The organism is Kitasatospora sp. NPDC101801 (genome assembly GCF_044766665.1).
Classification (GTDB): Bacteria; Actinomycetota; Actinomycetes; order Streptomycetales; family Streptomycetaceae; genus Kitasatospora.
Genome location: NZ_JBIWML010000003.1, coordinates 1 through 56,922 on the forward strand (window position 1 = coordinate 1; position 56,922 = coordinate 56,922).

Annotated in this window: 48 protein-coding genes; 27 read left to right on the forward strand and 21 right to left on the reverse strand. The window is 72.3% G+C overall.

The genetic code is table 11. The features are described from left to right. Positions 1–1,262: 1,262 nt before the first annotated feature. Positions 1,263–1,658, reverse strand: coding sequence for a cupin domain-containing protein (locus tag ACIRPK_RS06285; protein ID WP_403033763.1), 396 nt, complete (start codon positions 1,656–1,658; stop codon positions 1,263–1,265). A 52-nt stretch (positions 1,659–1,710) separates the two neighbouring features. Here ACIRPK_RS06285 and ACIRPK_RS06290 point away from each other — a divergent pair, with 52 nt between their 5' ends. From ACIRPK_RS06290 to ACIRPK_RS06310, 5 genes are all read left to right on the forward strand, one after another. Next, a complete protein-coding gene (locus ACIRPK_RS06290; RefSeq protein ID WP_403033766.1) occupies positions 1,711–2,703 on the forward strand; it encodes a helix-turn-helix domain-containing protein in 993 nt (330 codons plus the stop codon). Positions 2,704–2,964: 261 nt separating this feature from the next. Continuing rightward, positions 2,965–4,215 (forward strand): serine hydrolase domain-containing protein, encoded by a 1,251-nt coding sequence (locus ACIRPK_RS06295; RefSeq protein ID WP_403033769.1) that lies wholly within the window; start codon positions 2,965–2,967, stop codon positions 4,213–4,215. A gap of 217 nt (positions 4,216–4,432) precedes the next feature. Continuing rightward, positions 4,433–5,284, forward strand: a complete 852-nt coding sequence (locus ACIRPK_RS06300) for a hypothetical protein (RefSeq protein WP_403033771.1) — start codon at positions 4,433–4,435, stop codon at positions 5,282–5,284. 299 nt (positions 5,285–5,583) lie between these two features. After that, positions 5,584–6,138 carry a GNAT family N-acetyltransferase gene (locus ACIRPK_RS06305; protein WP_403033774.1) on the forward strand — a complete coding sequence of 185 codons (555 nt, stop codon included), beginning with the start codon at positions 5,584–5,586 and terminating at the stop codon, positions 6,136–6,138. A 1,005-nt stretch (positions 6,139–7,143) separates the two neighbouring features. Then, on the forward strand, positions 7,144–9,849 hold the full coding sequence (locus ACIRPK_RS06310; protein ID WP_403033777.1) for a M4 family metallopeptidase: 2,706 nt from the start codon (positions 7,144–7,146) through the stop codon (positions 9,847–9,849). A gap of 788 nt (positions 9,850–10,637) precedes the next feature. On the opposite strand, the gene ACIRPK_RS06315 is transcribed toward ACIRPK_RS06310, so the two are convergent. Continuing rightward, a complete protein-coding gene (locus tag ACIRPK_RS06315; protein WP_403033780.1) occupies positions 10,638–11,657 on the reverse strand; it encodes a DUF2599 domain-containing protein in 1,020 nt (339 codons plus the stop codon). Between the two features lie 393 nt (positions 11,658–12,050). On the opposite strand from ACIRPK_RS06315, the gene ACIRPK_RS06320 reads away from it, so the two are divergent. After that, on the forward strand, positions 12,051–12,254 hold the full coding sequence (locus tag ACIRPK_RS06320) for a hypothetical protein (protein WP_403033782.1): 204 nt from the start codon (positions 12,051–12,053) through the stop codon (positions 12,252–12,254). 27 nt (positions 12,255–12,281) lie between these two features. Here ACIRPK_RS06320 and ACIRPK_RS06325 read toward each other — a convergent pair whose 3' ends face one another. Then, on the reverse strand, positions 12,282–13,493 hold the full coding sequence (locus ACIRPK_RS06325; RefSeq protein ID WP_403034492.1) for a CapA family protein: 1,212 nt from the start codon (positions 13,491–13,493) through the stop codon (positions 12,282–12,284). 312 nt (positions 13,494–13,805) lie between these two features. On the opposite strand from ACIRPK_RS06325, the gene ACIRPK_RS06330 reads away from it, so the two are divergent. After that, the gene (locus ACIRPK_RS06330; protein WP_403033784.1) at positions 13,806–15,824 is read left to right on the forward strand and encodes a transglycosylase domain-containing protein; all 2,019 of its coding nucleotides are present in this window, start codon (positions 13,806–13,808) and stop codon (positions 15,822–15,824) included. 30 nt (positions 15,825–15,854) lie between these two features. On the opposite strand, the gene ACIRPK_RS06335 is transcribed toward ACIRPK_RS06330, so the two are convergent. Further along, positions 15,855–17,126, reverse strand: a complete 1,272-nt coding sequence (locus tag ACIRPK_RS06335) for a hypothetical protein (protein ID WP_403033787.1) — start codon at positions 17,124–17,126, stop codon at positions 15,855–15,857. Between the two features lie 204 nt (positions 17,127–17,330). Between ACIRPK_RS06335 and ACIRPK_RS06340 the strand changes: the two genes are divergently transcribed. Together ACIRPK_RS06340 and ACIRPK_RS06345 are read left to right on the forward strand one after the other, a co-directional pair. Next, positions 17,331–17,591 (forward strand): GlsB/YeaQ/YmgE family stress response membrane protein, encoded by a 261-nt coding sequence (locus ACIRPK_RS06340; RefSeq protein ID WP_403033790.1) that lies wholly within the window; start codon positions 17,331–17,333, stop codon positions 17,589–17,591. After that, positions 17,588–17,887 carry a DUF6296 family protein gene (locus tag ACIRPK_RS06345; protein WP_403033792.1) on the forward strand — a complete coding sequence of 100 codons (300 nt, stop codon included), beginning with the start codon at positions 17,588–17,590 and terminating at the stop codon, positions 17,885–17,887. The genes ACIRPK_RS06340 and ACIRPK_RS06345 overlap by 4 nt, the downstream gene beginning before the upstream one ends. Here ACIRPK_RS06345 and ACIRPK_RS06350 read toward each other — a convergent pair. Then, positions 17,881–21,957, reverse strand: a complete 4,077-nt coding sequence (locus ACIRPK_RS06350; protein WP_403033794.1) for a molybdopterin-dependent oxidoreductase — start codon at positions 21,955–21,957, stop codon at positions 17,881–17,883. The genes ACIRPK_RS06345 and ACIRPK_RS06350 overlap by 7 nt on opposite strands. Before the next feature lie 325 nt (positions 21,958–22,282). Here ACIRPK_RS06350 and ACIRPK_RS06355 point away from each other — a divergent pair, with 325 nt between their 5' ends. Together ACIRPK_RS06355 and ACIRPK_RS06360 are read left to right on the forward strand one after the other, a co-directional pair. Then, positions 22,283–23,131: a hypothetical protein gene (locus ACIRPK_RS06355; protein WP_403033796.1), complete on the forward strand. Its 849-nt coding sequence runs from the start codon at positions 22,283–22,285 to the stop codon at positions 23,129–23,131. Between the two features lie 221 nt (positions 23,132–23,352). After that, on the forward strand, positions 23,353–25,335 hold the full coding sequence (locus ACIRPK_RS06360) for a discoidin domain-containing protein (RefSeq protein WP_403033799.1): 1,983 nt from the start codon (positions 23,353–23,355) through the stop codon (positions 25,333–25,335). 198 nt (positions 25,336–25,533) lie between these two features. Here the strand turns inward: ACIRPK_RS06360 and ACIRPK_RS06365 are convergent, their stop codons facing one another. Then, positions 25,534–26,109, reverse strand: coding sequence for an ArsR/SmtB family transcription factor (locus ACIRPK_RS06365; RefSeq protein ID WP_403033801.1), 576 nt, complete (start codon positions 26,107–26,109; stop codon positions 25,534–25,536). A 69-nt stretch (positions 26,110–26,178) separates the two neighbouring features. Between ACIRPK_RS06365 and ACIRPK_RS06370 the strand changes: the two genes are divergently transcribed. Further along, a complete protein-coding gene (locus ACIRPK_RS06370) occupies positions 26,179–26,760 on the forward strand; it encodes a dienelactone hydrolase family protein (RefSeq protein WP_403033803.1) in 582 nt (193 codons plus the stop codon). A gap of 26 nt (positions 26,761–26,786) precedes the next feature. Here ACIRPK_RS06370 and ACIRPK_RS06375 read toward each other — a convergent pair whose 3' ends face one another. The 3 genes from ACIRPK_RS06375 to ACIRPK_RS06385 all read right to left on the reverse strand — a co-directional run bounded on the left by ACIRPK_RS06375 (position 26,787) and on the right by ACIRPK_RS06385 (position 28,827). Beyond that, on the reverse strand, positions 26,787–27,062 hold the full coding sequence (locus tag ACIRPK_RS06375; RefSeq protein WP_403033805.1) for a PASTA domain-containing protein: 276 nt from the start codon (positions 27,060–27,062) through the stop codon (positions 26,787–26,789). Between the two features lie 97 nt (positions 27,063–27,159). Continuing rightward, positions 27,160–27,861 (reverse strand): hypothetical protein, encoded by a 702-nt coding sequence (locus tag ACIRPK_RS06380; RefSeq protein WP_403033808.1) that lies wholly within the window; start codon positions 27,859–27,861, stop codon positions 27,160–27,162. A 201-nt stretch (positions 27,862–28,062) separates the two neighbouring features. Further along, positions 28,063–28,827: an SDR family NAD(P)-dependent oxidoreductase gene (locus tag ACIRPK_RS06385; protein ID WP_403033809.1), complete on the reverse strand. Its 765-nt coding sequence runs from the start codon at positions 28,825–28,827 to the stop codon at positions 28,063–28,065. A gap of 554 nt (positions 28,828–29,381) precedes the next feature. Between ACIRPK_RS06385 and ACIRPK_RS06390 the strand changes: the two genes are divergently transcribed. The 3 genes from ACIRPK_RS06390 to ACIRPK_RS06400 all read left to right on the forward strand — a co-directional run bounded on the left by ACIRPK_RS06390 (position 29,382) and on the right by ACIRPK_RS06400 (position 31,828). After that, positions 29,382–29,645 (forward strand): hypothetical protein, encoded by a 264-nt coding sequence (locus ACIRPK_RS06390; RefSeq protein WP_403033812.1) that lies wholly within the window; start codon positions 29,382–29,384, stop codon positions 29,643–29,645. A 76-nt stretch (positions 29,646–29,721) separates the two neighbouring features. Continuing rightward, positions 29,722–30,285, forward strand: coding sequence for a MepB family protein (locus tag ACIRPK_RS06395; protein WP_403033815.1), 564 nt, complete (start codon positions 29,722–29,724; stop codon positions 30,283–30,285). A 148-nt stretch (positions 30,286–30,433) separates the two neighbouring features. Then, positions 30,434–31,828 carry a glutamate decarboxylase gene (locus tag ACIRPK_RS06400; RefSeq protein ID WP_403033818.1) on the forward strand — a complete coding sequence of 465 codons (1,395 nt, stop codon included), beginning with the start codon at positions 30,434–30,436 and terminating at the stop codon, positions 31,826–31,828. Between the two features lie 148 nt (positions 31,829–31,976). Here the strand turns inward: ACIRPK_RS06400 and ACIRPK_RS06405 are convergent, their stop codons facing one another. Then, the gene (locus ACIRPK_RS06405; RefSeq protein ID WP_403033820.1) at positions 31,977–32,261 is read right to left on the reverse strand and encodes a hypothetical protein; all 285 of its coding nucleotides are present in this window, start codon (positions 32,259–32,261) and stop codon (positions 31,977–31,979) included. A gap of 112 nt (positions 32,262–32,373) precedes the next feature. Beyond that, positions 32,374–33,588, reverse strand: coding sequence for an Ig-like domain-containing protein (locus tag ACIRPK_RS06410; protein ID WP_403033823.1), 1,215 nt, complete (start codon positions 33,586–33,588; stop codon positions 32,374–32,376). Between the two features lie 277 nt (positions 33,589–33,865). Between ACIRPK_RS06410 and ACIRPK_RS06415 the strand changes: the two genes are divergently transcribed. Together ACIRPK_RS06415 and ACIRPK_RS06420 are read left to right on the forward strand one after the other, a co-directional pair. Beyond that, positions 33,866–35,488, forward strand: a complete 1,623-nt coding sequence (locus ACIRPK_RS06415; protein ID WP_403033825.1) for a sensor histidine kinase — start codon at positions 33,866–33,868, stop codon at positions 35,486–35,488. Further along, entirely contained in the window at positions 35,479–36,132 is a 654-nt protein-coding gene (locus ACIRPK_RS06420; RefSeq protein ID WP_403033828.1) for a LuxR C-terminal-related transcriptional regulator, read from the forward strand. The genes ACIRPK_RS06415 and ACIRPK_RS06420 overlap by 10 nt, the downstream gene beginning before the upstream one ends. Before the next feature lie 60 nt (positions 36,133–36,192). On the opposite strand, the gene pip is transcribed toward ACIRPK_RS06420, so the two are convergent. From pip to ACIRPK_RS06435, 3 genes are all read right to left on the reverse strand, one after another. Next, complete coding sequence (pip, locus tag ACIRPK_RS06425) at positions 36,193–37,152, reverse strand: prolyl aminopeptidase (RefSeq protein WP_403033831.1); 960 nt, start codon at positions 37,150–37,152, stop codon at positions 36,193–36,195. A gap of 54 nt (positions 37,153–37,206) precedes the next feature. After that, a complete protein-coding gene (locus tag ACIRPK_RS06430) occupies positions 37,207–38,247 on the reverse strand; it encodes a polyprenyl synthetase family protein (RefSeq protein WP_403033834.1) in 1,041 nt (346 codons plus the stop codon). Between the two features lie 306 nt (positions 38,248–38,553). Next, positions 38,554–39,393: a geranyl diphosphate 2-C-methyltransferase gene (locus tag ACIRPK_RS06435; protein ID WP_403033837.1), complete on the reverse strand. Its 840-nt coding sequence runs from the start codon at positions 39,391–39,393 to the stop codon at positions 38,554–38,556. Positions 39,394–40,002: 609 nt separating this feature from the next. On the opposite strand from ACIRPK_RS06435, the gene ACIRPK_RS06440 reads away from it, so the two are divergent. From ACIRPK_RS06440 to ACIRPK_RS06455, 4 genes are all read left to right on the forward strand, one after another. Next, the gene (locus tag ACIRPK_RS06440) at positions 40,003–41,814 is read left to right on the forward strand and encodes a beta-propeller fold lactonase family protein (protein WP_403033838.1); all 1,812 of its coding nucleotides are present in this window, start codon (positions 40,003–40,005) and stop codon (positions 41,812–41,814) included. 147 nt (positions 41,815–41,961) lie between these two features. Continuing rightward, positions 41,962–42,582, forward strand: coding sequence for a TetR/AcrR family transcriptional regulator (locus ACIRPK_RS06445; protein ID WP_403033840.1), 621 nt, complete (start codon positions 41,962–41,964; stop codon positions 42,580–42,582). A 151-nt stretch (positions 42,583–42,733) separates the two neighbouring features. After that, positions 42,734–43,486 carry a serine/threonine protein kinase gene (locus tag ACIRPK_RS06450; protein WP_403033842.1) on the forward strand — a complete coding sequence of 251 codons (753 nt, stop codon included), beginning with the start codon at positions 42,734–42,736 and terminating at the stop codon, positions 43,484–43,486. Then, positions 43,483–44,916, forward strand: a complete 1,434-nt coding sequence (locus tag ACIRPK_RS06455; protein WP_403033845.1) for a serine/threonine-protein kinase — start codon at positions 43,483–43,485, stop codon at positions 44,914–44,916. The genes ACIRPK_RS06450 and ACIRPK_RS06455 overlap by 4 nt, the downstream gene beginning before the upstream one ends. 345 nt (positions 44,917–45,261) lie before the next feature. Here the strand turns inward: ACIRPK_RS06455 and ACIRPK_RS06460 are convergent, their stop codons facing one another. Together ACIRPK_RS06460 and ACIRPK_RS06465 are read right to left on the reverse strand one after the other, a co-directional pair. After that, positions 45,262–46,920, reverse strand: a complete 1,659-nt coding sequence (locus ACIRPK_RS06460; RefSeq protein WP_403033848.1) for a penicillin-binding transpeptidase domain-containing protein — start codon at positions 46,918–46,920, stop codon at positions 45,262–45,264. A 205-nt stretch (positions 46,921–47,125) separates the two neighbouring features. Then, the gene (locus tag ACIRPK_RS06465; protein ID WP_403033850.1) at positions 47,126–47,626 is read right to left on the reverse strand and encodes an SsgA family sporulation/cell division regulator; all 501 of its coding nucleotides are present in this window, start codon (positions 47,624–47,626) and stop codon (positions 47,126–47,128) included. A 303-nt stretch (positions 47,627–47,929) separates the two neighbouring features. Between ACIRPK_RS06465 and ACIRPK_RS06470 the strand changes: the two genes are divergently transcribed. The 3 genes from ACIRPK_RS06470 (at position 47,930) to ACIRPK_RS06480 (ending at position 51,302) form a co-directional block, all read left to right on the forward strand. Next, positions 47,930–48,349 (forward strand): helix-turn-helix transcriptional regulator, encoded by a 420-nt coding sequence (locus ACIRPK_RS06470; protein ID WP_403033852.1) that lies wholly within the window; start codon positions 47,930–47,932, stop codon positions 48,347–48,349. Positions 48,350–48,359: 10 nt separating this feature from the next. Then, a complete protein-coding gene (locus ACIRPK_RS06475; RefSeq protein WP_403033853.1) occupies positions 48,360–48,773 on the forward strand; it encodes a VOC family protein in 414 nt (137 codons plus the stop codon). A gap of 138 nt (positions 48,774–48,911) precedes the next feature. Then, on the forward strand, positions 48,912–51,302 hold the full coding sequence (locus tag ACIRPK_RS06480) for an ATP-binding cassette domain-containing protein (RefSeq protein WP_403033856.1): 2,391 nt from the start codon (positions 48,912–48,914) through the stop codon (positions 51,300–51,302). An 85-nt stretch (positions 51,303–51,387) separates the two neighbouring features. Here ACIRPK_RS06480 and ACIRPK_RS06485 read toward each other — a convergent pair whose 3' ends face one another. After that, the gene (locus ACIRPK_RS06485; protein ID WP_403033859.1) at positions 51,388–51,753 is read right to left on the reverse strand and encodes a hypothetical protein; all 366 of its coding nucleotides are present in this window, start codon (positions 51,751–51,753) and stop codon (positions 51,388–51,390) included. A gap of 232 nt (positions 51,754–51,985) precedes the next feature. Between ACIRPK_RS06485 and ACIRPK_RS06490 the strand changes: the two genes are divergently transcribed. Continuing rightward, a complete protein-coding gene (locus ACIRPK_RS06490; protein ID WP_403033862.1) occupies positions 51,986–52,219 on the forward strand; it encodes a hypothetical protein in 234 nt (77 codons plus the stop codon). Positions 52,220–52,273: 54 nt separating this feature from the next. On the opposite strand, the gene ACIRPK_RS06495 is transcribed toward ACIRPK_RS06490, so the two are convergent. The 3 genes from ACIRPK_RS06495 to ACIRPK_RS06505 form a co-directional block, all read right to left on the reverse strand. After that, positions 52,274–52,480, reverse strand: coding sequence for a hypothetical protein (locus ACIRPK_RS06495; RefSeq protein ID WP_403033865.1), 207 nt, complete (start codon positions 52,478–52,480; stop codon positions 52,274–52,276). A 51-nt stretch (positions 52,481–52,531) separates the two neighbouring features. Further along, entirely contained in the window at positions 52,532–52,909 is a 378-nt protein-coding gene (locus ACIRPK_RS06500) for a VOC family protein (protein ID WP_403033868.1), read from the reverse strand. Between the two features lie 135 nt (positions 52,910–53,044). Beyond that, a complete protein-coding gene (locus tag ACIRPK_RS06505) occupies positions 53,045–53,848 on the reverse strand; it encodes an endonuclease I family protein (protein ID WP_403033871.1) in 804 nt (267 codons plus the stop codon). A gap of 327 nt (positions 53,849–54,175) precedes the next feature. Here ACIRPK_RS06505 and ACIRPK_RS06510 point away from each other — a divergent pair, with 327 nt between their 5' ends. Beyond that, a complete protein-coding gene (locus ACIRPK_RS06510; RefSeq protein ID WP_403033873.1) occupies positions 54,176–55,132 on the forward strand; it encodes a GNAT family N-acetyltransferase in 957 nt (318 codons plus the stop codon). Positions 55,133–55,171: 39 nt separating this feature from the next. Here the strand turns inward: ACIRPK_RS06510 and ACIRPK_RS06515 are convergent, their stop codons facing one another. After that, the gene (locus ACIRPK_RS06515; protein WP_403033876.1) at positions 55,172–55,816 is read right to left on the reverse strand and encodes a DJ-1/PfpI family protein; all 645 of its coding nucleotides are present in this window, start codon (positions 55,814–55,816) and stop codon (positions 55,172–55,174) included. Between the two features lie 71 nt (positions 55,817–55,887). Between ACIRPK_RS06515 and ACIRPK_RS06520 the strand changes: the two genes are divergently transcribed. Further along, positions 55,888–56,844 (forward strand): helix-turn-helix domain-containing protein, encoded by a 957-nt coding sequence (locus tag ACIRPK_RS06520; RefSeq protein ID WP_403033879.1) that lies wholly within the window; start codon positions 55,888–55,890, stop codon positions 56,842–56,844. Positions 56,845–56,922 lie beyond the last annotated feature (78 nt).

A 56,922-nucleotide genomic window follows, 5' to 3' on the forward strand; every position in this document is an offset into this window, starting at 1 on the left:
AGTACCGCTTGCCCTGCTTGTTGCTCACCTGGCTCTACTTCCTCTGGAACCTCACGTCCCAGTCTCCAGGTGTCCAGGTCCACGGGGAAGCTTCAGGTTTCCTCCGGCTGACGAGGCGTGACCCACCGGCGGGTCAGGCTGGTTGCGTGCGGGCGACCACCGACCCCGACCCATACCGTTCGTGACGTGCCGGCTCTGATGACCGATCCACCGTCACCCGATCGCGGCCTCTCCCGTCGCTCCGCGCACGGTCGGCCACCTCCGATTCGGGATCCGGTACGACCAACTGCTCCGTGGGCCACTGGTCACTTCCGCGACGAGTGCGCCCGGGCCGGGCCGGTCGGAGCGGGTGACGGCGACGGCGCACCGCTCATCTGTGGACTCGGCGATGCGCCACCCCCAGCCGACGGCCGACGCGGGCAAGCAGCATCCGCCCGGCCTGGGATCGGAAACCAGACCCTCACCGCCGCCGCCCGCCAGTCCTGGCCTCGACGGCACGGGGGCATTCGTTGACCTCGAAGCGCAGCAGCCCCGCGCTCCCCCGCCATCGCCCATGACGGACGGATGACCGGCCCATGACGAAACCGTGCGAGCCGTTGGAAGGCTGCGGCAGCGCCGGTCACCGATGTGGCCGGTGCTGCCTCACTCATGTCCACCTCGATGCGAGGAGCACCAACCGTGAAGCCCCTCGGTCGCCTTGCCGCCACCGCCGTCGCGGCTGCCGCCGCACTGGCACCGCTCGTCGCCACCCCCGCGCAGGCCGGCCCCGCCGCTCCCCACCTGGGCATGACCTGGGGCGTCCTCGGGTACGGCTCGGCGGGGACCGTCGTGGTCGGCGGTCCCCGCGGCTCGCCGAGCACCGCCTACGACGGTGACACCGCGCCGTCCGTCGCCCTGCCCGTGCTCTGCCTGCACCGGGATGGCAGCCCGGTGACGCCCGGGATCAACCTCGGCTTCTACAACGACTGGGTGCACGGCACGGTGGCGCTGAGCCCGCCGGTCTACGGCTACCGGCTGAACAGCCGGGCGGCCGCCGACGGCGTCTGCAGGGCCAACTTCGGCGCAGGCTGGCGCGAGGCCGAGTTCCACGACGGCCACTACGGCCCGGACGAGTCCCCGCCACCCACCTCCGCCAGGCCCTCGCGGTCATCGACGGCAGCACCGGGCACCCGGCGCTGCGCGCTCGTGGGCTGGCCGCCCTGGCGGGGGTCGGTGCCGCAGCCGATTCTTGGTGAGCCGTTCGGGGCCCGAAGCCGGTCGGCTCAGGTGTCGAGTGCGTGCCCGGTCGTCGCGTCCACGTGGTCCGGGATCTCGTCGTGGCGATCGCCCACGGTCGGCGTCCCGGTGGGCTCGAACATCAGGATCGCGGCGCCGGACGGAGCGTAGGGCTTGTGCTCGGTGCCTCGGGGGACGGTGAAGACCGCCCCTCGTGGCAGCAGGACGGTGCGCTCCCCGTCGGGCTCGCGCAGGGAGATGTGCAACTCGCCGTCGAGCACCAGGAAGAACTCGTCGGTGTCGTCGTGGACGTGCCAGATGTGTTCGCCCTCGACCTTGGCAATGCGGACGTCGTAGTCGTTGACGCGTGTGACGATGCGGGGGCTCCACAAGGCGTCGAAGGAGGCCAGCGCCTTGCTGAGGGCGATCGGTTCGTTGCTCATGTGCTCATCCTTCGGCCTGTCGTGCACCGGCCGTGAGTGCTAGGAATTGCACATGCCGAAAGAATCCTCGCAGCCGGCCCGACCGACGGGCGCGCACCGGGTCGTCGTGGTCGTGGACGAGAACTCCAACCCCTTCGAACTCGGCTGCGCGACCGAGATCTTCGGGCTCCGCAGACCCGAGATCGGCCGTGACCTCTATGACTTCGGGCTCTGCTCCCCCGAGCCCCGCACCCTGATGCGCGACGGGTTCTTCACGCTCACGGGGGTCGCCGGCCTGGAAGTGGCCGACACGGCGGACACCCTGATCGTCCCCAACCGTCCCGACGTCGAGGTGCCCCGCCGACCGGCCGTGCTCGAAGCCGTCCGACGCGCGCACGCACGCGGTGCCCGCCTGATCGGCTTCTGCAGCGGCGCCTTCACGCTGGCCGAGGCCGGAGTCCTCGACGGGCGCCGGGCCACCGCCCACTGGCAGTGGGCGGATTCGTTCCGGGCCCGCTTCCCTTCGGTCCGCCTCGAATCGGACGTGCTGTTCGTGGATGACGGTGACATCCTCACTGCCGCGGGGAGCGCGGCCGCGCTCGACCTCGGACTGCACGTGGTCCGCCGAGACCACGGGGCGGAGGCCGCCAACTCCGTGAGCCGGCGGCTGGTCTTCGCGGCGCACCGGGACGGCGGGCAGCGGCAGTTCGTGGAACGCCCGATGCCCGATCTCCCCGACGAGTCCCTGGCACCCGTCCTGGCCTGGGCTCAGGAACGGCTGGACGCACCGCTCTCCGTGCCCGACCTGGCGGCACGTGCGGCGGTCAGTCCGGCGACGCTGCATCGACGTTTCCGGGCCCAACTGGGCACGACGCCGTTGACCTGGCTCACGGGGGAACGGCTCGCCCTCGCCTGCAGGTTGATCGAGCGCGGCGAGTCCCGCTTCGAGCTGGTCGCGCGGCGCAGCGGCCTCGGCACCGCCGCCAACCTGCGTGCACTGATGCGCCGCGAGACCGGCATCACACCGTCGGCCTACAAGCGCCGGTTCGGGCCCGAGGCGACCTGACGGCGAGACGGCTCCCGGTAGGTACCGGGCAGACACCGGCCGCCTCGCTCGGCCCCGTGCGGCGGTGGTGGCGTCGCGTCCCCGAAGTCAGTCCGGTGCGAGGTGATCTCGGCCTCCGGGTGCGGTGCGAAGCCATCTGGCCAGCGACCACGGTATGAGGCCCTCCGCAAGATCTCCCCCTGCGGATTGATGTGGCGTCAGTACCCGAACCGTGAAGCTGGCGCCTGCCGGACCCTCCGGTATCCCTCGAAGGAGAACCACATGACGGACGGTCAGACTCGGTCGTGGCACAGCACGGGCAGCCGTCTCGCCGCCGGGCTGCTGCTGGGCGCCACCGTCCTCGCACTCGCACCGGCCGCAGTTGCAACACCGGCGGAGGTCCGCCCGGCGGGCCGGACCGACGGCGCCGCACTCCAACGGGCGCTGGACGCGTTCGTCACGCAGGCCGGCGCCAGCGGCGCCCTCGCCGAGGTGCGGGAGAACGGCAGGGTCGCCTGGAACGGCACGTCCGGCGTGCGGGACCTCGTCACCAAGGCGCCGGTACCGGCCAACGGACGGTTCCGGGCCGGCAGCGTGACCAAGACCTTCGTCGCCGAGGGCAGGGTCGGCCTGGACGACTCCATCGAGCACCACCTCCCCGGCGTCGTCCCCGGCGGCGGCGCGATCACCGTGCGCCGGCTGCTCAACCACACCTCCGGCATCTTCGACTACACGGAGGACCCGAAGTTCGAGGCGGTGACCGAGGCCCAACTGGAGCAACTGGTCGCCACCGACCGCTGGACGACCTACACCCCGCAGCAGTTGATCGCCGCCGCCGTCGACCACCCGCCGTACTTCGCGCCCGGCGAGGGCTGGCACTACTCCAACACCGGCTACCTGCTGATCGGTGAACTGATCGGGAAGGTGACCGGCCGGTCCTGGCGCACCGAGGTCCAGCGGCGGATCCTGCAGCCGATCGGCCTGCACCACACCTACCTTCCCGGCACCGCCACCTCGATCCCCGGGCCGCACAGCCACGGCTACCTCCCGCTGGCCACCGGACCTGCCGACATCACCGAACTCCACCCCTCGGTCGCGGGGGCCGCCGGCGAGATCATCTCCACCACCGAGGACCTGACCAGGTTCGACGCCGCCCTGCTCGGCGGCCGCCTGCTCCGCCCGGCCCAGCTCGCCGAGATGACCACGACCCTCCCGGCCAACGTCTACCCGCCCACGGAGTACGGCCTGGGACTGTTCCGCCTCTCCCTGCCGTGCGGTGACGTCTGGGGCCACCCCGGCGGCATCCACGGCTACCTCACGTACGTGTTCGGCGACCGCAGCGGCACCCGCCAGATCGCGATCTCGGGGAACCTGTACGACCCGGTCAAGGCTGCGGCACTCACCCCGACCGCCCTGACCCTGATCGGCCAGACCTTCTGCCAGGGCACCCCCGACCCGACACCGTCGCCGGCTGCGACCGCTCCCGACAACCGGGCCGCGCACGGCGCTTTCCAGGCGATCGGTCTCTCCTGACGGGACCACCCGGTGTGGTGAGACGTGACGGCTGCGAGCTGTGTCCAGCGTACGAGCGAAGCGATTGCCTCATCTGCGGGGACGCTCCGGCGGAGCCGGACCGCTCGGACACCTCACAACTCGTAGGTGGAGGTTTCCCCCAAACCGGATACATCTCGCTCCAGGGGCCGTAGATTCACCACTACAAGCGGTAGTTGACGACGTTTTGGGAGTGGTCGTGGGAGACAGCGCCAGCATCTTCGGTTCCGACAGCGGTGTGGGATCCACCATCGCGCTGCTGGAAGCCCGGCTTCCCGCAGCGCAGGAGCGGCGCCGCGAACTCGAGGAGGAACTCGCGGCCGTCACCGCGCAGATCGAGGCGATGAGCGGCGTACTGGAAGGGCTACGTGCCCTGGCGGGTACTCCCCTGGACACCCGGGGCGAGCCCGCCGTCGCTGCTCAACTTCCCTCCCCCACCCCGGGTTCCGAGGTTCCGGAGGCGGCAGCCGAGGCGGACGCCAAGCCCGCACCGGCTGCCGCCCGCACCACGCGCAGGAGCAGCGCCAGGAAGAAGGCGGCCCCGGCCGCCACCGTCGCGAAGAAGGCCACCTCGCGGAAGCCGGCCGCCCGCAAGACGGTGACCACGGAGAGCACCGAACCCGAGCCCACGCCGACCGTCGACACGGACCCGGCAGCCGCGCAGCCGACCGCCCCGACGAAGAAGGCCACGGCACGAACCAGGGCCGTCAAGAACCCGAAGGCCACCACGTCCAGGACGGCGGCGAAGAAGGCTCCGGCCGACAAGCCCCTCCCGGTCGAGGTCCCGGTCGAGGTAGCGGTCGCGGACGTGCCGGCCCAGACCCGGCGCCGCAGCGTTGCCGACGCCGACAGCGTCCTGGCCGTCCTGGCCACCGCAGCGCAGCCGCTGCGCGCCCGCGAGGTGACCGAGCAGCTCGGCCTGGAGCCCGTCGCCGCGAACGTCGGTGCGATCCGCACCCAGTTGGAGCGTCTCACCGGCCGCGGCCGAGCGCAGCGGCCGAGCCGTGGCCTGTACAGCGCGGCGGCCGAGCAGCCCGCAACCTCTGGCTGAGACCACCCGGGCACCGAGGCTCGCAGGCTTCGCCGGCATGACCTGGGATGCGTCCCGGGACGCGGTCATCACCCGGTGACACGAGCGGCTCCTGGCCGCCCCCGAGATGAGCGTCTGGAACCTCACGGCCACCTGTACCCGGTGCCGTGAGGTCCAGCCCCGATCCCGAACGATCTGCCTCAGCCATGAGGGAAGCGGCGGGTTCACCTGGCTCGTCGTACGGCTCTTCCAGTTCTGGCGGAGGGTCAACCGGTCCGTGGGGCTTGATCGCTGCCGGGCTTGCTGCTTGGTTGGTCGGTATGACCGACCTTGGACCCGTCGTCTGGCCACCTGCCCCGATCAGGACCGCGCGGCTCGTACTCCGTGCACCCGAGGCCCGGGACCGTGCGACCTTCCTCGAACTGCTGGCGTCGGCAGAGGTGCACACCTACCTCGGCGGCCCCCGGTCGCGTGACGACCTGGAGCGTGAGCTGCCCGAGGTGCCCGAGCGGTGGCCGGGGAGTTTCGTCGTCGATCTCGACGGGGTGATGATCGGCCAGATCCTGCTGAGGAGAGCAGCGGAGCACCATCGCCCGTCCGCTGTGGGCAAGGCCGATCTCGGCTACCTGTTCCTGCCGCAGGCGTGGGGATCCGGGTACGCCGCCGAGTCGTGCGCGGCGGCACTCGACTGGTTCGACGGTGTCCTCCCCGGTGAGCCGGTGGTGCTCGCCACGCAGACCGCCAACGTCGGCTCGATGCGCCTCGCGGCGAAGTTGGGGTTCACCGAGGTGGAGCGTTTCTGGGCCTGGGACGCCGAGCAGTGGCTCGGCCTGCGGTCCCCGCATGAGCCGGCCCTCGAACCTCCGACCGCCTGACGCCACTACCTGCGCGGCTCACGGCGTCGTCTTGGAGGAAGGGCGGTGGGTCCCGGGGATGCTCCCGGCACGCTGTTGTGGGTCCGTGCCGGCGGCCTCTGGCCTGCCTGGCCCCGAGGCTCCCGCTGGTCGCCAGGCATGCCGACATCGGTGCGGACCTCCTGGAACACCTGCTGGCCGACTCGGAACGCATGGTCGCCGATGATACGGCGGCCAACCCCGAACTGTCACAGGCACGGAGGGACCGCGTCGTCACCCGGGCCCGCCCCTGACGGCGCATCATGCGCCCTGTAGGCGAGTAGCGGCAGGTAGCCCGGCGGGTACCTGTGAGCGGGTGGCGGGCGGTGCGCCGTCGGCCGATCCTCGCCCGTGCCGGGGCGAGTGCGCGCAGCCCGGTACGGAGGCGCCGACCTGACAAGCAGTCAGTGGACCATCCGCAGGTCACAGGGCCGGGCCCCAACAGCAGCCAACGGCGCCACCACCCGCTCGGCCGCCACCGCCGACCGCAGCCGGTGCAGCAAACACCCGGCAACCCCCCACCCGACGCTTGTCGGCCGACTGCATACCGGGTATACATACTCAGTATGTAGTCAGGGTGGTTCCACTGACCAGGTCTGACAGCACGGTGACGGGGGTGCCCGTCCCGGCGGAGCCATGTCGTGGCACCGCCGCCGGGACGGCACCTGCGCTGCGCCCGTATCCCGGGGCGGCTGCCGACGAGAAGGAGCCGACCAGTGACAATCCCAGCGACCGACGGCCTGCTCCTACGCGGAGTGTCCCGGATGCACGGACCGGCAGCCGGCCCTGGTGCACGCCCTGCGCGAGGTGAATCTGACGGTCCGTCCTGGGGAATTCGCCGCGTCGGTCTTCTCGCACTCCCCGCGACACGCCCCCGGGCGCAGTCATCGCCGTAACGGCCAGCCGCACAACACACGTCCGGACACCGGAAGTTCGCGGGACTTCCCCCGCCACACCGACACCTCCGCACTCGCTGAAAGGTCCCACGTGCGTCCTCGCTTCCGCACACCCACACCGCTCGGCCTGGCCGTCGCCACGGTGCTGGCCCTGGCCCTGGGCAGTACACCCGCCCTGGCCACGCCCAGCACCGACCCCGGCCCCGACCCCGTTCCCGCACTGGTGGCCGGAACGGACACCGCCACACCGCAGTTGGTCACCGGCCTCGCCGAACCCGCCCCGGGAAACCCGGCCGCCGCCGCACTCGCCCATCTCGCCTCCCACCCGGAGCGGTACCGGATCGTCCCCGGCCAGTTGGCCGAACTCACCACCGACACCACCGCCGACGGCCGACGCACCGTCAGGTTCCAGCAGCACTACTCCGGCATCCCCGTGCTCGGCGGCCAGTACCTGGTCCACCTCACCGGCGACGGCACCGGACAGCGGGTCGAGGCGGCCGGCGGCAAGTACTTCACCGGGCTCACCGCTCCGACCAGCGCCACCGTCCCGGACACCACACTGCGCACCCTGGCGCTCGGCTCCCTCTCCGACCAGCGGGCCCCGGCCCGGCCCAAGGCCGCGACAGCCGAGGACCACGGTCAGCTGATCCTGCCCGGCGGCGGCGGTCGGCTGGTCCGGCACTACACCGTACGCGGCACCGGCCCGGACCACGGCCCGCTCGCCCGCGAGGTCTACCTCGACGCCACCACCGGCACCGTCGCCCTCGCCTACGACGCCCGCACCGGCCACGACGCCGGTGCCGCCCGCACCGCCAGCGGTGCCGTGCCCGCCACCGGGACCGCTCCGGACGTCCTCGGCCGCTCCGTCAAGGTGAACATCGGCCGCCTCCCGGACGGGAGTTACCAACTCACCGACCTCACCCGGCCGAGCGTCATCACCACCTACGACGCGGCGGGCCGTGACCTGGCCGATCCCACCGAGAGCCTCCCGGTGAGCTCACCGGGGCCGGACTTCCCGGCCTCCGTCAGCAGCATCGGCGCCGCCGAGGCCCATCTCAACGCGGCGGCCGTGTACGACTTCTACCACGACCGGCTGGGCCGGAACGGGCTGGACGGCAAGGGCGGCGCCATCAACTCGGTCGTCAACGTGACCGCCGACGGCGCCCCGTACGCGGGCGCGGGCTGGGACGGCCAGAAGATGGTCTACGGCAACGGCAACGCCACCCGCTACCCGTACGCCGCCGCCCTCGACGTGGCCGGGCACGAGATGACCCACGCCGTCATCAAGTACACGGCAGGTCTCACCGCTTCCGGTCAGTCCGGCGTCATGGACGAGGCGTTCGCCGACTACTTCGGCAACGCGATCGACGTCACCACGCGCGGCCTGTCCATGGACGACCCGCAGGCCGCGCTGCTCGGCGAGCGCCTGTGCCGCACCGGTACCCCGCAGGCCTGCGCGGACCGCCGGATGGACGACCGCCGCACCACCGTCGACAACTACATCGGTGCCGGCTCCTTCGTCGACCAGGGCGGTGTGCACCTCAACTCCCCCATCTTCAGCGGCGCGCTCTGGGACATCCGGCGCACCCTGGACCCGCTCACCGCCGACCGCTTGGTCTACCGGGCCCTCTCCGGCTACCTCACACCGCTGGACAAGCTCGTCGACGGACGCAACGCGGTGCTCGCCGCAGGCCGGGAGATGAAGCTCACCCGCGCCCAACTCCGTTCGGTGGCAGCCGCCTTCGACGCGCACGGCATCCGGGACGGCTGGCAGAACCGGATCCCCACGGACAGCCGACTGCTGCAGAGCGGCATCACCGCCCCCACCATCGCTCCTGCCGTCGCCGCCGGGCACTGGGTGATGACCCTCAGCACCCCGGGCGGCACCACGCCGCCCGCCCTGTACACCGGTTCCACCACCGCCGCCGACACGCCCACCAGGCTCAGCCCGGACGACGGCCGACGGCACAGCGATCCGGCCACCGACGGCGCGTCAGCCGTGTGGCTTGCAGCCGACGCGCAGGACGCACGGAAGCTGGAGGTCATGACCCGTTCGCTGTCCGGGGGCCCGGTCCGCAGCCTGTTCAGCTCCGCGACGCTGCGTCCCCACTCGGTCCAGGTCTCGGGCCCCGACATCGCCTTCCTGCTGACCGACGACGCCACCGGCCGGACCCGGGTCCAGCTGTCCCGCAACGGCGCACCCACCGTCGAACTGCCACTGCCCGAGGATCACGGCCTGGCCGACCTCACCCTGAAGAACGGCAAGCTCGGCTGGATCGAGTCCTGGACGGCCAAAGACGCCCAGATCCAGGCGCCGACCGTCTACTCCGTCACCGCCGGCCAGGTCACCGCCCAGTACGTGACCTCCACGGCGGACAACGGCCCCTTCATCTCCGCCACGTTGCTCGCAGGGGGACGGCTGCTCTGGACCGAGACACCCTTCGAGCGGATGAAGCCGAGCTCGATCCGCTCGGGCGCCCTGGACGGCTCCGGGGTGACCGACGTGCTGCCCGCGACCTCGCCGTACGCCACGAGGATGCCGACCATCACCGCCTCCGACCAGGCGCTCACCTTCACGGACGATTCCAACCACAACCCCGTCGGCGGCTGGACCAACGCGGCGCTGCCCAAGATCTGGCAGCTCCCGATCACCGGCGGCACCCCCGAGCGCCTCTCCTGCAACCGCGGCAGCCAGTCCCAGGCAGCCGCCGACCAGGGCACCCGGGTGGTCTGGTTCGACGCCACCCTCGGCCGCACCGACCTGGTCTCCCGCAACCGCCCCGCCGCCAAGTGCTGACCCCGCCACCCGGCCGCCGGTACCACCTGGGTCGGCCCCTTCCGCCGCGGGACACCGAGTGCTCCCGGCGCGCGAACTCCTCCGGCGACGGTGAAAGCATCAACTCCATTACTCGCTGGGCTGGTTAATAGCGCGAGGACGCGGTCGGCACGGAGCGACTCGCCCAACGACCCATCAGGTCGATGGGCCGGCTTCCCCCCTCGACCGGGGGAAGCCGGCCCGCCTTCGTGCCATGAACGTGTGCGCCGACAGCTGCGTCAGGTTCGGCAACCTCGTACGCACGAGCTCTGCCTCGACGTTCAGGTCCGGCTCGTCGAGGACGATGGCGGACCACCGTTGAACCATGGCAGGATCGCCTCTCGCGGAACGTGAGACGCCGCAACGACCTGGGGGTGCATTCGGTCGCCCTCGACCCGACCGCGATCAGCCGCCCGACGACGGCGCGGCCGAGACCCGCTCCTTCGGCGCTGGCGATGGATCACCGATCGTTCACGGAAGGCAGACCTCCGGGCACGCCTCCGGCGAGACGGTGTCGGTGCGAACGAGGAGGTCGTCCCGAAACGGAGCCCCGCTCGCGGCGAAGGTCCAGGGCTCCCTGCTCAGCCGCCGACTCCATGACCCGCACTACGTCCTTCGCATCCCCACTTCGGCCTGAAATCGAACGGTCGGCAGGCTACACCGCCTCTGCCGGCACTTCGGTCGACAACCGGTGCCGTCGGCCGCCGACACCCGCTCGCCGCTTTCCGCCGTCCCGGGATGCCAGAAGACCCGGCCGACCCGCAGGTCTGCTACCAGTTGCACTTGGTGGCGAGCATCTTCGCGAAGTTCATGCCGATGTCGTCACGCCAGACCTCGAGGTCCCAGGTCGGACCGCCGAAGTGGTCGCCGCTGGGCTTGCGGAAGGAGTACTCCGCGTGGCAGTAGAGCTGCTCGTAGGTCGAGTTGATCTCGCTCTGGGTGGCGTTCGGGAACAGTGGCGTGTTGGACCACACCTGCTTCCAGTCGTCCGGCACGTCGCTGGAGGCGGTGGTGTGCCCGGCGCTCTGGAATGCACTGGGGGTCGGGGTGACGTGGACCGAACGCTTGCTGTTGTCAGCCAGGTTGATGTAGACGTCGGTCGTCTCAACCCACTTCGAGTAGGTGTTCCCTCGGTAGCCGATGCACTGGGTGTGGCAGGTCTCGAAGGCGTCGGACCGGCCGGGGCTGTACAGGAGGTACCGGAAGTTCTCGAAGGCCTGCTCCACCCCCGTGTTGCTGTCGAGGTTGCCCCCGATGTGGGTGCCGTTGAATTCGTCCGTCGTCGGGTAGCCGAAGTTGCCGCGCTCGTAACCGTTCTGTCCCCAGAACCATCCGATGAGGCCGCGCACGGGGTGCGCTCCGGTGTTGGGGCTCCAGTAGATCGTCGCCTGTTGGAACTCCTGGCGGACACCCTTGCCGTCCGGGTTCTTCAGCTCGTCACTGAGCGGGTACCCGACGTTGCCCCGCTCCCAGCCGGACTCGGCCCACTTCTGGCCGATGAGGCCCCAGACGGCGTGGGCCCCGGTGTTGGGGCTCCAGTAGATCGAGCCGTTCTCGAACACCTGGCGTCGGCCGACGCCGTCGGGAAGAGCGAGTTCGTCGGTGGTGGGGCAGCCGAGGGACTGCTGCACGCCCGGCGTCTGGGTGTACTCGGTCCAGATGGCGCCGTCGACCGAGTGGCCCTCGTTGCAGAAGACCTGCGCGGACGCCGGAGCGGCCTGGACACCCAGCAGCAGCAGGGCACTTGCTGCGAGCAGAGAGAAAATCCGTGTACTTCTTGACCTGGTCATGCCCAGCAGTATCCACGGGCAATCCGGTGCGGGCTACGGAGGAAAGCGCCAGAGTCCGAGCCGACGATGGCCGAAAACACGAGCCGCTCGCCGACCCGGTCGCTTGCCGGGGATCGAGCCTGCCGGCAGTGTCCGTTCCCAGGGCTGATCCGGCAGCCGAGGCCGGTTCCGAGGAGCGACGCACCATGGCAGAGCAGGTCCCCGAGCCGACGGCGGTCGCACCGGCCGAAGCGGCGCGAGCTCGAACCGCGAACGAGGCCGAGACCGAGACCGCACCGGACGTTCCGGCCCCCCCTGCTGGAGCTGTGGCGGACCCGGGACGGCCTGCTCACCGAAGCCGGCATCGCCGTCTACTCGGCCGGGTGCATCGGCGAACGCAACACCACCTACGAAGTGGCGCTGTACGCACCGGGCTTCGTCCTCATCGGCGACGACAGTGGCGGCCGGGGGTTCCTCCTCCGTGCCGACGGTCCGGGCCCCGGCTCGGCCGTGTTCTCGTCGGACCTGGGCGATCTGGATCCTGCGGACTTCGACGTCGAGTCGACGGACTTCGCGTCCTGGATCGAGTCGCTGGGCCCCACCGAGCCGTCGGGGTGACAGGACACGCACCCCCGCGACCCGCCGTCAGGAGGTCATGGTGAGACCGGCCGCAGCGCCGCCCCGGCTGAGCACGGTGGTGCGGATGTGCTCGAGGGCCTTGGTCCAGTCGGCGTTGCCGGGGTTCTGCTTCAGTGCCTCGTTGAGGTTGAGCACCCGGTTGGGGGTGCCCAGGTCGATCACCTGGGGGATGAACTCCGCCTTGCTGACGGTCCAGGGCTGCTTCGGGCCGGTGGGCGGGGTGAAGGTGAACCGGGCGATCGTGCTCTGGTTGCCGCGCGGGTCGAGGTCGCCGGAGTAGTTGTACATGTCGCCGGCGATCTGGTCGCCCATGCCGTAGACCACCCAGGTGCCGTTCACCAGCTCGTACGCCTGCGGGATGTGGGCGTGGGTACCGAGCACCAGGTCGACGTCGCGGCGGCCGTCGGTCTGCGCGGCGGTCAACTCCTGGGCCAGGGTGAGCTGCTGCTCGTTCGGCTCGTCCTGCCACTCGGTGCCCCAGTGCATGCTGACCAGCACGATGTCGGCGCCGGCCTTGCGGGCGGCCCTGGCGTCGGCCAGGATCCGGTCCCGGTCGATCAGGTTGACCGCCCAGGGCTGCCCCTCGGGCAGCGCGATGCCGTTGGTGTCGTAGCTGTAGGCGAGTTGGGCGATGGCCGCGCCGCCGGCGGTCAGCAGGGCGGGGCGGGCGGACTCGGCCGCGTTACGGGCCGAGCCGACGTGCTCCAGGCCGACCGCGTCCATCGCGCCCAGGGTGCGGGTGATCCCCTCGGCACCGGCGTCGAGGGTGTGGTTGGAGGCGGTGGAGCAGGAGTCGTACCCGGTGTCCCGCAGCGCCTGGGCCACCTGGGGCGGCGACTTGAAGGTCGGGTAACCGGTGTACGGACCGCCGTCCGCGCCGTAGACCGTCTCCATGTGACAGATCGCCAGATCGGCACTGGCGACCACCGGCTTGATCCCGGCCAGCATCTTCCCGAAGTCGTACCCGGTGCCGCCGGCGTCCGCCTGGGCCTGCCGGATGATCGAGGAGTGCGGCAGCACGTCCCCGGAGGCCACCAGCGTGAACGGCCGCACCGGCGGCGCGGTCGGGCCGGGGCTCGGTGCGCTGCTCGGCGTGCTGCTCGGGGAGGGCAGCGGCTCGGGCGCGGCGGACTGCTGCGGGGCGGGTGCGGAGCAGCCGGCCCCGGCCACCAGCAGGGCGGCGATCGGCAGCAGTACCGCTCGGCGGGGAGGGTGCATCATCGCCTCGTCTCATGGTCAGGTGATCCGACTATGTGTCAGCCCGCCTCCCTTCGAGCGCCGCCACGCCCCGCCGTCACCCGAAGGACAGCACGTCGGCGGAACTGCCGGGGCAGGACGCCGGCACTGTGATCGCGATCACGCCCGGAATCACCAACGCATCACACTTCCGCACACGTCTTCCCACTGGGAACACCGGGTCGATCGATGACGAAGCGGGGGCAGACTGTGCGGATCCGATCGCGCGGACCGAGGACGGCAGCCGAAGCCGGACGGATCCGTCGCTGGACCGGACGCCAGGACCGACGGCGCGTGGACCCCCCACCCCAAGGCCCCCCACCCCAAGACCCGCCGCGCCAGGACCCGCCACCCACGGACCGCGCACGCCGAGGCCGGCCACGCCTGGACTACCCGCGCCGGGGCCACCACGGCCTGCGCCGCTGGCTCCCGTCCTGGCGCCAGCTGCTCACCGCCTCGCTGCTCGGCACCGCCGCCCTGACCGCCACCGCCGCGTGGACGTACGCGCACACGGTGATCCCGCGCGACCTGAACGCCTTCGCCACCCAGCAGAACAACGTCTACTTCTGGGCCGACGGCACCGAGTTGGCCCGCACCGGGCCGGTGAACCGTCAGGAGATCCCGCTGGAGCAGGTGCCCGAATCGGTCCGCTGGGCGGTGCTGTCCGCCGAGAACGCCTCCTTCTACTCGGACCCTGGCATCTCGCCGAAGGGCATCGGCCGGGCCGTGGTCCAGCTGGTCACCGGCGGGGACACCCAGGGCGGCTCCACCATCACCCAGCAGTACGTCAAGAACATCTACCTGCGGCAGGACCGGACCTTCGCCCGCAAGCTCGACGAGATCTTCATCGCCGTGAAGCTGGACCGGCGGGTGGGCAAGGACGAGATCCTGGCCGGCTACCTGAACACCAGCTGGTTCGGCCGGGGCAGTTACGGGATCGAGAGCGCCGCGCGCTCCTACTACGGCAAGCACGCCGCCGAGTTGAACGCCAGCGAGGGCGCGTTCCTGACCTCCGTGCTGAAGGGCGCCGGCCTCTACGACCCGGCGGTCGGTCCCGAGAACCACCGGCGGGCCGTCGAGCGCTGGTCCTGGACGCTCGACCGGATGGTGGAGACCGGCCACCTGTCCGCCGAGGAGCGCGGGCGGTACACCGAGTTTCCCGAGCCGCAGAGCCCGCCGCGGCTGACCGGCCTGAGCGGCCAGACCGGCTACCTGGTGGAGCTGGCCCGGTCGTACGTCGAGGGCGGCAGCGACCTGACGGCAGCTCAGCTGGACCTGGGCGGCTACCAGATCCACACCACCTTCGAGAAGCCGAGGACGGCCGCGCTCGGCCGGGCCGTCGAGCAGGAGGGCCGGCGGCTGGACGCCGAGCACCGGCCCGCCGACAGGAACGCCCGGGTGGGCGCCGCCAGTGTCGCCTCCGACGGACGGATCCTCGCCCTCTACGGTGGCCCCGACTACCTCAAACAGGGCTTCGACAACGCCAACACCTCGAACGTGCCGGCCGGTTCGGCCTTCACCCCGTTCGTCTACGCCGCCGGCCTCGACCACGGCGTGCAGCTCCGGCGGGGCAGCAGCCGGGAGCCTGTCTCGCCGACCACGCCCTACGACGGGAACGACGGCATCAACGTGATGACACCCGAAGGGCCGTACTGGGGGCGGAACGGCCGGATCGTGACGGCCACCAACGACGGCCGGCGCTCGTACGGGAGGATCGCCCTGCGCACGGCCGTCGAGCAGTCCGTCAACGGCCCGCTGACCCAGCTCGGCATGGACGTCGGCCTGGACGTGGTGCGTCGCACCGCCCTCGATCTCGGCCTGCTGCCCGCCAGCCTCGGCGAGGCCGTGCCGGCCTTCGCGCTGGGCAACTCCAAGCCGAGCGCGATCCGGATGGCCGCCGCCTACACCACCTTCTCCGACGACGGCCGCCGGACGGACCCGTACTCGGTGACCCGGGTCACCCGTGGCGGAGTGCCGGTGAAGCTGCGGCTGCCCGCCGCCGCCCAGGCGCTGCGCCCCGACGTGGCCCGTCAGGTCGACGAGGCGCTGGAGGGTGCGGTCACCGGCGGCACCGCCGGTGCGGCCCGGGCGGCCGGGCCGCAGGCGGCGGCGAAGACCGGCACCACTCCGGAGCGCACGGCCGGCTGGTTCGTCGGCTACTCGGGCGGGGTGTCCACGGCCGTCGTGGTCTTCCGGATGGACCCGAAGACCATGGAGCTCTCCTCGCTGGAGGGCCTGGCGGGGGCGGAGCCGGCCACGCCGGACTGGTCCTACCCGGCCGACATCTGGCGGACGAACGCGGCCTCGCCGTGAAAGCGCCTTCCGGACGGCGTGCCCGCCCGCCTACTTGAGGAAGGTCGCCCAGTCCGGCGCCTGCGCCGGATCCAGCTGGCGCAGCTGCGCGAGCACCTTCGGGTCCTGGGCGTCCAGCCAGTCCGCCAGTTGGCGGAAGGAGACGCAGCGCACGCCGTCGCGGCGGCACACGGACTTCACCACGTCCTCGACGGCCTGCATGTAGATGCCGCCGTTCCAGGTCTCGAAGTGGTTCCCGACGAACAGCGGGGCCCGGCTGCCGTTGTAGACCCGCTCGAAGCCGTTGAGGTAGCCGTCACGGGTCTCCTTCCGCCACTCGGGGTACTTGCGCGGGTCACCCTGGGTGCTCTCGCCGGACTGGTTGGCCAGGAAGTTGAAGTCCATCGAGAGCACCTGGACCGGGCGCCCCGGATAGGGCAGCAGCTGCAGCGGGAAGTTCCAGATACCGTCCTTCCTGGTCGGCCAGACCTGGAACTCGCCGGGCGAACTCGCGTCGTAGCGCCAGCCGTAGGACTTGGCGGCGGCGAGCAGGTTCTTCTGCCCCTCCAGGCAGGGGGCGCGTCCGCCGGCCAGGTCCTTGCGGACGTCGAAGGGCAGCGGCGGCAGGTCCTTGAAGCCGGTGTTGGTCTTCCAGCCGGACACGAAGGCGTACGCCTGCTCGATCTCGGAGCGCCACTCGTCGACGCTCCAGTCACCGCCGCCCTTGGCCTCGCAGAAGTGCCCGTTGAAGTGGGTGCCGATCTCGTTGCCCTCCCGCCACGCCTCGCCGACCTCGTGCAGGGTCTCCTTGAGGTGCGCGTCCGTGGGGAACGAGATGGCGGAGTCGCCCTGCGAGTGCTGCGGTGGGCGGTAGAGCGAGCGCTTGGCGTTGGGCACCAGGTAGATGCCGGACAGGAAGAAGGTCATCTGCGCGTTGTTCTCCCGGGCCACCTGGCGGAAGTGGGAGAACAGGTGGTCGTCGTTCTCCAGCGCGCCGTCCCAGGAGAACACCACGAACTGCGGCGGCTTCTGACCGGGCGCCAGCTTCTCCACCGGCGGCTGGCCCGGCTGCGGGCCGGTGTCGGAGGTCGAACCGTCACCGATCACCTTGACCTGGCCGTCCCAGGAGGGCTTCGGGCTCGGCGTGGGTACGGCGGGCGGTGGCGGTGGCTGCGGGCTCTCGGCCTTGGGCGTCGCCGTCGGGGTCGCAGCCCGGCCGGCGTCCTGCCCCGGCGCGGCGCAGCCACCCGCGACCGCCGCGAACACGACGGCCACCGCCGCCGCCGTACGACGGCTCCGCCCGCCACCCCTGGTCCCCGTCATCGAACCCGCCCCCGGAACATGTCGCTCGTGAACTGACGATCATTCAGTATGCCAGTCCGACCGTATGCGAAAAATAACTGCCCGCCCCCACCGGACGGGACCACGCCGGGCCGACTGGTTCGACCGCCGGATCCCGGGCAGACGGGTGGGCATCACGCCCCGGCCGGCCGGCCGGGGCGGCGCGCACCAACAAAGGAGTACGCCATGTCCTTTCTGTGGGCGATAGTCGCTGGCCTGGTCATCGGCCTGCTCGCCAAGCTGGTCCTGCCGGGCCGTCAGCCGATCCCGCTCTGGCTGACGGTGCTCCTCGGCATCGGCGGCGGTCTGGCGGGCAACGCGCTCGCGAGCGCCCTGGGTGTCCGCGACACCGGTGGCATCGACTGGATCCGCCACTTCCTCCAGATCGGCGTCGCCGCCGTGCTGATCGCGGTCTGCGCGCCGGGCTGGGCACGGCGGGGCCGTTGACCGGTCGGCCGAAGGAGAAGAGGGTCCGGCCGGTCGCCGATCGCTTCGCGCTGGCCTTCCCGGGTGACCCGGGCTCGCCGGATGTCCAGGACGTCGTGGTGGTCGAGTCGACCGGCCGGCTGGGCCCGGGCGGGCATCCGGTGTACGCCGACCGCTCCCGGATCATCCGGGCCGAGATCAGCGACCGGGGCGAGGTCCGGATGCTGGCCAGCGGCGGACACCAGCGGTCACGCACCCCCAGCGCGGCGGAGCGGCTTCCTCCACCGGGCCTCTCCCCGGCCGACCTCGCTCAGTAGACGTCCCGCAGGTAGCGCTGATCGTTGGTCAGCAGCCGGACGTACGCCCCGGCCGCCTCCTCGTCCATCCCGCCGTGGGTCGCGACGATCTCGCGCAGGGCCAGGTCCACGTCCTTGGCCATCCGGCCCGCGTCGCCGCAGACGTAGAAGTGGGCGCCCTCCTGGAGCCACCGCCACAGCCGGGGGCCGTGCTCGCGCATCCGGTCCTGCACGTAGACCTTGTTGCGCTGGTCCCGGGAGAAGGCGACGTCGAGGCGGGTGAGGTGGCCGGTGGCGCGGAACGCCTCCAGCTCCTCCCGGTAGTAGAAGTCGGTGGCCTCGCGCTGCTCGCCGAAGAACAGCCAGTTCGGGCCGGTGTGGCCCCGGGCCTGCCGGTCCTCCAGGAAGCCGAGGAACGGCGCCACGCCGGTGCCCGGGCCCACCATGACCATCGGGGTGGCGGCGTCGGCGGGCGGACGGAAGTGCGGCGCGCGCTGGACGAAGACCTGGACCGGGCCGTCGTCCGCACAGTCCGCCAGGTAGGTGGAGCAGACGCCCTTGCGCTCGCGGCCGAGGTCGTTGGTGTAGCGGACCACGGAGGCGGTGAGGCGGATCTCGCCGGGGTGCGCCAGCGGGCTGGAGGAGATCGAGTACAGCCGTGGCTGGAGCCGCTTCAGGATCCCGGCCCACTCCCCTGCGGCGGCCCGGACCGGGAAGGCACCGATCAGGTCGGCCGCCTGCCGGCCCCAGCTCCACTTCGCCAACTCCCCCTTGTTGTCCGGTCGCAGCAGCCGCTTGAGGCCCCGGTCACCCGTCCGCTCCGCGACGAACCGGAGCAGGTCCGGGGTGATCCGGGCGATGTCGAGCCGGGTCCGCAGCGCCTCGCCGAGCGGGAGGGCGACGCCGTCGGGCAGCGTGACGCTCTCCTCCGGGTCGAGCCCGGTCAGCGCGAGCCACTCGGCGACCAGCCCGGCGCCGTTGGCCGGCCACACCCCGAGGGCGTCCCCCGCCTCGTAGGCGAGTTCCCCGCCCCGGGTGTCGAAGGCGAACTGCCGCACCTCCTTCTGCGAACCGGGCAGGCTGAGCAGCCGGTTGCCGATCAGCAGCGTCGCGAACGGGGACGCCTTCGAGTACCCCTTCGGCGCCGGTCGCCCGTCCGTCGGGACCACCACGGCCGGGGCGGCGGTCAGCGCCTCGGTGACCTGCTCCAGCCACCGCGCGGCAGCCTCGTCGTAGTCGGCGTCGCACTCGGTGCGCGGCAGCAGCCGGGTCGCCCCGAGCTCCGCGAGGCGTTCGTCGAGGCGGCGGCCGTGGCCGCAGAAGTCCTGGTAGCCGGAGTCGCCGAAGGCCAGCACCGAGTACCGGACGCCCTCCAGCCGGGCGGCGTCCGAGGAGTTGAGGGCGTGCCAGAAGTCGGCGCCGTTGTCGGGGGCGTCGCCGTCGCCGAAGGTACTGGAGATGACCAGCAGGTCGGCGTCGGCGGGCAGGCTGCCGGCCGGGCAGTCGGCCATGCTGCGGACCGACGGCGTCCGGCCGGTCCCGGCCAGCCGGGCCGCGACGGTCGCGGCGAAGTCCTCGGCGTTGCCGGTCTGCGAGGCCCAGAGCACGATCAACTCCCGTGCCTGGGAAGGCTCGCGGACATCACCGGCCGGCCCGGTGGCGGCGCTCCGGGAGAACGTACCGCCCAGCAGGCCGTTGACCCACAGCGCCGTCTCCGGGCTGAACGGCGCGTCGGCGGGCAGCACCGGCACGCCGCCGGGCGCCGCCAGCGCGACCCCCGCGAGGTACCCCGACAGGTACCGGCGCTCCGGTTCGCTGAGCGTCGGCGGCGCGAGCTCGGCGATGCCGAACAGCGCGGCCAGCGCCGGGACGCCCGCCTGTGCGGGCCGGGCCACGGCCACCGCCGCCGGCCCGGCCACCACCCGCAGGGCCACCGCGCAGGCCTTCAGCTCGGGCTGGTAGGAGATCGGGTCGACGGCGTCGCTGGTGACCGCGTTGATGCTCAAGTACTCCCCGAACAGGTCGTTCCAGTGGAAGGGCGCGAAGCAGTTGCCGGGCCGGACCCGGTCGGTCACGACGGCGGGCAGCACGGCGCGGCCCCGGCGGGAGGCGACCTCGATCCGGTCGCCGTCCCGGGCGTCCATGGCGGCGGCGTCCTCGGGGTGCAGCTCGACGAAGGGGCCCGGGTCGAGCTTGTTGAGCTTGGCCACCTTGCCGGTCTTGCTGAGGGTGTGCCACTGGTGCTGCAGGCGGCCGGTGTTGAGGACGAACGGGTAGTCCTCGTCGGGCAGTTCGGCCGGCGTCAGGTGCGGGCGGCCGAAGAACCGGGCCCGGCCGGTGGCGGTGGGGAAGGCCAGCCGGGGGCGGCTCCCGTCGGCGCGCTCCAGCAGGGTCTGGCTGACGCCGTCGTTGAGGTAGCGGATCGGGTTGCGGTCCGGGCCACCGGGGACGGCGGGCCACTGCACCGGGGTCTCGCGCAGGCGCCCGTAGCTGACGCCGCTCAGGTCCCAGCCGGTCTTCGGGTTCCGGAACCGCTTGATCTCCTCGAAGACCTCCTCGGCACTCGCGTAACCGAAACCGTCGGCGAAGCCCATCTCGCAGGCCACCCGGGCGATCAACTGCCAGTCGGGCAGCGCCTGTCCGGGCGGGTCGACCACGCCCGGGACCAGGGTCAGGTTCCGCTCCGAGTTGATCATCACGCCGTCGGACTCGGCCCAGAGCGTGGCGGGCAGCACCACGTCGGCGTACGCGTTGGTCTCGGTCTCGGCGAACACGTCCTGGGTGATGACCAGTTCGGCCGCCTCCAGCCCGGCGATGACCGTCCTGCGGTTGGCCACCGAGGCCACCGGGTTGGTGCAGATGATCCAGCAGGCCTTGACTGTGCCGGCCGCCAGCTGCTCGAACAGCTCCACGGTGCCCCGGCCGACCTCGGTCCGCAGGGTGCCCGCCTCGACACCCCAGAGCTCCTCGACGAAGGCCCGCTCCTCGTCCACCAGTACCGAACGCTGCCCGGGCAGGCCCGGGCCCAGGTAGCCCATCTCGCGTCCGCCCATCGCGTTGGGCTGGCCGGTGAGCGAGAACGGGCCGGAGCCGGGGCGGCAGATCGCGCCGGTGGCCAGGTGCAGGTTGACCAGGGCGTTGGTGTTCCAGGTGCCGTGCGTGGACTGGTTGAGCCCCATCGTCCAGCAGCTCGTCCACTCCCCCGCCTCGCCGATCCACCGCGCCGCCAGCCGGATGTCGGTCTCGGGTACCCCGGTGATCGCGGCGACCGTCTCCGGTGGGTAGTCCGCCAGGAAGGCGGGCATCTCGCCCCAGCCCTCGGTGAACTCCGCGATGAATGCCTCGTCGGTGTGCCCGTTCGCCACCAGCAGGTGCAGCAGGCCGTTCAGCAGTGCCAGGTCCGTCCCCGGCCTGATCTGCAGGAACAGGTCGGCCTTGGCGGCGGTGGCGTTCCGCCGGGGGTCCACCACGATCAGTTTCGCCCCGGCCGATCTGATCCGGTCCATCATCCGCAGGAACAGGATGGGGTGGCAGTCCGCCATGTTCGCGCCGATCACCAGGAAGGCGTCCGCGTGGTCGAAGTCCTGGTACGAGCCGGGCGGGCCGTCCGCGCCGAGCGACAGCTTGTAGCCGGTCCCGGCCGAGGCCATGCACAGGCGGGAGTTGGACTCGATCTGGTTGGTCCGGACGAAGCCCTTGGCCAGCTTGTTGGCCAGGTACTGCGCCTCCAGCGACATCTGTCCGGAGACGTAGAAGGACAGCGCGTCGGGGCCGTGCTCGTCCAGGATCGCGCGCAACCGCCCGGCCACCGCCGTGATCGCCGCGTCCACGTCCAGCTCGGCCGGCTCGGCGCCGCGCCCGGCGCGGATCAGTGCCCGGGTGGCCCGGCCCTCGGCGGCCATCATGTCGGCGCTGGTCGACCCCTTGGTGCAGAGCCGGCCGAAGTTGGCCGGGTGCCCGCGGTCGCCCGAGGTCTTCCGGACGGTCCGCCGACCGGTGACGGCGTCCCGGCCGAGGTCCAGCACGATGCCGCAGCCGACGCCGCAGTACGAACAGACCGTGCGCACGCGGTCGGTCTCCTGGCCTGGCATCGGCACCGTGGCTCCCTCCCCAGGGATCAGGTCCCCGCCGGACACCCGTGGGGCGTGGTGCGGCGGGCGGTGGGTGGCTCCCACGCCGGCCACTCTAGAAAGCTCGCATTAACGGGTGATCACGGTGGGAGGGCGTCGGGAGTTAACCGGACCGCACAGCATGCCCGCCACAGGTGTGAGCCACGCACCCCGACCGGGGCCCCATCGCGGACCCCGTATCCTCGGCCGGCCCCCACGCCGGAGGGCCCCCGCTTGAGGAGGCCGGGAGCCAGGCCCTACAGTGAGCCCCGGCATGGATTTGAACGCGTTCGAAATGGGGCCGGAGATGGGCGACGCAGCAGCGACCAGCACAGCGGAGCAGCAGCAGCCGACCGTTGAGCCCGAGGGCGGGAGCCTGCCACTGCCCATCGGCTGCGGCGGCTTCCTGCTGCTCGGTTTCGCCGCGATCGGGCTGTTGGTGTGGGCGATGATCGCGGGCGGCAGGCTGTCAGCCGTGCTCGGGCCGCACTTCCCGGCCCAACTCGGCTGGGACTGCTACCTCCTGACCTCGGCCCTGTGGGGGCTCGGCATCGGCGCCACCGGCGCCTTCCTGGTCGTCCGTCGGCACCGGCCGCACTTCGCCGACCCGCTCGTCCTGCTCCTGCTCTGCGACCTGGGGATGCTGTTCGCCCTGTTCTGGCCCGCCCAGGCCCTGGTGCTGGCCGTATTCGGCGCCGCCCGGGCCCGGAAGCAGCGCCCCCGGTACCGTCTCGGCGCCCTGGCGGTGGGCCTCCTCCTGCTGGTCGGCGGCTGCCAGTGGGGCGTGGCCGGCCGCGCGAGCCAGGAGATGCACGGCGCGGGCGCGGTCACCGCCGCCGCCCTGCAGGGCACTTGGCACAACGTGACCGGCCCGGGCCGACTGGAGCTGGGCGCCGACGGCCGCTTCACCGCCGACCGGATCCCGGCCGCCCTGGACTGGGGTCGCGCCCCCGACCCGATCGACGCGACCGGCACCTGGGCCCTCACCCGGGTCGAGGGCGGCCCGGTCCTCACCTTCACCGTCGCACCGGAGGCGTCGACCCCCGGACTGAGCCCCGTCACCCACCTCGACGTCGCGCACTACGGCTCCTCCCTCGTCCTCTGCCGCTGGAAGGACGATCCGGACGCCGCCTGCGCCGACGGCTTCCACCGCTGAGCCACCATCGGTCGACGGCCCGTCAGGCAGCGGAGCGGGCTGGGCATCGGTCCTCGGCTCTTGTTATTGCATCATCCTGATCGCTTTTTGCGTCTTGTGACAGCTCTATTGCGCTCACATGTCCACCTCATTACGCTCTCCCGCATCGGGCTCCGCGCTGCCGTCACCGCGCAACCATCCGTTCCGGCAGTGGAGTTGACGACCAATCGGAGGAGATCCAGATGGGTGTCACGCGACGGGCGTTTCTGCAGGCCGCAGCTGCGGCGGGGGTCGCCGGAGCGGTGGGCCTCGGTGAGACCGCGCTCGCCGGACCGGCGGTGGCGGCGAGCGCGCCCGGTGACGTGGTCGGCAAGGTGACCGTGGGCTACCAGGGCTGGTTCGCCTGCGCCGGGGACGGTGCCCCGATCAACGGCTGGTGGCACTGGGCGCAGAACTGGGGCCAGTCGCCCTCCCCCACCAACAACGCGATCGTGGCCTGGCCCGACGTCCGCGACTACCCGACCGCCTACCGCACCGCCTACGGCAACCTCGGCAACGGGCAGCCCGCCTCGCTGTTCTCCTCCTACGACCAGTCGACCGTGGACGTGCACTTCCGCTGGATGAAGCAGTACGGCATCGACACCGCCGCCCTCCAGCGCTTCAACCCCACCGGCGGCGAGGGCCCGACCCGCGACGCGATGGCGGCCAAGGTGCGCAGCGCGGCCGAGTCCCAGGGCGTCAAGTTCTACGTGATGTACGACGTCTCCGACTGGACGACCATGCAGGCGGACATCAAGACCGACTGGACCGCCAAGATGCGGACGCACACCGCCTCGTCCGCCTACGCGCGGCAGAACGGCAAGCCGGTGGTGTGCATCTGGGGGTTCGGCTTCGACGACAACCAGCGGCCGTTCGGCCCGGACGCCTGCCTGGACGTGGTGAACTGGTTCAAGGCGCAGGGCTGTTACGTGATCGGCGGGGTGCCGACCTGGTGGCGGACGGGCGACCGCGACTCCCGGCCCGGGTTCAGCGGGGTCTACCACGCCTTCGACATGCTCTCGCCCTGGCTGGTCGGCCGGATCGGCAACGTCGGGGACGCCGACAACTTCTACAACGTCGCGACCGTGCCCGACCTGGCCGAGTGCGCCGCGCACGGCATCGACTACCAGCCGTGCGTGCTGCCCGGTGGTGTGTCCGGCCGGCAGCGGGCCCACGGTGACTTCATGTGGCGGCAGTTCTACCACATGGGCCGGGCCGGGGTGCCGAGCGTCTACGTCTCGATGTTCGACGAGTACAACGAGGGCAACCAGATCGCCAAGACCGCCGAGTCCCAGGCGTGGGTGCCGGCCGGGTCGGGTTTCCTCGCGCTCGACGAGGACGGCACCGCCTGTTCCTCCGACTACTACCTCCGACTGACCGGCGACGGCGGCCGGATGCTGAAGGGTCAGCTCGCCCTCACCGCCGTCCGGCCCACCCAGCCGGTGGTCGGCGGCGGTGGCGACACCGTGCCGCCGACCGCCCCCGGCGGCCTGCGCGTCACGGCCCTCACCGACACCACGGCGGCGCTGGCCTGGACGGCGTCCACCGACAACGTGGGCGTGACGGGCTACCGGGTCCGCCGGATCACCGGCGGCACCGCCACCCCGGTCGGCACCACGTCCGGCAACACCACCGCGTTCACCGTGACCGGGCTGACCGCCTCGACCTCGTACACCTTCGACGTGCAGGCGCTGGACGCGGCCGGAGGCGTCTCCCAGCCCTCCGGCCAGGTCGCCGCCACCACGACCGCCGGCAGCTCACCCACCGTCAACCTCGCGCTCCACCGGCCGACCTCGGAGAGCAGCCACACCCAGGTGTACGGCTCGGGCAACGCCGTGGACGGCGATCCGAACAGCTACTGGGAGAGCGCCAACAACGCCTTCCCGCAGTGGCTTCAGGTGGACCTGGGCGCCGCCACCGGCATCCGCCGGATCGTCCTCACCCTGCCGCCCGCCACCGCCTGGGCCACCAGGACGCAGACCGTGGCCGTCCAGGGCAGCCCCGACGGCGGCACCTTCGGTCAGCTGCTGGGCGCCACGGCCTGTGCCTTCGACCCGGCCACCGGGAACACCGCCACCCTGACCCTGCCGGCCACCGCGAGCAGCCGGTACGTCCGGCTGGTCTTCACCGGCAACACCGGCTGGCCGGCCGGGCAGGTCTCCGAGTTCCGGGTGTACGCCGCCTGACCGGCCGTCAGCCGGTCAGGTCACCCTCGTCGGCCGGCAGCCGAGCGCGCCGTTGACCCGCTGCATGTGCGGGTCGTTGTCGGCGGTGTCGGTGAGCAGGCCGGCCAGGGATGGCGTTCACGGGCGTCGGCGAGGGAGGCGGCCTTCCTCCAGCGGGTGGGGCCACGATGCCGTGGTCGACCCCGACCGCGGCGCCGCTCAGCCCTCGCGCTCCGGCAGGGTCGGGTGGCCGGGCATCGGGTACAGGCCCACCGCGAACCCGTAGACCTCGTCGCCGGAGCGCGGCAGCCGGTCGAACTCCTGGACCACCTGGTCGATCCGGGCCCAGAACTCCGCCGCCCGCTCCTCGGGAATCCGGGCGTGCCGCAGGAAGCCGCGCAGCCGGCCGCTCTCGTACGCCGGGGCGGACTCCTTGGCCGCGACCTCGAAGTCGTTGAAGTCCAGCGGCAGCGCGACCCCGTCCACCTGCCGGCCGAGGCCGACGAAGAACATCCGCGCGGTACGGCCGTAGTAGCGCTCCTCCATCGCCCGGACCCGCCTGGTCCGCACGACCCGCAGCAGGCCCGCCCGGACCAGCACGCCGACGTGGTGGGCGACGGTGCTCTTCGGGCGCCCGACCGCGTCGGCCAGCTCCGTCACCGTCGCGGCGCGCTCGTGCAGCAGTCCGAGCAGCGTGGTGCGCAGCGGATCACCGATCGCCCGTACCTGCGCCGCCGTGGTGAGCTCGATCGTGTCATCGAGGTAGTAGTCCGGGGTTGGATCATTGCTCGACATGGTTGGACTAGTTTAACATCACCGAACGTTCCACATTTTCGGATCATTAGACTTTTAGGGGTCCACGCCATGGCCGAGATCGTCCTCTACCACCACTCGCACGGGCTGACCGAGGGCGTGGCGTCGTTCGCCGCCGAGCTGCGCCGGGCGGGCCACACCGTTTACCTGCCCGACCTCTACGAGGGGCACACCTTCGCCACCCTGGAGGAGGGCATCGCCTACGCGCGCCTGACCGGGTTCGACACGCTCCTGGAGCGCAGTGTCGCGGCCGTCAAGGAGCTAAGCAACGAGCTGGTCTACGTGGGCTTCTCACTCGGCGTCATGCCGGCCCAGCTGCTGGCCCAGACCCGGGCCGGGGCCAGGGGCGCGCTGCTGCTCCACGCCTGCTTCCCGGTCTCGGAGTTCGGGGAGCGCTGGCCGACGGGCGTGCCCGTCCAGGTGCACGGGATGGACGCCGACCCGTTCTTCGTCGACGACGGTGACCTCGAGGCGGCCCGCGCCCTGGTCGAGTCCGCGCCCGAGGCCGAGCTGTTCCGCTACCCCGGCCACGAGCACCTGTTCACGGACGCCTCGCTGCCGTCGTACGACCGGGCGGCGACCGCCCTGTTGACCGAGCGGGTGCTCGACTTCCTCGCCGGGATCGACGGCTGACTCCCCCTCCGGGAGTCGGCGCCGGGCTACTGCTCCGAGCCACCGGCCTGGTTGCCGGGCGCCCGTTCGAACCGGACCGCCAGCGAGCCCCGGCGGCGCATCCGGGCACCGGGGGCCGGATTCTGCCCGGTGACCACCCAGACCCCCGGCCAGGTCAGCGCCCCGAGCGGCGGCCCGTCCGGATCGTCCGTGGTGATCACCAGGCCGGCCTTCCACGCGACCGTGCGCGCGTCGGTCACGATCAGCCCGACGATGTCGGGCACCGTCACCTCGTCGGCGGTGCTCGGTCCCATCCAGGTCATGTCACGGCCTCCCACGACCAGCATGACCCTGATCCCCGGCCGCCGGAAGACCGCACCCGGCGGGCCGGGTACGTCGGCTGACGCGGGCTCGGCCCCTTCACGGCCCGGTGGGATTCCCGCCCGTGCTGTCGTTCAGCAGGTCGACGGCGACCTGCCGGCTCCCCGGCACCACCGTGACCCGGACGCAGGTCTGCGACCGGTCCAGGACCCACCCGCTCGGGCGGCAGTCCCGGCCGCTGCTGTCGAGGTGCCAGCCGTGGCTCCGCTCCAGGTGCTCGCGCACCCGCTGCTCGATCTGCTGCACCGTCAGCCCCGTACTGCTCGTGACCCTGAACCCGACCCCGCACCGGTCGGCGTCCGCGTCGCAGGCGGGGCCCCGCTCCTGCGAGACCAGTCCGACCGGCAGCGGCAGCACCAGGGCGGACGACGGCAGGTTGTCCTTGCCTCCGTCGTGGTAGACCAACCCGGTCACCACAGCGGCCACCAGCGTGTAGCCGATCAGACCCGCGATGGCCGCCTGCGAACGGTCCTGGAGCGGCGCCACCTTCCGCGGCCCCGCCGTCCAGCGCTCCAGCGACCACCCAGCGACGATGACCGGGACCGGTATCAGCAGGGCCAGCCCGACCAGATCGTCCCGTCCCCGTTCGACGGCCACCAGGTCGTTCTGCACCAGGAACTTCCCCACCGCACATGCTGCCAGCACCGCACCGACCGCCCAGCCCACCCGATGGGTCCGCACCGTCATGGCCCACAGGCCCCCCGGCACCACCGTGAACACCAACCCGACGACGAACAACACCGCTTGACCCCCCGTATTCGATCAACAGCGGCCACAGCATGCCACGCACCCCGGCGGCCGGAGCACGAAATGATCACACCGGCCCCACGCCGACGGCATGTGTCGACACGTCGACAGTGGTGCGCCCAGGCTGCTTCCTGGTGCGGAGGAGTTTGGCGGCAGCGGCCACGACCGCCGCCCGCACCAGCAGCCGCACCTCTGCTACCGGCCCAGCACCGCGCCGCCGTTGAGGCCGATCACCTGCCCGGTGAGGTAGCCGGCCCCGGGGGAGGTCAGGTAACCGACGGCGGTGGCGACGTCCTCGGGAGTGCCGGCCCGGCCGACCAGGGTGTCGGCGATCTTGCCGGCGTGGAACTCCGGGGTCCAGTCCGCACCGAAGATCTCGGTGTCCGACACGTAGCCGGGTGCCAGCACATTGACCGTGATGCCCTCCGGCCCCAGCTGTCGGGCCAATCCGAACGCCCAACCGTGCAGCGCGGCCTTGGCAGCTGCGTACGAGCCGGCCGAGTGCGGGCCGGCACCGCCGCGCTGGGCGGCGGCCGAGCTGATCACGACCAGCCGTCCGCCCGGGCGGCGCAGGTGGTCGAGCAGCGCGGTGGTGAGCAGTACAGCGGTCAGCAGGTTGGTGTCCAGGTCCCGCCGCCAGGCGTCGGCCAGCGCGTCGAGGCTCCCGTCGGTGGGCTGGGTGATCACCGCTCCCGCGTTGTTGACCAGGACGTCGACCTCGCCGATGTCCGCGATCGCCTGTGCGGCGTCGTTCACCTGGGCCGGGACGGTCAGATCAGCCGCGATCGGCACCACACAGGGGCTGCCCACGGCGCGGTCGATCTCGGCCCGGGCCCGTTCCAGTACGTCGATGCGCCTGCCGAGAATGACCACCCGGTTTCCGGCTGCGGCAAGCTCTCGTGCGATCGCCCTCCCGATTCCCGTCCCGCCACCTGACACCACCGCGATGCGCTGCTGCATTGCCGACCCCGCCCTCGTCCATGATCGCCTTCGGCCTGTCAGCGTAGTGCTGCTCCGCAGCAGCTCGGGGCGGGGTGTGGGGCCGGGCCGCATCGGGGAGGTGGCGGCCAGGATTCAACGCTTCATCGCCCGGTACCGCTTGAGCAGGGCAGTGATCCGCTCGGGAGCGGCGGCACCGTTCAGTTCGACCAGGAGATCATCGGGGCAGCGCTCGTAGCGGTCGCCCCACCCGGCACCTCTCTCGCCACGTACCGCCTCCTGCTCACGCGCCCCCAGCCCTCGTCCACCAGCGGGAACGGTATCGCGAGGACGTTCCGGCGAGCCCGGAACACTCGCTCCCGCACTCCCCGGACGGCCAACGACACGACGCCCACTCGGCCCCTGGTGGCGGCCCCACCCCGCCTGGCAGGCCCACGGATTCGCCATCGCCACCGCACTGCGCGCCGCGCTCGTACCGTTGGCGCTGCACGTCGACCACATCGGCAGCACCGCGATCCCGGCATGGCGGCCAAGGCGACGTACGACGACGACCCGGCCCGCTGGGCGAAGCGGCTGTGGTCGAGGCCGACTACTTCCGGCGCGAACCGACCGTCGGGGACGAGCCCTGCACGTACGCCGACCAGGACGCGGCCACCACCGCGAACCTGACGGTCGAGTGGCAGCACGGTATCGGAGACGTCGTCAGCGCCCTCACCGCCACCGGGCTTCACCTGAAATTCCTGCACGAACACGACTTCTCGCTGTTCCCCTCTTCCCCGCCCTCGACCAGCGGGACGCGGGCTACCGCTTCCCGTCCGACCGGCCCCGGGTCCCGCTGAGCCACTCCCTCCGCGCGGCGAAACCGAAGTAGGCCCTCGGCGCTCCGGTCGCCCCACGGAATGACAGAGTGGGCTGATGCCCACCACCCGCGAGAACCCGCTCGAACCGCTGCCCTGGCCCGACACCGGCGCGCTGCCCGGTGATCTCCGCGTGGCGAAGGCGCAGGTCTACGACCCGTGCGGGTTCCGCTGCTCGCCGCCCGTCCCCGAGGCCGAGAGCCCCGAGTACGCCGCCCACACGTTCACGCTCGACGGCCGGGCGGTCCGGTTCCGGGCGGCCCGGACCACCCCGACCAAGGCCGGCCAGTTCGTCACGGTGTGGAAGAGGTCACCGGACGGACCCATCGCACCCTTCGACACCTCCGACCCGGTCGACCTGTTCGTGATCGGCACCCGCGACGGCGACCGCCTCGGCCAGTTCGTCCTGTCGATGGAGACGCTCCGCCGGCAGGGCATCGTCTCGACGGCCGGGGTGGGCGGCAAGCGGGCGTTCCGGGTCTACCCGCCCTGGGTGGCCACCACCAACCGCCAGGCCGAACGCGCCCAGCAGTGGCAGCTGGAGCATTTCCTCACGCTGCCGACGGACGGGCCGGTCGACCCGTCCCGGGCACGGCAGCTGTACCACCCCCGAAGCGGCTGAACGGGACGTCAGACCCACCGCGCCGTGGCGCAGTTGCCCACCGCCCGGCGCGGGCAGGCCGCGGCGGGCCGGGTGCGTGCATCCGGAATGTCCGGTATATCTGCATGCGTACCCGCACGCGCCGTTCCCGCCGCCCGAGGAGACACCCGTGGCCCTGCACGAAGCCAAGGACCCAGGCGCCGAGGACTCGGCCACCGACCTGTTCGCCTCCCCGCTCAGCGAGGACGTGCTGCCCAAGCACCGGATGCCGGCCGACCACTCGCCGCCCGGCGTGGTCTACGCCCTGATCCACAACGAGTTGCTGCTGGACGGGAACGCGGCACAGAACCTGGCGACGTTCTGCACCACCTGGTCGGACGACGAGGTGCACCGGCTGATGGACGAGTGCCTCGACAAGAACATGGTCGACAAGGACGAGTACCCGCAGACCGCCGAGATCGAGTCACGGTGCGTCAACATCCTGGCCGACCTGTGGAACGCGCCGTCCACCGGCGAGAACGCCCCCAACGCGATGGGCTGCTCCACCACCGGCTCCAGCGAGGCCGCGATCCTCGGCGGACTCGCCCTGAAGTGGCGCTGGCGCCAGCGGCGGCGCAACGAGGGCAAGTCCACCGAACGGCCCAACCTGGTCTGCGGGCCGGTGCAGATCTGCTGGGACAAGTTCGCCCGCTACTTCGACGTCGAGCTGCGCCAGGTCCCGCTGGAGCCCGGCGCCACCGGCCTGCGGGCGCACCAGCTGAAGGACTACGTCGACGAGAACACCATCGGCGTGGTGGCCATCCTCGGCGTCACCTTCACCTGCGACTACGAGCCGGTGGCCGAGTTCGCCGCCGAACTCGACCGGATCCAGGCCGAGACCGGCTGGGACGTGCCGATCCACGTCGACGCCGCCAGCGGCGGGTTCATCGCCCCGTTCCTCCACCCCGACCTGGTCTGGGACTTCCGGCTCCCCCGGGTCGCCTCCATCAACACCTCCGGCCACAAGTACGGGCTGGCCCCGCTGGGCGTGGGCTGGGCGATCTGGCGCACCGCCGACCTGCTCCCCGAGGACCTGGTGTTCCGGGTCAACTACCTCGGCGGCGACATCCCCACCTTCGCGCTGAACTTCTCCCGCCCCGGCGGTGAGATCGTCGCCCAGTACTACACTTTCCTGCGCCTGGGCCGTGGCGGCTACCGCCGGGTCCAGCAGGCGTGCGCGGACACCGCCCGGTACCTGGCGGGCGAGGTGGCCGCGATGGGCCCCTTCACCCTGCTGTACGACGGGAACGGGGCGCTGCCCGCCGTCTCCTACAAGCTCACCGACCCGGCCGGCGCGGGCTTCAGCCTGTACGACCTCTCCGACCAGCTGCGGATGCGCGGCTGGCAGGTGCCCGCGTACCCGCTGCCCGCCGACCAGCAGGACACCGTGATCCAGCGGGTCCTGATCCGGCACGGCGTCGGCCGCGACGAGATCGCCCTGCTGGCCGCCGACATGCGCCGCGCCCTCCAGCGCCTGACCCACGGCGTGCCGCCCGAGTCCGACCGCGCCGGCTTCCACCACTGACGGCCGGTCAGCACAGCCCCGGCCCGGGGCACCTCAGCCGCTCACCGACAGCGCCCGGCTCGCGGACGGCCCCGCCCACGGCAAGAGCGTGCACCGGATGGCCTGAGGGTCGCTCGGCCGTCGCCGGGACGGGACCGCCGGAGCGCCGTCACACCTTCGGGGTCCAGTAGTTGTGCACCGGCAGCACCTCCGGCCTGCCGGGCGTGGCGGGCCAGCCCTGTTCCACCGCGATCGGCATCATCCGGTCCGCGAACGCCGTCATCTGCTGCTCGCTCGCCCAGACGTCGAAGATCTCCAGACCCTGGTCGGTCGGTGCGCAGACATGCGAGAGGCACCCGTCGAAGATCCCGGGTGTCTGCTGGAGCCGCGCGTTCAGCGCGTCGTACTGCTCGACGGTGATACCCGGGACCACCGCGTGGATGAGAACAGCCATGGCCGGACCCTCCTTGTGCACCGGGGCGCCGCCGCCTCGACGGCGCGCTTGTCCCTCTGCCCAGCACATCACTTCGGGGCGGCGACGGCATCCGGATCGCCGCCCCGGCCGGCTACCAGGAGCCCCAGGGGACGTTCCAGCCGCCCAGGCCGTTCTCCGGGGAGACCACGTCGCCCTTGGAGTTGACCACCCTGACCACGTCGCCGACGACCGTCGAGTTGTAGAACGTGCCCGCCCGCGAGCCGTCGCTGCCGCCCTGGACGTCCTGCACGCCGATGCAGCCGTGGCTGCCGTTGGCCGAACCGATCGAGCCGCTCCAGTAGTTGCCGTGCACGTAGGTGCCGGAGTCGGTGAGCCGGATCGCGTGCGGGACCACCAGGTCGTACTCGTCGCCGGAGCCGGCCGAGGTGACCCCGGCCGAGGTCATCCGGGTGGTGCCCTCCATCGCCTCGACCACCATCGTGCCGCTCCAGGTGTCGAAGCCCGACTTGCCGCCGGTGACCGGGACGGTGTCGACGACCTGGCCGTCCCGCTCCACGGTCATCCGGTGCGAGCTCAGGTCCACCGTGGAGACCTGCGACCGGCCGATGGTGAACGGCTCGTCCTTGTCCGCTCCGCCGTACACACCGGGGGCCGTCTCCACGCTCGCCAGGCGGCGGTGGACCGTCACCTTGGTGCCCGGGGTCCAGTACTTCTCCGGCCGGAAGTCCAGCCGCCGGCCGTCGAACCAGTGCCCCTTCACCACCGTGCCGTCCGAGGCTTCGACGGTGATGCCCTTGAGCACCGCGTCCTTGTCCTGGACCGCCTTGTCGAAGCGGACCGAGACGATCATGCCGACGCCGTAGCTCTGGCCGCTCTCGATGTTGGTACTGGTCCCGGCGCTCTTGGCCGGGGTCAGCGTGCTGAAGCTGCTCTCCGCCGTGGTGGCCACACCCGCCGCGTCGGTGGCCGTGGCCTTGACCGTGTAGGTCGAGGAGATCTCCAGGTGACCGGCCGTCGGGGCCCAGCCGAGGCCGTCGGCGGTGACCGCGCCGGGCACCTCCTTGCCGTCCTGGCCGGTCACCCGGACGGCGGCCAGCTTGCCGCCCGCCACCGAGACCTTCAGCGCACCGGCCGGTTTGACGTCCTTGGCGCCGTTGCCCGGCTCGATCGAGACCACGGCCGTCGACACGGTCGGCTTGGCCGGAGCCGACGCCGACGGGGCGCCCTGCAGGGCGGCGGCGGCCTGGCCCGATCCCGACCCGGCCGGGCTGTTCCCGCCACTGCACCCCGTGGCCATCAGCACCAGAGCGCCTCCGAGCGCCCCCACCGCGAGGCCCCTGCGCATCGACTTCACCGTCGTCACTCCCCCAACACTCCGGCACAGGCCGGTCCACTCATGATCGGCTCTCGACTTCTCAGACGCGCGACCCCACCGAAAAGGTCGCACCCGCAGGTCACGGTTTGGTCTGATTCCCACCAGGCCCAGCAACCGCCCGCCGCTCGGAGGTAGGTGTACACCCACCCCGGAGGGGGGTTCCGGTCCATGGCGCCCACCGGGTCCCGCCCCGCACCATGATCTTCGGACCGCAGAGCGCGGTCCGAACGAGGGGACGGGGGCCGCTATGTGGCCGTTTCACATCCACGCCGGAGCCTGGCCGCAGGGCGTGATCATGGCGCTGACGGCGGTCTGCGCGGTGCTCGCCGTCCGGGCCGAGCGCGCGGCGGACGGCCCGGCCCGGGCGGCGGGCCGACTGGCGAACCGGATCGGGTGGCCGGTGGTGGCGGCCCTGGTGGGCGCGGCGGCGTACAGCAGCGTCTCGGTCCTGCTGGTCGACCTGCACACCCCGGGGCCCGGCGCCGGCTCGGGCGGCTCCTCGATCCTGATGACCGTGCCGGACCTGCAGCCCGCAGGCCCGCTCCCGGCCGCGCTGCTGCTGTCCGGGTTGCTGGCCACCGCGCTGCTCCCGACCGGGCCGGTCGCCGGGGGTCCACTGCTGCCCGCGGTCGCCGTGCTGACCGGTGAGCTGCTGCTCTGGCTCGGCTCGTTCGGGAAGGGTCCGACCGCCCCGGGCCTGGCTCTGCTGCCGGGTGCCGCAGGCGTCCTGGTGCTCGCGGCGGGCGCCGCCTTCGCCCTGCTCCGGCCGACCGTGGCCGGGCCGACCGGAGCCGGACGCTGGGCTCTGCTGCTGCCCGCCGTCGTGGTGATGGCCGCCGACCTGCTCGGCCCGGACCCCTGGGCACCCGCGTCCCCGGGCACCGGGGTCGGGGTGGCCGTGCTGGGCTACCTGATCGGGCTGGCGCTGCTGCCCGCCCTGCTGGTCGCGCTGGTCCGGTGGCCACGGGCGGCGGCGGACCTGGCGGCGCTGGGGCTGGTGGCGGTCGGGGCGTACGACGTGGTCCAGGGTGGCTTCGGGCGTTCCCTGGTGGAGCTGGAGACCTTCGGTACACCGTCCGGCCCGACGCCGCCGATACCGCTGGAGCTGGGCAACCACATGGCGGTGCTCGGCGGCATCCAGGGCGCGCTGCTGCTGGCCTTCGGCCTCTGGCTGCTGCCGCGCACCGTCCTGCCGGACGCCCGGCGGCTGCTCGGACGCGCACCCGATCCGGCGCTGGCCCGCCGGGTACGGGAGCTGACCGAGACCCGGGCCGACGCGGTCGGCTCGGCGGCCGCCGAGCTGCGCCGGATCGAGCGGGACCTGCACGACGGTGCGCAGGGCCGGCTGGTCGCCATCGGGATGGGCCTGCGGGCCGCGGAGGGACTGGTGCTGAGCAACCCTCAGGAGGCCACCGCGCTGCTGGTGGAGGCCCGGGTCTCCGCCACGGCGGCGCTGGCGGAGCTGCGCGGGCTGGTCCGGGGGATCTATCCGCCGATGCTGGCCGACCGGGGGCTCGGCGAGGCCCTCCGGGCGCTGGCGCTGGACCTGCCGCTGCCCTGCACGACCGAGATCGAGCTGCCCGAACGGCTCGACCTGCCGCTCGAATCGGCCTGCTACTTCGCGGTCGCCGAGCTGGCCACCAACGCCGTCCGGCACGCCTCGGCCGACAGCCTGCTGATCCGGGCCGGCCGGACCGGCGGACTGCTGCGGATCGAGCTGACCGACGACGGCGTGGGCGGCGCCGATCCCGCCCGGGGCAGCGGACTGACGGGGGTGGGGCGACGGTTGGCGGCCTTCGATGGCATCCTGACGGTCAGCAGCCCGCCCGGCGGGCCGACCGTCGTGACCGTGGAGGTGCCGTGCGGGTAGTCGTCGCGGAGGATCTCTTCCTGCTCCGCGAGGGGCTGGTCCGGCTCCTCAAGTCGCGCGGGTTCGAGATCGCGGCGGCCACCGACAGCGCCCCCGGCCTGCTCGCCGCGCTGCTCGAACATCGGCCGGACCTGGCGATCGTGGACATCAGGCTGCCGCCCACCCACACCGACGACGGGCTCCGCGCGGCTCTGGCCGCCCGGCAGCGGCTCCCGGGCCTGCCGATCCTGCTGCTCTCCCAGTACGTGGAGCGGATCTACGCCGAGGAGTTGCTCGCCGACCAGGCGGGCGGGGTCGGCTACCTGCTCAAGCACCGGGTGTTCAGCGACGACCAGTTCCTCGACGTGATCCGTACGGTCGCCGGCGGCGGCACCGTCATGGACCCGGAGGTGGTCACCAAGCTGCTCGGCCGTACCGAGCCGCTCGCCAGACTGTCCGTGCGGGAGCGCCAGGTGCTGGAACTGATGGCCGAGGGACGCTCCAACAGCGCCATCGCGAACCGGCTCTTCGTCAGCGAGAAGGCCGTCTCCAAGCACAGCACCAGCATCTTCACCAAGCTCGGCCTCACCCCCTCCGACGACGACAACCGTCGGGTCCTGGCCGTGCTCGCCCACCTGATGTCCGGCCCCGGCCGGTCGGTCTGACGGGGCGTCGGCCCAGACGGTGGGGCACCGTCTGGGCCGACGGTGCCCCACCGGTCGGGGTCAGCGGTCCTTGAACTCCTCGATCGCCGCCCGGACCGCCGCCGCCATCGCCGCGCTGCCGACGTGCCCCGAGTCCTCGAAGATCTCCAGCCGCGCGTCCGGCCACCTCTTCGCCAGCTCCCAGGCCGTCTGCACCGGGCTGCCCATGTCGTGCCGGCCGTGCACCAGCACCGCCGGGATCCCGGCCAACCTGTGCGCGTTGCGCAGCAGTTGGTCCTCCTCCAGCCAGGCGCCGCGGCTGAAGAAGTGCGCGCAGATCCGGACGAACGCGATCTGCGCGTCGAGCTCCCGGTCGCTGTACATCCCGGGCACGCCGTTGGGCTCGTCCGAGATCACCGCGTCCTCCCAGGCCAGCCAGTCCCGGGCCGCCCGCACCCGGACCGCCCGGTCGGGGTGCTCCATCAGCCGGGCGTACGCGGCCAGCAGGTCACCGTCCCGCTCCTCCTCGGGCACACCGTCGCGGAACCGGTCCCACGCCTCCGGCCGGAACCGCCCCGCACCCCGGTAGAGCCAGTCGGTCTCGGCCGGCCGGGTCGTGGTCACCGCCTGGATGACGATCTCGGTGACCCGCTCGGGATGCTGCTGCGCGTAGGCCAGCAGAAGCGTCGAACCCCAGGACGCGCCGTTCAGCAACCACCGCTCCACGCCCAGGTGTTCGCGCAGGCGCTCGATGTCGTCGATCAGGTGCTGAGTGGTGTTCAGGCGCATGTCCGCCGCCGGGTCGCTCGCGTGCGGGGTGCTCCGCCCGCAGTTGCGCTGGTCGAAGCGGATGAGCCGGTACCGCTCCGGGTCCCAGGACCTGGTCGGCCGGTCCGGCGTGCCGGATCCCGGGCCGCCGTGCACGTAGAGGGCGGGCTTGCCCTCGGGGTTGCCCAACTGTTCGTAGTAGATGCGGTTGCCGTCCCCGGTGTCGAGCATGCCTTTGCCGTACGGACCGGTGGGAGGATAGAAGTCGACCATGACCGTCGAGCCTAGGGCCTGCCCGGCCGCCCGGTCCGACGGAGCGGTCGGTGCTCACCGCGGCCTCCGGGTGACCAGGGCGGCCAGCGCGCGCAGCGCCGTACTGTCGCCGCCGGGCAGCAGCGAGCGGTCCAGGATGCCGAGGGCCGAGACGGTGTACAGCTCGGCCTGTTCCTCCGCCCAACTGCGGCCGCCCGCCAGGACCACCGGCTCGGCGGCCCGGGCCGGCTCGGCCGGGGTGAGCGGGCGGTGCCGGCCGTAGCGGACGCGCAGGCGCCGGCCGGGCCCGGTGCCACCGACCGGCGCGGCCACCACCGGCAGGGATTTCTTCCGGGCCCGCAGGTCGGCGCCGGCGGGGCTGCCGGTGACGGCGGGGTCGCCCCGGATCCCGAGCAGGTCGTCGGCCAGGTGGAACGCCGTGCCCAGTTGGCGGCCGAAGGCGTCCAACGCCAGCACCACCCCGATGGGGGCCCCGACGGCCAGCGCACCGAGTGCGCAGGACAGTCCGAGCAGTGCACCGGTCCTCCCGGCCGCCATCTCCAGGTACTCGACGATACTGACCTCGTCGCGCTGTTCGAAGGCGCGGTCCAGGTGCTGCCCCTCGCACAGCTCCACCACGCAGACCCCGAGCCGGCGCACCGCCTCGGCCCGCGCGGGATGGTCCCCTCGGGCCAGCACCTGCGGGGCGAGCACCAGCATCGCGTCCCCGGCCAGGATCGCGTCGGCGGTGCCGAACGCCTGCCGGGCGGAGGGTCGGTGACGGCGCGTCTCGTCCCGGTCCAGCACGTCGTCGTGCAGCACCGAGAAGTTGTGCACCAGCTCGACGGCGGCCGCCGCCGGCACTGCGTCGGCGCCGACCCCGCCGACCGCCCGGGCCGCGGCGAGGGCCAGCGCGGGACGCAGGGCCTTGCCGGAGCCGCCGGCCCGCTTGCTCCCGTCCGCCTCCCACCAGCCGAGCTGGTAGCCGCAGACCAGCCGCATCCTGGCGGGCATCTCCTGGACCGAGGTGCGCAACAGGGCGTCGACCAGCCCGCGCGCCCGGTCCAGCAGCGGCCCGGCCCGGTGTTCGCCGTGGTCGGCCGCGACGCCGGTCATCACCCGGCCCCCTTCCGTCCGCTCGGACGGCGTTACGGAAGTCACCGGGCGTCCTGCCACGGTGGCCGGTCGGCGCCCACAGTAGTCAGTACGCTCCCATGTCCGGTGGGGCGACAGCCGTGCGGTGACCTCATCTGTTGAACATCGGACGGGCGTTGAACATCTGACAGGCGTCGGCCTCCTCTCCCTGATCGGAATTCGGCACGAGTGCTCACCGCGTGCCGGTTCCGCGACTCCCCACCGCCGGACGGCGGTTCGCCGTCCGGCTCGAAGTCCTGATGGAGAGACGTTCCGTCAGTTCGACGGTCAGATGCGGTCGGCGGCGATCAGGAGGTACTGGAAGCTGCCGTCCTGGTAGGAGGAGAGGAAGGCGTCCTCGATGCCGGTGGTGACCGAGGACTTGGTGCGCAGTTCCCAGTAGGGGATGGTGGCGGCGGTGAGGTTCTCGACGTGGACGGGGACCAGGCGGTTGGCGGCGAGTGCGGCGAAGTACTCGGAGCGGCCGTGGATGTTGCACTCGTAGTGGGCGTTGATGGTGGACACCGCCTTGGACGGCTGCCCGTAGACGTCGTTGTAGCAGCCGGTGATGGTCACGTACCGGCCGCCCCGGGCCAGCAGGGCCGAGTGCGCGGCGAACAGGTCGTTCAGGTCCACGTACATGGTCGACTCGTTGTTCCAGATCGCCTGGTACCCGCCCCGCTCGAAACCCGTCTCCAGCATGTTGCCGACGTGGTACCTCACCCGGTTCTCGATGCCGAGCTCCGCGGCCCGGCGGTTGGCGAAGTCGACCTGCTTGGAGGAGAGCGAGACGCCGTCCACGTGGCAGCCGAAGGCCTGGTGCGCCAGCACCGAGGTGCCGCCGCGCCCGCAGCCCGCGTCCAGGATCCGCTGCTCGGACCCGACCCGGCCCAGGTGACTGATCAGCAGGTGCGCCTGCGCGGTCTCCAGCCGGTGCATCTCGTTGATGATCGCCTGGTCGCGGTCGGTCTCGGGGGTGTCGAGCACGGACCAGTCGACGTCCCCCACGCCGTAGTGGTGGTGGTAGAGGCCGTCCACGTCACCCAGGCGCAGGTTGACGGGCCGCTCCTCGGCGTTCCAGTAGTTGGCGATGTCCTGCTGGTACCGGCTGCGGATGGAGGTGGTCATGACACTGTCCCTTCGGGTCCGGTGATCGGGGTGCGGCGACCGGTGCCGGTGCCGGCTCTCGGGCGCGCTGGCCGCCGGGCGTTGCGAGCAGTGCTCGCGGCCCGATCGGCACGTCCAGTAACTCCCGCCGACCCGCTGGTGCGTAACGTCCGGTCGGTACCGACCTGTTGAAAGCCGTAATCCGGTTGAACCCCCGTCGGAGCGGCGCACCCGGATGCGAAGGACCGGCCGTCGGACCCACCGCCCGTGGTTCGTGATCGGCGCACCCCCTGGACGTCCGGGGAAGGGCTTCGCAGGCTCCGGCCCCCCTGACGGGTCGTCGGCCGGCGCGGTGCCGGAAGTCCCGTTGATGTGACCGTTCGGCTCCGCTGAGCGACGCGCGGGTGCCATGCTGATCGGGCCGACGCGGGGGGTTCTGCGTCGGCTGCCAGGCGTGTTCGGACGGCCGGGGGGCCGTCCCCGGTGGTGCCACGGGGGCCGGGGCGGTCGGGACTTCCGCGGTCGCTCCGTACCTGCCCGGCCCGTCGTGCGTGACCGCGCCGCCACGGATTTCCCCAGGGGCCGCCGGTCCCGCCGTCGTGGTGCGGAGGATGAGAAGGGAAGACCACTGTGTCCTCGCGATCCGAGTTACTCCGGGCCCGTACGGAACCGCGTCGTCGGTTCACCTCGCTGGTGGCCTCCGGCGCGCTGGCCTTCGCCGGCCTGACGGCGGTGGCCGCCACCCCGGCCACCGCAGCCGCCCCGGCGCTCGCGGCCGCCCGGGGCGTGGCCTACGTCGCCGACTCCGGCGGCAACTCCGTCTCGGTGATCGACACCGCCACCGACGCCGTCGTCGCCACCGTGCCGGTCGGCCGTGGACCGCGCGACGCGGTGCCGAGCCCGGACGGCAGCCGGGTGTACGTCAGCAACTACGTCAGCGACACCGTGTCGGTGATCGACACCGGCAGCAACACCGTGCTGACGACCGTTCAGGTGACCAACAGCCCGTGGGAGCTCTCGGTCACCCCGGACGGCAGCCGGGTCTACGTGGCGAACTTCCTCGACGACAGCGTCTCCGTGATCGACACCGCCACCAACACCGTGCTCGCCACCGTGCCCACCGGTGACGGGGCCCGCGATCCTGAGCCCACCCCGGACGGCAGCCGGGTCTACGTCGCCAACAGCAACGCCGGCAGCGTCTCGGTGATCGACACCGCCAGCAACGCCGTCACCGCGACCATCGCCGTCGGCGCCGGCCCGTACAACCTCGCGTTCGCCCCGGACGGCAGCCGCGCCTACGTCACCGACCGCTCGGCGGACACCGTGTCGGTGATCGACACCGCCACCAACACCGTCACCGCGACCGTCCCGGTCGGCTCCGGGCCCAGCGGGGTCGTCCTCACCTCGGACGGCAGCCGTGCCTTCGTCGGCAGCAGCCTGGTCGACACGGTGTCGGTGATCGACACCGCCACCAACACCGTGACCGCCACCTTCGCGGCGGGTGACGGCCCGTTCGGGATGGCACTGACTCCCGACGGCGGACGGCTCTACGTGGCCGACAACGTCAGCGGCAGCGTCTCGGTCCTCGACACCGCCACCGGTGCGGTGACCGGTACGGTCGCCGTCGGCCCGGGCCCGTTCGGCGTCGGCATGCTCGCCGTCGCCGCGCCGGTCACCGGCGCCGATCTGACCGTGGCCGTGACCGACTCCGCCGACCCCGTCGCGCCCGGCGTCCCGTACACCTACACGGCCACCGTCACCAACCACGGGCCGGGCACCGCGACCGGGGTCGCCCTGAGCACCACGCTGTCCGGCGCCGCCCGCACCGTCACCGGTGCCACGCCGGGCTCGTGCGCGATCGCCGCACCGGTGGTCACCTGCCCGATCGGTGCCCTGGCCAACGGGGCCCAGGCCACCGTCACCGTGACGGTCCGCCCCGACGCGGCCGGCAGCATCACCGCGACGGCCACCGCGACGGCCACCGAGGCCGACCCGGTGCCCGCCGACAACACCGGCGCGCAGAGCACCACCGTGCAGGCACCCGCCGTGCGGAGCGCCGACATCGACGTGGACCTCACCGCGACGCCGCACGTCGGCCTGCTGGCGCCGTACCTCACCTACACCCTGGCCGCCCGCAACACCGGCCCCGACGCGGTCGGTTCGGCCACCGTCACCGCCACCCTGCCTCCGGGCGCCGTCGCCACCGGCCTCTCCACCGGCTGCACCACCACCGCCGCCACCGTGACCTGCACCTTCGGTGCCATCGCCGACGGTGCCGGGGCGACGAAGTCCTTCCGCGTCCCGCTCGGCCTGCTCTCGCTGGGCAAGGTGACGGTCACCGGTGCCCGCACCAGCTCGTCCCCGACCGACCCCAACGCGGGCAACGACCGCGCGAGCGTGACCTGCAACGTCGTCTCCGTCCTGCTGGTCTCCTGCCCCTGACGGCCCAACCACCCTCCCCGCCAGGGGAGTCGGCCGAGTCCGCCCCCGGTCGGAACCGGGGGCGGGCTCGGCCCGCTCACCGGAAGTGCGCGAAACCCGCCGGAAGGAACCACTCCGGACCGCCTCCCGTACTCATAGGATTGACCGATGAATGGTGGGCGCAGGCGCGGGCCGAGTAAGGGCGACCTGAGGGAGCAGAGCATCCTCCGGGTGGCCGCCGCCATGGTGGCCGAGCAGCCGATCGCGCAGATCAGCGTCGACAGCCTCGCGGCGGCCGCCGGGATCTCCCGGTCCTCGTTCTACTTCTACTTCGGCTCCAAGGCCGAGGTGATCGCCCGGCTGGTGGCCCCGGTCGCCGACGAGTTGAGCCGGGCGCTGGTGCCCTGGAGCGAGGGCACCGGTCCCGACCCCGAGCCGCTCCGGGCCGCCCTGCGGCGGAGTGCCGAGGTCTGGCGCGAGCACCGGGACCTGCTCCGGCAGGTCCTGCTGGACGCCGCGCCCGACCCGGCAATCGCTCCGCTCCGGGCCCGGATGATCGGCGACTGCATCGACCTGATCGCCGCCCGGATCCGCCGCGAGCGGGCGGCCGGCCGGGCCCCGGACGGGCCGCCGCCGGCCGAGACGCTGGCCCGGGCGCTCAACCAGCTGACCTTCGCGGCCCTGGCCACCTCACCGCTCGGCACGCCGGGGGACGAGGCGGAGGCGGCGGTGGTCGAGCTGCTGGAAACGGTCTTCCAGCGCGCCGTCTACGCCTCCACTCCGGTCTGACCGTCCCCTCCACCGACCTGACGTCGGCAAACCTGTGGTGCGCATCATGTTGATTAATTTCGACACAGCGTCGATTCTGATTGCGCCCTGACAGGATCTCTCGCCCAACGGATGGACCGAGGCGCGTACCCGGGGGCGGAAGAGGTGGGGGATGGGGAGCGTCCTGGTGCACGTGGCCTCGGCCGAAGGCACCGCGGTCAGCCTTGAGCTCGGCCCGGGCGAGGTGACCAGGTTCGGCCGGGGCTGTGCGGAGCAGCCGGTCGGGATCGTGCTGCCCGACCCGGCGGTGCCCCGGCTGGCCGGTGAGATCCGGGCCGCCGAGGACCACTGGCAGTTGAGCAACTTCAGCAGCTCGCTCAGCTACGTGGTGGAGAACCCGGAGGGCGCCGGCGAGTACATCCGGATCGCGCCCCGCCGGGTCGGCGCACCGGTGCCGTTCGAGTTCGCCCGGGTGGTGCTGCCCACCCAGGGCGCCACCCAGAGCTTCCAGGTGTACGCACCGGCGCACACCTACTACGACGCGCCGCCACGCCCGCAGTCCGCCGGTCCGGCCACCCTGATGGCCTTCCCGCTGGACGAGTCGGCGACCTACTTCCTGGTGCTGGTGGCCCTCTGCGAGCCCCGGCTGCGCGACCTGTCGGTCCCGGCGGTGCCCACCACCCGGCAGGTGGTGGAGCGCCTCCGCACCCACCCCGGCTGCCACGGGATCTCCGAACCCACCGTCAGCTTCCACATCGACTACCTGGCCCGCAACAAACTGCGGGTCCGTCAGCCCGAGAACGGCGGGCGGATGGACGGCAAGCGCGAGGCCGTGGTCTCGCTCGCACTCCGGTTCGGGCTGGTCCGGGAGGACCACCTCGCCCTGCTGCCCGCCCGTCCCGCGACCCGCCTGGAGACCTCATGAACGACTCCCCCGCCCTCGCCGTCGGCCGGCCGCTGCCGGACGGCGCGCTGGCCGTCCCGCCCGGCTACCGGGTCGGCGACTGGGAGGTGACCGGCTTCCTCGGCGCCGGCGGCTGGGGCAGCGTCCACCTGGCCCGGCGGGTCGGTCCCGTCCCCGGGGGCGAACCGGCCGAGGCCGCCGTGAAGTTCCTCTCCACCACCGGGCTGGCGCCGCGTCAGGCCAGGGCGCTGGCCGAGACCGCCGACCGCGAGGTCGCGTTCAGCCGCTCCACCGACCACCCGCACCTGATCCGGGTGCTGGGCACCGCGGTGGTCTCCGACCCCGACACCCCCGCCCTGGACGGCGCGATCGCCCTGATCATGGAGCGCGCCGAGCGGAGCGTGCTCGACGCGCTGGGCCGGGACGACGCACCGGGCGAGGACGGCGCCGACCCGGCGCCCGGCCTGCCGGAGACCGGCCGCCTGCTGATCCAGATCGCCGAGGCGCTGGCCCACCTGCACGAGTCGGGCTGGGTGCACGGCGACCTCAAGCCGGCCAACATCCTGCTGATGGCCGACGGCACCGCCCGGCTCGCGGACTTCGGACTGGCCGCCCGGATCGAGGGCACCCACGGCTACGCGCCGCCGCTCGGCTCCCCGGACTACCTCCCACCGGAGCGCCGGACCGAGCAGCTCAGCGAACGGGGCGTCATGACCCGCCCCGGCACCGACCTCTGGGCCTTCGGGATCACCGCCCACCAGATCCTCACCGGCGGCGCCATGCCGTTCGGCGGTGGAACCCCGGCCGCCCGGGCCGCCGCCGTGCACGAGTACGCCACCGGGCGCAGCCGGCTCCGGCTGGCCACCGAACTCCCCGCCTCCTGGCAGGCCGTGCTCGGCGACTGCCTGGCCGCCGACCCGGCCGAGCGTTCCCGGCACACCATGGAGACCCTGCTGCCCCGGATCCGGGCCGCGGCCGCCGAGGCCGCCCCGGCCCCGCGCCGCCGCAGGCGGTGGCCGCTCGTCGGCGGCGTGCTCCTCGCGGCGGCGGTCACCGCCACCGCGCTCGCCTGGCCGTTCGGCGACCAACCCACCGGGGCCGCCGCCCCGGTGAGCAAGCCGATCCACGTCTACAACATGGACGGCAACTGCAAGGAGCTGGCCGAACGGGTGCCCGCGTGCAGCCTCGGGCTGGCCCGCGACCCGCACCGCAAGTACGCCGCCGACAACGTGGTCTCCCAACGGGTCTGGCACAACGACGTCCTGCTCACCGACTGCGTGGTCAACGACGGCGACCGGGTCGAGGACGAGAGCGGTACCGGCACCCCCCGCTGGTACCGGGTCCGGCTGGACGGCGGCGCCGATCAGTACGGCTGGCTCCCGGCCGTCCGGACCCGGGACGACCCGCAGGCGCCGGTCTGCGCCGCCTCGGTCGTCACCGCGACCGGCTGACCGACTGTCCTGGCCGAGGCCTTCCGCACCCCCGTGACGGAAGAACCCGGCCGGTCCGGTCGGTCAGCCTTCATGATCGACCAGAACGGCGTCCCGCCGCACCTGCATTTCTGCAGGTTGACCCCGGTCCGCCGAAGCGCTATGGCCTGTCGTCGGACTCCCGACGTCGCCCGAAGGGCGGCCCCGCGGCGGTCGGTGCGTGCTCTCGGCGTGCCCGGCGGGAGCCCTCGCACTGGGTCGTACCCGGGCTTTCGTCCGGTGCGGCGAGAGTGCGTGCCAGGCGTCGTAGGGCAGGCGGGAGTCTGACGACAGGCCCCGGCGGCCGGTCTGACGATTCGCCTCCGGTCAGCCCTTGTTGCCGACCTTCAGCACCTTGGCGGCGGCCGGCCCGGCGGCGTCCGCACCGTGGCCGCCGGCCTGGAACTCGGCGGCCACCGCCAGGTTGCCCGCGTAGGCGGTGATCCAACTGTTCGGCTTGGCCTGGCCGTTGACCTCGGCGGTGCCGGTCTTCGCGGCCGCCCCCGGGATCCCGCCCAGCGACCCCTGCGCGGTGCCGCTCTGCACGGTGCGGCGCATCATCGACTGGAGCTGCCCGAGCACCGTGCCGCCGAGCGAGCGGGCGGCCTTCGGCTGGGCCAGGCCGGGGATCAGGATCGGCTGCCGGAAGGTGCCGTTCTGCACGGTCGCCGCGACCGAGGCCATCGCCAGGGAGTTGGTCTGGATCCGGCCCTGCCCGATGTAGGCCATCGCGGTCTGCGCGGGGTCGCTCTCGACCGGGACCTTGCTGTCGAACGCCGACAGGCCGGTCTGCCAGACCAGCCCGAGGCCGAAGACGTCCTTGGACACCGCCGGCAGGCTCCCGGCCTTGAGCTTCTCCTGACCGGCGATCAGGAACGCGGTGTTGCAGGACTGCGCGAAGTCGTCCTTGAACGTGTTGCCGAGCCGCTCGTCCAGGAAGTCGTTCGGCACCGCCCGCCCCGCCACGTTGGTGGTCTTCGGGCACGCCAGCGGGGTGTCCGGGGTGAGACCGGCCTCCAGCAGTGCGGCGGCGGTGACCACCTTCATGGTCGAGCCGGGCGCGAGGATGGCACCGAAGGCCCGGTTCGGGCCCTGCGCGGGGTAGTTGGCCAGTGCCAGCACCTGCCCGGAGCTCGGCTCGATCGCCACGACCGAGCCCGCCCCGCCCTGCTCCTTCACGGCCGCCTCGGCGGCCCGCTGGAGGTCGGCGTCGATGGTCAGCTGCTTCTTGGCACCGTCCGTCGGCGCGGTGATGGTGAACAGCTGCTCGGCGGCACCCGTACCGCCCGCCTGGGTCAGCACCACACCCTTGCCGGTACCGGCCGGGGCGCCCTCGCCGTCGAACCGCACCTCCCCCAACACCGCCTGCACCGAAGGGAATTCCGCCAGCGGACGCCCCTTGCGGTCCACCACCTGCGAGGGTGCCGCCGAGATCGGCTGCACGGCCAGCACCTTCGTCCCGTCGAGCTTGGGGTGCACCACGCCCGGCTCCCAGTGCACCACCGCCCGGCCGTCGTTCAGCTTGACCATGGCCACCCTGCCGTCGTACTGCCAGGCGCCGGTCGCCCCCGCCAGCTCCACCTTCGCGTGGAACGCCAACGGCACCGCCGTCCCGGCCGACGAGGCCGACGGGCTCGGCGCGGAGGTGGACGCCCCGGCCGGGCCGCCCGGGGTCAGCCCCAGCGCGGTCGGCTTCAGGGCGTCCCGGAACCGGGCCAGCGCGGCGATCTCCGCCTCCGGCTTGTCGGTGTTCCGGCCCGCCTCCTCGTAGTCGCCCTTCGCCCACGCGGCCAGGAAGTCCGCCTCGCCCTTGGCGGCCGCCTCGGCCGACGGGGCCTCGGTGACCACCGCGAGCACCTTCGGTGCCTTCGGCGCCGCCTGCGTGGACCCCCCGGAGCCGTTCACCAGGGCGTACGCCGCGTAGCCGCCACCCGCGACCACGGCCGCCGTCACCACCGCTATGCCGATCTTGGCGCCGTTCTGCATGTCCGGAATCCCCCGATGGTCAGTACGTGGGCAGACGAACCGTTGGTCCGAGCCCGCCGCAAGCGTCTCCCGGGAACTGGGCCCGGGTCATGAGTACGAGTACTCAGAACACCCACGCCGCAGCACCCCCGGAAGTTACACCCGAACTCGAAAAAGTTTCCGGCCCCCGGAAACCGCCGACGGGCCGGCGCCGGATCCTCCGTCCCTACATGGGCGCGGCCCCGCCCGGGCGGCACCCGCAGTCCTCCATCCGCCCGGAACTGGGATGCCGCCGCAGTCGGCACAGCAGCAGGTCGAGATCGAGGTGCTCCCGCTCCGACCCGATCGGCACCAGCCGCTCGGTCCGCCACAGGAAGCCCCCGACGTCCCGGCTCCGGGCCCGCAGCACCGCGCCGCCGGCCTCCCCGCGCAGCGAGACGTAGACGTTCTGCCCGCCGCCCGCCCCCGGATGGACCGTCACGTCGCCCACGCCGGTCCACTCCCGCAGCCCGGTCGCCAGCAGCTCCCGGGCGAACGCCCACACCACCGGCGCCTCCAGCCCGACGTGGAGGTCGAGGAACACCGCGTACGGGTCCCGCACGTCGTACCTCAGACAGCTCGGCACCGGGACGGCCGCGCCGGGGGCCACCACCAGGTGCAGGTCGAGCCGGGTGCTGACGGTCGGTGCACCAGCGCCCTGGACGGGCACCCTGGAGAGACGACGCACCGTCACCACCCCGCCGGCGGGACGTGGTTCCGCACCGCACCGGCGTCCGGCCGGAAGCTCCGGGGCGGTCGGGTCAGTCGTTCCCACTCCGGATCGCTCCGGCCCGGGACGGTCCGTCCTCGGGCCTCCCAGATCCCGGCGAGCTGGGAGAAGATGGGAGCCTGGAGGAGAAACGTTTCTTCAACGGCCATGTCGCTGGCCCCGGTCACAGTACGCACACCGGAAGAACGACCGAGCCGGTCCGGGGTAACCCTCCTTCCCGACGACGGCCGCACCCGCCCGGCGCTGTGGGAAGGTGGTCATATGACCTTGGAGGACCTCGTCCGGCTGCGCCGGGCCCGTGACCAGGTGGACCGCGACTACGCGGAGCCGCTAGACGTTCCGGCGCTGGCCCGGACCGCCCTGATGTCCCCGGGCCACTTCTCCCGCAGCTTCCGCACCGCCTTCGGCGAGACGCCGTACAGCTACCTGATGACCCGCCGGATCGAGCGGGCCAAGGCGCTGCTCCGCCGGGGCGACCTGTCGGTGACGGAGGTCTGCTTCGAGGTCGGCTGTACCTCGCTCGGGTCGTTCAGCTCGCGGTTCACCGAGCTGGTCGGCGAGAGCCCGAGCGCCTACCGGGCCCGCACCCACGAGGAGGGCGCCGACGTCCCGGCCTGCCTCGCCAAGATCCACACCCGACCGGTCAGGAATGGAGAAGCACAAGCCACGGCCCGCCCGTAGCGTGAAACGCATGGACATCAAGCTTTCACAGTGCTTCATCGCCGTCGACGACCACGAGCAGGCGATCCCCTTCTACCGGGACGTGCTCGGTCTGGAGGTGCGCAACGACGTGGGCTACGGGGAGATGCGCTGGGTGACCCTCGGATCGCCGACGCAGCCCGACGTGAGCGTCGTGCTCGAACCTCCGCTCGCCGACCCGAACGCCCCGGCCGCCGACCGGGAGGCCGTGGCGCAGCTGCTGGCCAAGGGCCTGCTGCGCGGCGTCATCTTCGCCACCGAGGACTGCGACGCCACCTTCGAGCGGATCAGCGCCGCCGGCGCCGAGGTGCTCCAGGAGCCGATCGACCAGCCGTACGGCGTCCGCGACTGCGCCTTCCGCGACCCGGCCGGCAACATGCTGCGGTTCAGCCAGCCCCGCACGTAGCGTTCCCCACGGAGGCGGATCCCGGCCGGGGTCCGCCTCCGCTGCGGGCCGGACCGGCTTGGATACCTTGGTTCCCGGACCGGGCGCGACAGGTACGGAGACCGCGCAGGCGGTCCCGCGTGAACAGATGGAGACACCATGAGCAGGGCCAAGCGGACGGACCCGCAGTCGGCTGAGCCGCACGTCGCCGACCGCCACGATCTGATCCGCGTGCACGGCGCGCGCGTGAACAACCTCAAGGACGTCAGCATCGAGATCCCGAAGCGCCGGCTCACGGTGTTCACCGGTGTCTCGGGCTCGGGCAAGAGCTCCCTGGTGTTCGGCACCATCGCGGCGGAGTCCCAGCGGCTGATCAACGAGACCTACAGCGCCTTCGTGCAGAACTTCATGCCGACGCTGGCCCGTCCCGAGGTCGACGTGCTGGAGGGGCTGACCACCGCGATCATCGTCGACCAGGAGCGGCTGGGCGCGGACCCGCGCTCGACGGTCGGCACCGCGACCGACGCCAACGCAATGCTGCGCATCCTGTTCAGCCGGCTCGGCAAGCCGCACATCGGCTCCCCGCAGGCGTTCTCCTTCAACGTCGCCTCAGCCAGCGGGGCGGGCGCGATCACCATGGAGCGGGCCGGACAGACCGTCAAGGAGCGGCGCTCGTTCAGCGTCACCGGCGGCATGTGCCCGCGCTGCGAGGGCCGGGGCTCGGTCTCCGACGTCGACCTCACCCAGCTCTACGACGCCACCAAGTCGCTCGACGACGGCGCGCTGACCATCCCCGGCTACAAGGCGGGCGGCTGGAACTACCGGCTCTACAGCGAGTCGGGCTTCTTCCCGGCGGACAAGCCGATCGGCAGGTTCACCAAGCAGCAGCTGCAGGACTTCCTGCACCGCGAGCCGACCCGGATGAAGATCGCGGGCATCAACATGACCTACGAGGGGCTGATCCCACGGATCCAGAAGTCCTTCCTGGCCAAGGACCGGGAGGGGATGCAGCCGCACATCCGGGAGTTCGTGGACCGGGCGGTCACCTTCACCCGCTGCCCCGACTGCGACGGCACCCGGCTCAGCGCGGGGGCCCGGTCCTCGAAGATCAGGAAGATCAGCATCGCCGACGCCTGCGCGATGCAGATCAGCGACCTGGCCAAGTGGGTCAGCGGCCTGGACGAGCCCTCGGTGGCGCCACTGCTGATCGCCCTCCGGCAGACCCTGGACTCCTTCGTCGAGATCGGCCTGGGCTACCTCTCGCTGGACCGGCCCGCGGGCACCCTGTCGGGCGGCGAGGCGCAGCGGGTCAAGATGATCCGCCACCTCGGCTCCTCGCTCACCGACACCACGTACGTCTTCGACGAGCCGACCATCGGCCTGCACCCGCACGACATCCAGCGGATGAACGACCTGCTGCTGCGCCTGCGGGACAAGGGCAACACGGTGCTGGTGGTGGAGCACAAGCCGGAGGCCATCGCGATCGCCGACCACGTGGTCGACCTCGGCCCGGGCGCCGGGACGGCGGGCGGCACGGTCTGCTTCGAGGGCACCGTCGAGGAGTTGCGCGCGGCCGGGACGCTGACCGGCCGTCACCTGGACGACCGGGCCTCGCTCAAGGAGACGGTGCGCGAGGCCACCGGCGCGTTGGAGATCCGGGGTGCGACGGCGAACAACCTGCACGGGGTGGACGTCGACATCCCGCTCGGGGTGCTGACCGTGATCACCGGTGTGGCCGGCTCCGGCAAGAGCTCGCTGGTGCACGGCTCGATCCCCGAGGGGGCGGGGGTGATCTCGATCGACCAGGGCGCGATCAAGGGTTCGCGCCGGAGCAACCCGGCGACGTACACCGGGCTGCTGGAGCCGATCCGGAAGGCGTTCGCGAAGGCCAACGGCGTGAAGCCGGCCCTGTTCAGCGCCAACTCCGAGGGGGCCTGCCCGAACTGCAACGGCGCGGGCGTGATCTACACCGATCTGGGGATGATGGCGGGGGTGGCCACCCCCTGCGAGGAGTGCGAGGGGAAGCGGTTCTCCGCCGAGGTGCTGGAGCACCGCCTCGGCGGCCGCGACATCAGCGAGGTGCTCGCGATGTCGGTGACCGAGGCCGAGGAGTTCTTCGGCGACGGCGAGGCGCGCACCCCGGCCGCGCACGCCATTCTGCGGCGGCTGGTCGACGTCGGCCTCGGCTACCTGACCCTCGGTCAGCCGCTGCCCACCCTCTCCGGCGGCGAGCGCCAGCGGGTCAAGCTGGCCACCCACATGGCGGAGAAGGGGACGGTCTACGTCCTCGACGAGCCGACCACCGGCCTGCACCTCGCCGATGTCGAGCACCTGCTCGGCCTGCTCGACCGGCTGGTGGACTCCGGCAAGTCGGTCATCGTCATCGAGCACCACCAGGCGGTGATGGCCCACGCCGACTGGATCGTCGACCTCGGCCCGGGCGCCGGCCACGACGGCGGCCGGATCGTCTTCGAGGGCACCCCCGCCGACCTGGTCGCCGCCCGCTCCACCCTCACCGGCGAACACCTCGCGGCGTACGTCGGCGCCTGACCGGGACCGTCCGTCCCACCTCCGTCAGCGGGGGTGGGACGGGCGGACACCTCCGACGCCGTGGTGCGCCTCCGCGAACGCGGCGTCAGCGCAGGTCGACGATGTCCGCGGCGAAGACCGTCCCGAGCGGCTCGGGGCCGATGTACTGCTGGCAGTTGCACTGCCGGGCCTCGTACCGGAGCGGCCTGCGGTCCGCGTCCCACGCCGTCGGGGCCTCGACCTCCTCGTGGCACCGGCCCTGCCGGTCGTGCTTGGCCAGGTGGTGCGTGCAGCCGCACACGGGCTCCGGTGGCCGGCTCGCCGCGTCCAGCGCGAGCTGCCGGCGTTCGGCGCTCCGGTGCAGCTCCAACTTCCGCTCGTGGCGGGTCCTCAGGCCCCGTCGGACGTTGTCACCGACCCAGCCCCCGCCGAAGATCACGCCGAGGACCACCATCCACAGCCAGTCACCCATACCCGGACTCCCCCCGTTCGACCGTTTCCACCACGCGTGGCAGGCGGGCCGGCCTCCGCTCCCCGGCGCCGGTGAACCATCATTGTTCCCCGCCCGGCGCCACCGCACGCGGTTCTCAACGAGGCTGGTACGGAAGGCACTTGACCGCCCGGCGGTGCCGGGTGGACCGAACGGGCGATGCCCGCTCGGAAATCACCCGTGCCTCCGGCCGCGCCCGGGCGTTGAACCGGGCATGAAGAAGCGCAGCCTGCTCGCCGCCGGATCCCTCGCCGCCGGCGTCGCCCTCTCCCTCACCGCGCCGCACGCCCACGCCGGGGCCCACGCCGGCCTGGCGCACCCCGCCGATCCGGTCGGTGCCACCGTCGCGGACTCGGTGCCGGTCGGCGACGCCGGGACCGTCTCCGGCACCGGCATCGCCGACTCGCTGCTGTCCCACCGTCAGATCGTGCCCGCCACCGACCGGTAGCCCCTGCGGGCGACCGCTGATCCGACCCGGCCGAGGAGACGACCCCCGGCCGGCTCAGGCGTCCAGCGGCCGCCAGGCCGAGCCGTCACCGTCCCACCGGACGTGTCCGAACACCACGTCGGCGAAGTGGACGCCGAAGCCGATCGTGCCGAGCTGCGCCAACTCGGCAACCAGGCGGTGGCGGTGCGCTGCGGTCAGGATCAGGTTGTGGTCGAAGGCCGAGGACCAGTCAGGGTGGTCGATCTGGATCGGCGAGTGCACCGCGTCGCCGCTGCCGCGCCTGACGCCGTGGCCGCCGGTCCGACCCGCCCGTCAGAGCGGGTCGAGGCGGGTCTTGAGCAGGCAGAACTCGTTGCCCTCGGGGTCGGTCAGCACGTGCCAGGACTCCTGCCCGGTCTGACCGACGTCGGCCGGGCGGGCGCCGAGCGCCAACAGGCGTTCCAGCTCGGCGTCCTGGTCGCGGTCGGTGGCGTTGACGTCGATGTGCAGCCGGGACTTCCCGGGCCCGGGCTCCTCGGGGCTGAGGACGATCGTCGGCTGCGGCCCGCCGAACCCCTCGCGCGGCCCGATCTCCACCGAACCGTCGTCCTCCCGGCCGAGCACCACGAAGTCCAGCACCTCGCACCAGAACCGCGCCAGCTCCTCGGGCTCACGACAGCCGAGCACGAGCTCACCGATACGACATGCCATGGACGACTCCTGCTCGCAGCCGGGGCCCTGCGGGGGACCGGACCGACCATCCGGTCCCCCGGCAGCGCACGATCGTGCGATCGTACCGAACAGCCGCCTACGGTCGGCGCGTTCCGAGGAGCCCGGCGCCTCGGGCTACCAGATCGCGTTGACCCACTCCGGGTGGTCGATGAACGGGTTGCGGTTCTTCTGGTACGTGTCGAAGATGACCTGGTTGCGCTTCTCCTCGAAGGCGCTCGGCGGGTCCTGCTGGTTCCACTGCTTCAGCACCGACAGCCGGCCGAGCAGCGGAGCCGTCCCGTTGGTGACCGTCTCGCTGGGCTCCAGGTCGGGCCAGCCGTCCTCGCCCTCGTAGCGGACCACCATGTAGAGGATCATCCGGGCCACGTCGCCCTTGTCCGCGTCGCGCGGCTCGAACGAGTCGGAGTCCGTGAAGCTGCCCGGCGCTCCGCTGACCGGGCTGCCGCCCTTGTCGAAGTCCTTGTTGTCGCGGATGCCGTTGACCTGGACGTCCGCCGGGCGCAGGTGGTGCAGGTCGGTGCCCGGGCCGGTCGAGGTGCCGAAGTCGCCGTGGGACTTGGCCCACACGTGCTCACGGTTCCAGTCGCCCACTGCCCCGCCGTTGAGGCTCTTGCTGCGCGAGGTGCCGCTGTAGAGCAGGATCACGTTGTTGCTGTTGTTCGGGTCCTGGTCGGTGACCTTGAGCGCGTTCCAGACCGCGTCGTAGGAGATCTTGGTCTGGTTCTTGATGATCGCGTGCAGCGAGGACTTCAGGCTCGCGCCGGTCTTGCCGATCGCGTTCTTGTAGTACGTGCTGTCGTACGCGGTGGTCGTGGCGCTCGCCGGAGTCGCGGCGACCGTCGGGAGGGTGAGGCCGACGAGGACGGCGGACACGGTTGCCGCCAGGACCTTCCATCTGCCTGTCTGCGCAACGGACATGGGGGGTGCCCTTTCCCGGGGACGGCACGCGCCGGTACCAGGCATCTGCTCGACGATGCCGTGATCTACGCGTGTTGACTTTTTTGTCATCGGGAGCATGACATGGGCCGGGGGTCGGTCGTGTAACCGGGAGAAAGCCGTTCTGTGACGTTCTCGCATACGCCCGTGGTACCCGCCGGCCCACCGTCCGGCTCCGAGCGGCCGCCCCAACTCACCTGACGGACGCCCCCGTTGCCCCGTACCACCCGGGCCGCACCCGCACGCATCCGGCCCGCCGCCCGGAAATTCGCTCGCGGATCCCGGCCACCCGATGCCAGGGTGACCGGTATGACCACGACTTCCGCGCCGCCCGCCGGCCTCACCGTACGTCCGGCGACCCTCGGCGATGCCGAGGCCGTCTGCGCACTGCTGAACGAGATCGACCTGATCGAGATCGGCCGGGCCGAGACCGAACTGCCCGAGGTCGAGGCGGACCTCAAGCACCCCGAGGTCGAACTCGACCGGGACTCCTGGCTGCTGTACGACGGCTGCCGGCTGGTCGGCTACGGCCTGCTCTGGGACGACTCCGGCGCCGAGCGGATCGACATGGACCAGTACGTCCTGCCGGACCAGCAGGCCGGTGCACTGCACCTGTTCGACCTGATGGAGGACCGGGCCGCCGAGCGGGCCGCCGCCAACGGCGCCCTGCGGGCCGTGGTCCACATGCACCTCAACACCACGCCCACCGTCGACACCGAGGCCCTCCGGGCCCGCGGCTGGCGTCCCGTCCGGCGCTACAACGTGCTGACCCGTGCGGTGCGTTCGGCCGACGACCCGGTTCCCGCGCCGCCCGCCGGGGTGACGCTGCGCGACTGCCGGACCGAGCAGGACCGGCAGGACGCCCACCGACTGCTCCAGGAGTCCTTCGCCGGACACTTCGACTTCCAGCCCCGCAGCTACCAGCAGTGGCTGCACGACATCGACGGCGACAGTGTCGACTGGTCGCTGATCTGGATCGCCACCCTGCCGGACCTCGGCGACGTGGCCGTCCTGCGCACCCGCAACGACCGCACCACGATGGGCTGGGCGGCCAACCTCGGCGTGCTCTCCGCCGCCCGGAGCCGGGGTCTCGGCAGCTACCTGCTGCGCCACTTCTTCGGCACCTTCGCCGCCCTCGGCCGCGACCGCGTCGGCCTGGGCGTCGACACCGACAACAGCAGCGGCGCGCTGGCCCTCTACGAACGGCACGGCATGGCCTTGGACTTCGCCGTCGACACCTGGGAGCTGGTCCGCCCCGTCCGGTAGTCCGCCGGGCCCGCCCCCTCGCCCGCCGGTGGCGTCACCTCAGCCGAGCACGGTCGCGGCCTCGGCCGTGCGGTCGACCTCCCACACGTACTCCATCTGGTGGGCGGTGCGGCGCGCCAGCTGCTCGCCGAAGATCCGGCCCACGATGTAGAGGCTGGCGTCGATGCCCGCGCTGATCCCGGCGGAGGTGACCAGGTCGCCGTCGTCGATCCAGCGGACGTCGGTGTGCACCCGGATCTCCGGCCAGCGCCGGGCCAACTCCTCCTGGTCCTCCCAGTGGGTGGTGGCCCGGCGCCCGTTCAGGGCCCCGGTGGCGGCCAGCAGGAACGCGCCGGTGCAGATGCTGAAGGTCAGCGCGGAGTTCTCCCGACGCCGGGTCAGCCAGTCGACGACCCGCGTGTCCGCCTCGACCGCCGCCGTGACGCCACCGGGGATCACCAGCACGTCGAAGGGCGGGTCCTCGTCGAGGGTGTGGTCCGCCAGCACCCTCAGCCCGCCCCGGGCCCGGACCAGCCGGTCTGCCGGAGCGATCGTCAGCACGCGCAGCAGCGGCTCGCCGTCCTCGGTACGGGCCAGCCGGCCGGCCGTGCTGAAGACCTCGAAGGGGCCGCCCAGGTCAAGCACCTCGACCTCGTCGAAGACGAGCATGCCGAAGGTCAGCGGGGTGGGAGCGTCAGATGTCATGGCACCAGCCTCCGCTCTGCCGGGTGCGGCCCGACAGTGTCGGAAACGGCGTCCACCGCTAGGATTCCGCCATGCGCCACCACCACCGGATCGCCTGCCTCGCCTTCGACGGCCTGGCCCCGTTCGAACTCGCCACGGTCGCCGAGGTGTTCGCCGTCCCCCGGCCCGAGCTGGACGTCGACTGGTGGTACCGGTTCGAGCTGTGCGCCGAGACGCCCGGGCCGCACCGGGTGGTCGGCGGCTTCGACATCGTGGTGCACCACGGCCTGGAGCGGCTCCGGCACGCCGACACCGTCATCGTCCCGGGTGTGGCGGACGTCCGCCGCGAGGTCGCCCCGGCGGTCCTGGACGCACTCCGGGCGGCGGCCCGGCGCGGAGCGCGGGTGGTGTCCATCTGCAGCGGCGCGTTCGCGCTGGCCGCCGCGGGCCTGCTGGACGGGCGGGAGGCGACCACCCACTGGCGGCACGCCCGGCTGCTCCAGGAACGCCACCCGGCGGTGACCGTCAACGCGTCGGTGCTCTACGTCGACGAAGGCTCGGTGATCACCGCCGCCGGTACCGCCGCCGGCATCGACGTCTGTCTGCACCTGGTCCGCAAGGACCACGGCCCCGAGGTCGCCGCCCGGGTGGCCCGCCGGATGGTGGTGGCCGCGCACCGGGAGGGCGGCCAGGCCCAGTTCGCGGAGGCTCCGGTCGGCCGGGCACCGACCGACGATCCGATCGGCCGGGCCGTCCGGTACGCGCTGGACGGCCTGGACCGACGGCTCACCGTCGACGAACTGGCCGGTGTCGCCCACCTGTCGGTGCGTCAGTTCGAGCGCCGATTCGGCGAGGCGACCGGCCTGCCGCCGGGCCGCTGGCTCACCCGCCAGCGGATCCGGGCCGGCGCCGCGCTGCTCGAATCCGCCGACCTCCCGATCGACGCCGTGGCCGCCAGGGTGGGCCTGACCGTCGCCGGGTTCCGCCACCACTTCCGCGAGACGATGGGCGTCAGCCCCTCCGCCTACCGGCGCCAGTACCAACGCTGAGCACGCCCCCTGGCTGGCCGTCAGGGCCACGGCCCGGTCCGGCCGTGAGCCGCCGGGTCCGCTCGCGCCGGCTGCCGA

Bases quoted from the DNA above. Each gene is read 5' to 3' on its own strand.
- ACIRPK_RS06415 (WP_403033825.1), top strand. From the start codon at position 33,866: ATGTGGCCGTTTCACATCCACGCCGGAGCCTGGCCGCAGGGCGTGATC.
- ACIRPK_RS06460 (WP_403033848.1), bottom strand. From the start codon at position 46,920: ATGCAGAACGGCGCCAAGATCGGCATAGCGGTGGTGACGGCGGCCGTG.
- ACIRPK_RS06340 (WP_403033790.1), top strand. From the start codon at position 17,331: ATGTCCTTTCTGTGGGCGATAGTCGCTGGCCTGGTCATCGGCCTGCTC.
- ACIRPK_RS06290 (WP_403033766.1), top strand. From the start codon at position 1,711: ATGCCGAAAGAATCCTCGCAGCCGGCCCGACCGACGGGCGCGCACCGG.
- ACIRPK_RS06480 (WP_403033856.1), top strand. From the start codon at position 48,912: ATGAGCAGGGCCAAGCGGACGGACCCGCAGTCGGCTGAGCCGCACGTC.
- ACIRPK_RS06370 (WP_403033803.1), top strand. From the start codon at position 26,179: ATGGCCGAGATCGTCCTCTACCACCACTCGCACGGGCTGACCGAGGGC.
- ACIRPK_RS06315 (WP_403033780.1), bottom strand. From the start codon at position 11,657: ATGACCAGGTCAAGAAGTACACGGATTTTCTCTCTGCTCGCAGCAAGT.
- ACIRPK_RS06385 (WP_403033809.1), bottom strand. From the start codon at position 28,827: ATGCAGCAGCGCATCGCGGTGGTGTCAGGTGGCGGGACGGGAATCGGG.
- pip (WP_403033831.1), bottom strand. From the start codon at position 37,152: ATGGTCGACTTCTATCCTCCCACCGGTCCGTACGGCAAAGGCATGCTC.
- ACIRPK_RS06395 (WP_403033815.1), top strand. From the start codon at position 29,722: ATGCCCACCACCCGCGAGAACCCGCTCGAACCGCTGCCCTGGCCCGAC.
- ACIRPK_RS06325 (WP_403034492.1), bottom strand. From the start codon at position 13,493: ATGCACCCTCCCCGCCGAGCGGTACTGCTGCCGATCGCCGCCCTGCTG.
- ACIRPK_RS06510 (WP_403033873.1), top strand. From the start codon at position 54,176: ATGACCACGACTTCCGCGCCGCCCGCCGGCCTCACCGTACGTCCGGCG.
- ACIRPK_RS06285 (WP_403033763.1), bottom strand. From the start codon at position 1,658: ATGAGCAACGAACCGATCGCCCTCAGCAAGGCGCTGGCCTCCTTCGAC.
- ACIRPK_RS06405 (WP_403033820.1), bottom strand. From the start codon at position 32,261: ATGGCTGTTCTCATCCACGCGGTGGTCCCGGGTATCACCGTCGAGCAG.
- ACIRPK_RS06505 (WP_403033871.1), bottom strand. From the start codon at position 53,848: ATGTCCGTTGCGCAGACAGGCAGATGGAAGGTCCTGGCGGCAACCGTG.
- ACIRPK_RS06470 (WP_403033852.1), top strand. From the start codon at position 47,930: ATGACCTTGGAGGACCTCGTCCGGCTGCGCCGGGCCCGTGACCAGGTG.
- ACIRPK_RS06475 (WP_403033853.1), top strand. From the start codon at position 48,360: ATGGACATCAAGCTTTCACAGTGCTTCATCGCCGTCGACGACCACGAG.
- ACIRPK_RS06520 (WP_403033879.1), top strand. From the start codon at position 55,888: ATGCGCCACCACCACCGGATCGCCTGCCTCGCCTTCGACGGCCTGGCC.
- ACIRPK_RS06450 (WP_403033842.1), top strand. From the start codon at position 42,734: ATGGGGAGCGTCCTGGTGCACGTGGCCTCGGCCGAAGGCACCGCGGTC.
- ACIRPK_RS06335 (WP_403033787.1), bottom strand. From the start codon at position 17,126: ATGACGGGGACCAGGGGTGGCGGGCGGAGCCGTCGTACGGCGGCGGCG.
- ACIRPK_RS06295 (WP_403033769.1), top strand. From the start codon at position 2,965: ATGACGGACGGTCAGACTCGGTCGTGGCACAGCACGGGCAGCCGTCTC.
- ACIRPK_RS06455 (WP_403033845.1), top strand. From the start codon at position 43,483: ATGAACGACTCCCCCGCCCTCGCCGTCGGCCGGCCGCTGCCGGACGGC.
- ACIRPK_RS06500 (WP_403033868.1), bottom strand. From the start codon at position 52,909: ATGGCATGTCGTATCGGTGAGCTCGTGCTCGGCTGTCGTGAGCCCGAG.
- ACIRPK_RS06430 (WP_403033834.1), bottom strand. From the start codon at position 38,247: ATGACCGGCGTCGCGGCCGACCACGGCGAACACCGGGCCGGGCCGCTG.
- ACIRPK_RS06360 (WP_403033799.1), top strand. From the start codon at position 23,353: ATGGGTGTCACGCGACGGGCGTTTCTGCAGGCCGCAGCTGCGGCGGGG.
- ACIRPK_RS06305 (WP_403033774.1), top strand. From the start codon at position 5,584: ATGACCGACCTTGGACCCGTCGTCTGGCCACCTGCCCCGATCAGGACC.
- ACIRPK_RS06485 (WP_403033859.1), bottom strand. From the start codon at position 51,753: ATGGGTGACTGGCTGTGGATGGTGGTCCTCGGCGTGATCTTCGGCGGG.
- ACIRPK_RS06435 (WP_403033837.1), bottom strand. From the start codon at position 39,393: ATGACCACCTCCATCCGCAGCCGGTACCAGCAGGACATCGCCAACTAC.
- ACIRPK_RS06515 (WP_403033876.1), bottom strand. From the start codon at position 55,816: ATGACATCTGACGCTCCCACCCCGCTGACCTTCGGCATGCTCGTCTTC.
- ACIRPK_RS06445 (WP_403033840.1), top strand. From the start codon at position 41,962: ATGAATGGTGGGCGCAGGCGCGGGCCGAGTAAGGGCGACCTGAGGGAG.
- ACIRPK_RS06350 (WP_403033794.1), bottom strand. From the start codon at position 21,957: ATGCCAGGCCAGGAGACCGACCGCGTGCGCACGGTCTGTTCGTACTGC.
- ACIRPK_RS06410 (WP_403033823.1), bottom strand. From the start codon at position 33,588: ATGCGCAGGGGCCTCGCGGTGGGGGCGCTCGGAGGCGCTCTGGTGCTG.
- ACIRPK_RS06355 (WP_403033796.1), top strand. From the start codon at position 22,283: ATGGGCGACGCAGCAGCGACCAGCACAGCGGAGCAGCAGCAGCCGACC.
- ACIRPK_RS06365 (WP_403033801.1), bottom strand. From the start codon at position 26,109: ATGTCGAGCAATGATCCAACCCCGGACTACTACCTCGATGACACGATC.
- ACIRPK_RS06490 (WP_403033862.1), top strand. From the start codon at position 51,986: ATGAAGAAGCGCAGCCTGCTCGCCGCCGGATCCCTCGCCGCCGGCGTC.
- ACIRPK_RS06375 (WP_403033805.1), bottom strand. From the start codon at position 27,062: ATGACCTGGATGGGACCGAGCACCGCCGACGAGGTGACGGTGCCCGAC.